The sequence below is a fragment of the Lentzea sp. NPDC020367 genome, from assembly GCF_044387305.1.
Lineage (GTDB): Bacteria > Actinomycetota > Actinomycetes > Mycobacteriales > Pseudonocardiaceae > Lentzea.
This window is the reverse complement of record NZ_JBIRVV010000004.1, coordinates 480,564-535,789: the sequence shown is the minus strand read 5'-3', so window position 1 is coordinate 535,789 and position 55,226 is coordinate 480,564. Positions and strand designations below refer to the sequence as shown.

General features: G+C 69.3%; 58 protein-coding genes (2 of these 58 cut by a window edge). 21 read left to right on the top strand and 37 right to left on the bottom strand.

The window, feature by feature from the left end:
- Positions 1-245, top strand: the end of a protein-coding gene (locus ACH413_RS20215; protein ID WP_360035933.1) for a GntR family transcriptional regulator. It extends 481 nt beyond the left edge of the window; only the last 245 of its 726 coding nucleotides appear in the window; its start codon lies off the left edge, out of view; the stop codon is at positions 243-245.
- 266 nt (positions 246-511) lie between these two features.
- A complete protein-coding gene (locus ACH413_RS20210) occupies positions 512-697 on the top strand; it encodes a hypothetical protein (protein WP_093590387.1) in 186 nt (61 codons plus the stop codon).
- Here the strand turns inward: ACH413_RS20210 and ACH413_RS20205 are convergent.
- From ACH413_RS20205 to ACH413_RS20180, 6 genes are all read right to left on the bottom strand, one after another.
- Entirely contained in the window at positions 688-1,701 is a 1,014-nt protein-coding gene (locus ACH413_RS20205) for a TerC family protein (RefSeq protein ID WP_396425121.1), read from the bottom strand. The genes ACH413_RS20210 and ACH413_RS20205 overlap by 10 nt on opposite strands.
- Before the next feature lie 30 nt (positions 1,702-1,731).
- A complete protein-coding gene (locus tag ACH413_RS20200) occupies positions 1,732-2,160 on the bottom strand; it encodes a hypothetical protein (protein WP_360035939.1) in 429 nt (142 codons plus the stop codon).
- Between the two features lies 1 nt (position 2,161).
- A complete protein-coding gene (locus tag ACH413_RS20195) occupies positions 2,162-3,568 on the bottom strand; it encodes an Nramp family divalent metal transporter (protein ID WP_360035942.1) in 1,407 nt (468 codons plus the stop codon).
- A gap of 243 nt (positions 3,569-3,811) precedes the next feature.
- Positions 3,812-5,959: an acetate--CoA ligase family protein gene (locus ACH413_RS20190; RefSeq protein ID WP_360035945.1), complete on the bottom strand. Its 2,148-nt coding sequence runs from the start codon at positions 5,957-5,959 to the stop codon at positions 3,812-3,814.
- Positions 5,960-5,980: 21 nt separating this feature from the next.
- On the bottom strand, positions 5,981-7,210 hold the full coding sequence (frc, locus tag ACH413_RS20185) for a formyl-CoA transferase (RefSeq protein ID WP_360035947.1): 1,230 nt from the start codon (positions 7,208-7,210) through the stop codon (positions 5,981-5,983).
- Positions 7,211-7,220: 10 nt separating this feature from the next.
- Positions 7,221-8,906, bottom strand: a complete 1,686-nt coding sequence (locus tag ACH413_RS20180) for a thiamine pyrophosphate-binding protein (protein ID WP_360035950.1) — start codon at positions 8,904-8,906, stop codon at positions 7,221-7,223.
- A 127-nt stretch (positions 8,907-9,033) separates the two neighbouring features.
- Here ACH413_RS20180 and sucC point away from each other — a divergent pair, with 127 nt between their 5' ends.
- The gene (gene sucC, locus ACH413_RS20175; RefSeq protein ID WP_360035953.1) at positions 9,034-10,134 is read left to right on the top strand and encodes an ADP-forming succinate--CoA ligase subunit beta; all 1,101 of its coding nucleotides are present in this window, start codon (positions 9,034-9,036) and stop codon (positions 10,132-10,134) included.
- Positions 10,134-11,012, top strand: a complete 879-nt coding sequence (gene sucD / locus ACH413_RS20170; protein WP_360035955.1) for a succinate--CoA ligase subunit alpha — start codon at positions 10,134-10,136, stop codon at positions 11,010-11,012. Before sucC ends, sucD begins: the two co-directional genes overlap by 1 nt.
- Before the next feature lie 150 nt (positions 11,013-11,162).
- Here sucD and ACH413_RS20165 read toward each other — a convergent pair whose 3' ends face one another.
- The 7 genes from ACH413_RS20165 to ACH413_RS20135 form a co-directional block, all read right to left on the bottom strand.
- Positions 11,163-12,044 carry a hypothetical protein gene (locus ACH413_RS20165; protein WP_360035958.1) on the bottom strand — a complete coding sequence of 294 codons (882 nt, stop codon included), beginning with the start codon at positions 12,042-12,044 and terminating at the stop codon, positions 11,163-11,165.
- Entirely contained in the window at positions 12,041-12,340 is a 300-nt protein-coding gene (locus ACH413_RS20160) for a type VII secretion target (RefSeq protein ID WP_360035961.1), read from the bottom strand. Before ACH413_RS20160 ends, ACH413_RS20165 begins: the two co-directional genes overlap by 4 nt.
- Positions 12,337-12,681 (bottom strand): YbaB/EbfC family nucleoid-associated protein, encoded by a 345-nt coding sequence (locus ACH413_RS20155; protein WP_360035964.1) that lies wholly within the window; start codon positions 12,679-12,681, stop codon positions 12,337-12,339. The genes ACH413_RS20160 and ACH413_RS20155 overlap by 4 nt, the downstream gene beginning before the upstream one ends.
- 13 nt (positions 12,682-12,694) lie before the next feature.
- Positions 12,695-13,312: an ESX secretion-associated protein EspG gene (locus tag ACH413_RS20150; RefSeq protein WP_360035967.1), complete on the bottom strand. Its 618-nt coding sequence runs from the start codon at positions 13,310-13,312 to the stop codon at positions 12,695-12,697.
- Positions 13,309-13,611, bottom strand: coding sequence for a hypothetical protein (locus ACH413_RS20145; RefSeq protein WP_360035970.1), 303 nt, complete (start codon positions 13,609-13,611; stop codon positions 13,309-13,311). The genes ACH413_RS20150 and ACH413_RS20145 overlap by 4 nt, the downstream gene beginning before the upstream one ends.
- Positions 13,608-14,684 (bottom strand): hypothetical protein, encoded by a 1,077-nt coding sequence (locus ACH413_RS20140; protein WP_360035973.1) that lies wholly within the window; start codon positions 14,682-14,684, stop codon positions 13,608-13,610. Before ACH413_RS20140 ends, ACH413_RS20145 begins: the two co-directional genes overlap by 4 nt.
- 93 nt (positions 14,685-14,777) lie before the next feature.
- Positions 14,778-16,889 (bottom strand): helix-turn-helix domain-containing protein, encoded by a 2,112-nt coding sequence (locus ACH413_RS20135; protein WP_360035975.1) that lies wholly within the window; start codon positions 16,887-16,889, stop codon positions 14,778-14,780.
- 88 nt (positions 16,890-16,977) lie between these two features.
- On the opposite strand from ACH413_RS20135, the gene ACH413_RS20130 reads away from it, so the two are divergent.
- A complete protein-coding gene (locus tag ACH413_RS20130; RefSeq protein ID WP_360035978.1) occupies positions 16,978-17,577 on the top strand; it encodes a DedA family protein in 600 nt (199 codons plus the stop codon).
- On the opposite strand, the gene ACH413_RS20125 is transcribed toward ACH413_RS20130, so the two are convergent.
- Positions 17,540-18,259 (bottom strand): SDR family oxidoreductase, encoded by a 720-nt coding sequence (locus ACH413_RS20125; RefSeq protein WP_360035981.1) that lies wholly within the window; start codon positions 18,257-18,259, stop codon positions 17,540-17,542. The two genes, ACH413_RS20130 and ACH413_RS20125, sit on opposite strands and share 38 nt — an antisense overlap.
- A 108-nt stretch (positions 18,260-18,367) precedes the next feature.
- Between ACH413_RS20125 and ACH413_RS20120 the strand changes: the two genes are divergently transcribed.
- Positions 18,368-19,210 (top strand): alpha/beta hydrolase, encoded by an 843-nt coding sequence (locus tag ACH413_RS20120; protein WP_360035984.1) that lies wholly within the window; start codon positions 18,368-18,370, stop codon positions 19,208-19,210.
- Here ACH413_RS20120 and ACH413_RS20115 read toward each other — a convergent pair.
- Genes ACH413_RS20115 through ACH413_RS20100 form a run of 4 tightly spaced genes read right to left on the bottom strand, consistent with a single transcriptional unit; the run spans position 19,185 to position 23,175 of the window.
- Positions 19,185-20,288: a macrolide family glycosyltransferase gene (locus tag ACH413_RS20115; RefSeq protein ID WP_360035987.1), complete on the bottom strand. Its 1,104-nt coding sequence runs from the start codon at positions 20,286-20,288 to the stop codon at positions 19,185-19,187. The two genes, ACH413_RS20120 and ACH413_RS20115, sit on opposite strands and share 26 nt — an antisense overlap.
- Positions 20,289-20,320: 32 nt before the next feature.
- Positions 20,321-21,232: a Gfo/Idh/MocA family oxidoreductase gene (locus tag ACH413_RS20110; protein WP_360035990.1), complete on the bottom strand. Its 912-nt coding sequence runs from the start codon at positions 21,230-21,232 to the stop codon at positions 20,321-20,323.
- Positions 21,233-21,236: 4 nt separating this feature from the next.
- A complete protein-coding gene (locus ACH413_RS20105) occupies positions 21,237-22,304 on the bottom strand; it encodes an ABC transporter permease (protein WP_360035993.1) in 1,068 nt (355 codons plus the stop codon).
- A 1-nt stretch (position 22,305) separates the two neighbouring features.
- On the bottom strand, positions 22,306-23,175 hold the full coding sequence (locus ACH413_RS20100; protein WP_360035996.1) for an ATP-binding cassette domain-containing protein: 870 nt from the start codon (positions 23,173-23,175) through the stop codon (positions 22,306-22,308).
- An 89-nt stretch (positions 23,176-23,264) separates the two neighbouring features.
- On the opposite strand from ACH413_RS20100, the gene ACH413_RS20095 reads away from it, so the two are divergent.
- Positions 23,265-23,738: an NUDIX domain-containing protein gene (locus ACH413_RS20095; RefSeq protein ID WP_360035999.1), complete on the top strand. Its 474-nt coding sequence runs from the start codon at positions 23,265-23,267 to the stop codon at positions 23,736-23,738.
- On the opposite strand, the gene fdhD is transcribed toward ACH413_RS20095, so the two are convergent.
- Entirely contained in the window at positions 23,735-24,574 is an 840-nt protein-coding gene (gene fdhD / locus ACH413_RS20090; protein WP_360036002.1) for a formate dehydrogenase accessory sulfurtransferase FdhD, read from the bottom strand. The genes ACH413_RS20095 and fdhD overlap by 4 nt on opposite strands.
- 390 nt (positions 24,575-24,964) lie before the next feature.
- Positions 24,965-26,206 (bottom strand): MFS transporter, encoded by a 1,242-nt coding sequence (locus ACH413_RS20085; protein WP_360036005.1) that lies wholly within the window; start codon positions 26,204-26,206, stop codon positions 24,965-24,967.
- Between the two features lie 62 nt (positions 26,207-26,268).
- Here ACH413_RS20085 and ACH413_RS20080 point away from each other — a divergent pair, with 62 nt between their 5' ends.
- A complete protein-coding gene (locus ACH413_RS20080) occupies positions 26,269-27,630 on the top strand; it encodes a molybdopterin molybdotransferase MoeA (protein WP_360036008.1) in 1,362 nt (453 codons plus the stop codon).
- Here the strand turns inward: ACH413_RS20080 and ACH413_RS20075 are convergent.
- The 9 genes from ACH413_RS20075 to pcaH all read right to left on the bottom strand — a co-directional run bounded on the left by ACH413_RS20075 (position 27,619) and on the right by pcaH (position 34,734).
- Complete coding sequence (locus ACH413_RS20075) at positions 27,619-28,707, bottom strand: winged helix DNA-binding domain-containing protein (RefSeq protein ID WP_360036011.1); 1,089 nt, start codon at positions 28,705-28,707, stop codon at positions 27,619-27,621. The two genes, ACH413_RS20080 and ACH413_RS20075, sit on opposite strands and share 12 nt — an antisense overlap.
- 34 nt (positions 28,708-28,741) lie before the next feature.
- A complete protein-coding gene (locus ACH413_RS20070; RefSeq protein WP_360036014.1) occupies positions 28,742-29,911 on the bottom strand; it encodes a 4-hydroxybenzoate 3-monooxygenase in 1,170 nt (389 codons plus the stop codon).
- Positions 29,908-30,540 carry a 3-oxoacid CoA-transferase subunit B gene (locus ACH413_RS20065; RefSeq protein ID WP_360036017.1) on the bottom strand — a complete coding sequence of 211 codons (633 nt, stop codon included), beginning with the start codon at positions 30,538-30,540 and terminating at the stop codon, positions 29,908-29,910. The genes ACH413_RS20070 and ACH413_RS20065 overlap by 4 nt, the downstream gene beginning before the upstream one ends.
- Entirely contained in the window at positions 30,537-31,193 is a 657-nt protein-coding gene (locus ACH413_RS20060) for a 3-oxoacid CoA-transferase subunit A (protein ID WP_360036020.1), read from the bottom strand. Before ACH413_RS20060 ends, ACH413_RS20065 begins: the two co-directional genes overlap by 4 nt.
- Complete coding sequence (locus ACH413_RS20055) at positions 31,190-31,531, bottom strand: carboxymuconolactone decarboxylase family protein (RefSeq protein ID WP_360036076.1); 342 nt, start codon at positions 31,529-31,531, stop codon at positions 31,190-31,192. Before ACH413_RS20055 ends, ACH413_RS20060 begins: the two co-directional genes overlap by 4 nt.
- Positions 31,528-32,283: an alpha/beta fold hydrolase gene (locus ACH413_RS20050; RefSeq protein WP_360036023.1), complete on the bottom strand. Its 756-nt coding sequence runs from the start codon at positions 32,281-32,283 to the stop codon at positions 31,528-31,530. The genes ACH413_RS20055 and ACH413_RS20050 overlap by 4 nt, the downstream gene beginning before the upstream one ends.
- 117 nt (positions 32,284-32,400) lie before the next feature.
- The gene (locus ACH413_RS20045) at positions 32,401-33,507 is read right to left on the bottom strand and encodes a lyase family protein (RefSeq protein WP_396425032.1); all 1,107 of its coding nucleotides are present in this window, start codon (positions 33,505-33,507) and stop codon (positions 32,401-32,403) included.
- Between the two features lie 2 nt (positions 33,508-33,509).
- On the bottom strand, positions 33,510-34,004 hold the full coding sequence (locus ACH413_RS20040; protein WP_360036029.1) for a protocatechuate 3,4-dioxygenase subunit alpha: 495 nt from the start codon (positions 34,002-34,004) through the stop codon (positions 33,510-33,512).
- A complete protein-coding gene (gene pcaH / locus ACH413_RS20035; RefSeq protein WP_396425030.1) occupies positions 33,997-34,734 on the bottom strand; it encodes a protocatechuate 3,4-dioxygenase subunit beta in 738 nt (245 codons plus the stop codon). Before pcaH ends, ACH413_RS20040 begins: the two co-directional genes overlap by 8 nt.
- 109 nt (positions 34,735-34,843) lie before the next feature.
- Here pcaH and ACH413_RS20030 point away from each other — a divergent pair, with 109 nt between their 5' ends.
- Together ACH413_RS20030 and ACH413_RS20025 are read left to right on the top strand one after the other, a co-directional pair.
- Positions 34,844-35,416 carry a TetR family transcriptional regulator C-terminal domain-containing protein gene (locus ACH413_RS20030; RefSeq protein WP_360036032.1) on the top strand — a complete coding sequence of 191 codons (573 nt, stop codon included), beginning with the start codon at positions 34,844-34,846 and terminating at the stop codon, positions 35,414-35,416.
- Positions 35,417-35,484: 68 nt separating this feature from the next.
- The gene (locus ACH413_RS20025; RefSeq protein WP_360036035.1) at positions 35,485-36,300 is read left to right on the top strand and encodes an alpha/beta hydrolase; all 816 of its coding nucleotides are present in this window, start codon (positions 35,485-35,487) and stop codon (positions 36,298-36,300) included.
- On the opposite strand, the gene ACH413_RS20020 is transcribed toward ACH413_RS20025, so the two are convergent.
- Positions 36,297-36,986 (bottom strand): cellulose binding domain-containing protein, encoded by a 690-nt coding sequence (locus ACH413_RS20020; RefSeq protein ID WP_360036038.1) that lies wholly within the window; start codon positions 36,984-36,986, stop codon positions 36,297-36,299. The genes ACH413_RS20025 and ACH413_RS20020 overlap by 4 nt on opposite strands.
- 354 nt (positions 36,987-37,340) lie before the next feature.
- Here ACH413_RS20020 and ACH413_RS20015 point away from each other — a divergent pair, with 354 nt between their 5' ends.
- Positions 37,341-37,754 carry a ribonuclease domain-containing protein gene (locus tag ACH413_RS20015; protein WP_360036041.1) on the top strand — a complete coding sequence of 138 codons (414 nt, stop codon included), beginning with the start codon at positions 37,341-37,343 and terminating at the stop codon, positions 37,752-37,754.
- A gap of 4 nt (positions 37,755-37,758) precedes the next feature.
- Here the strand turns inward: ACH413_RS20015 and ACH413_RS20010 are convergent, their stop codons facing one another.
- Entirely contained in the window at positions 37,759-38,889 is a 1,131-nt protein-coding gene (locus ACH413_RS20010) for a helix-turn-helix domain-containing protein (RefSeq protein WP_360036082.1), read from the bottom strand.
- 161 nt (positions 38,890-39,050) lie between these two features.
- Between ACH413_RS20010 and ACH413_RS20005 the strand changes: the two genes are divergently transcribed.
- Positions 39,051-40,832 (top strand): FAD-binding dehydrogenase, encoded by a 1,782-nt coding sequence (locus ACH413_RS20005; protein ID WP_360036044.1) that lies wholly within the window; start codon positions 39,051-39,053, stop codon positions 40,830-40,832.
- Here the strand turns inward: ACH413_RS20005 and ACH413_RS20000 are convergent.
- Entirely contained in the window at positions 40,829-41,431 is a 603-nt protein-coding gene (locus ACH413_RS20000) for an ATP-binding protein (protein ID WP_360036047.1), read from the bottom strand. The genes ACH413_RS20005 and ACH413_RS20000 overlap by 4 nt on opposite strands.
- A gap of 8 nt (positions 41,432-41,439) precedes the next feature.
- On the bottom strand, positions 41,440-43,374 hold the full coding sequence (locus ACH413_RS19995) for a potassium transporter Kup (protein WP_360036050.1): 1,935 nt from the start codon (positions 43,372-43,374) through the stop codon (positions 41,440-41,442).
- Between the two features lie 597 nt (positions 43,375-43,971).
- Between ACH413_RS19995 and ACH413_RS19990 the strand changes: the two genes are divergently transcribed.
- The 6 genes from ACH413_RS19990 (at position 43,972) to ACH413_RS19965 (ending at position 49,229) form a co-directional block, all read left to right on the top strand.
- Complete coding sequence (locus ACH413_RS19990) at positions 43,972-44,253, top strand: metal-sensitive transcriptional regulator (RefSeq protein WP_360033855.1); 282 nt, start codon at positions 43,972-43,974, stop codon at positions 44,251-44,253.
- A gap of 17 nt (positions 44,254-44,270) precedes the next feature.
- A complete protein-coding gene (locus tag ACH413_RS19985; protein WP_360033858.1) occupies positions 44,271-44,405 on the top strand; it encodes a hypothetical protein in 135 nt (44 codons plus the stop codon).
- A 1-nt stretch (position 44,406) separates the two neighbouring features.
- Complete coding sequence (locus ACH413_RS19980; RefSeq protein WP_360033861.1) at positions 44,407-45,243, top strand: hypothetical protein; 837 nt, start codon at positions 44,407-44,409, stop codon at positions 45,241-45,243.
- A complete protein-coding gene (locus ACH413_RS19975; RefSeq protein ID WP_360033863.1) occupies positions 45,233-47,425 on the top strand; it encodes a heavy metal translocating P-type ATPase in 2,193 nt (730 codons plus the stop codon). Before ACH413_RS19980 ends, ACH413_RS19975 begins: the two co-directional genes overlap by 11 nt.
- Before the next feature lie 63 nt (positions 47,426-47,488).
- Positions 47,489-48,331, top strand: coding sequence for a GDSL-type esterase/lipase family protein (locus ACH413_RS19970; RefSeq protein WP_360033866.1), 843 nt, complete (start codon positions 47,489-47,491; stop codon positions 48,329-48,331).
- A gap of 142 nt (positions 48,332-48,473) precedes the next feature.
- A complete protein-coding gene (locus tag ACH413_RS19965) occupies positions 48,474-49,229 on the top strand; it encodes a GDSL-type esterase/lipase family protein (RefSeq protein WP_360033869.1) in 756 nt (251 codons plus the stop codon).
- On the opposite strand, the gene ACH413_RS19960 is transcribed toward ACH413_RS19965, so the two are convergent.
- The 3 genes from ACH413_RS19960 to ACH413_RS19950 are packed head-to-tail and all read right to left on the bottom strand — an operon-like array spanning position 49,210 to position 51,942.
- Positions 49,210-50,787 carry an ATP-binding protein gene (locus ACH413_RS19960; protein ID WP_360033872.1) on the bottom strand — a complete coding sequence of 526 codons (1,578 nt, stop codon included), beginning with the start codon at positions 50,785-50,787 and terminating at the stop codon, positions 49,210-49,212. The genes ACH413_RS19965 and ACH413_RS19960 overlap by 20 nt on opposite strands.
- On the bottom strand, positions 50,784-51,428 hold the full coding sequence (locus ACH413_RS19955; protein ID WP_360033875.1) for a response regulator transcription factor: 645 nt from the start codon (positions 51,426-51,428) through the stop codon (positions 50,784-50,786). Before ACH413_RS19955 ends, ACH413_RS19960 begins: the two co-directional genes overlap by 4 nt.
- Complete coding sequence (locus tag ACH413_RS19950) at positions 51,409-51,942, bottom strand: hypothetical protein (protein WP_360033878.1); 534 nt, start codon at positions 51,940-51,942, stop codon at positions 51,409-51,411. The genes ACH413_RS19955 and ACH413_RS19950 overlap by 20 nt, the downstream gene beginning before the upstream one ends.
- Before the next feature lie 170 nt (positions 51,943-52,112).
- On the opposite strand from ACH413_RS19950, the gene ACH413_RS19945 reads away from it, so the two are divergent.
- The gene (locus ACH413_RS19945) at positions 52,113-53,069 is read left to right on the top strand and encodes a class I SAM-dependent methyltransferase (RefSeq protein ID WP_360033881.1); all 957 of its coding nucleotides are present in this window, start codon (positions 52,113-52,115) and stop codon (positions 53,067-53,069) included.
- A gap of 15 nt (positions 53,070-53,084) precedes the next feature.
- Here the strand turns inward: ACH413_RS19945 and ACH413_RS19940 are convergent, their stop codons facing one another.
- Positions 53,085-53,696 (bottom strand): TetR/AcrR family transcriptional regulator, encoded by a 612-nt coding sequence (locus tag ACH413_RS19940; RefSeq protein WP_360033884.1) that lies wholly within the window; start codon positions 53,694-53,696, stop codon positions 53,085-53,087.
- A 71-nt stretch (positions 53,697-53,767) separates the two neighbouring features.
- Between ACH413_RS19940 and ACH413_RS19935 the strand changes: the two genes are divergently transcribed.
- Positions 53,768-54,625 carry a metal-dependent hydrolase gene (locus ACH413_RS19935; RefSeq protein ID WP_360033887.1) on the top strand — a complete coding sequence of 286 codons (858 nt, stop codon included), beginning with the start codon at positions 53,768-53,770 and terminating at the stop codon, positions 54,623-54,625.
- Positions 54,625-55,226 carry the 5' portion of a PDR/VanB family oxidoreductase gene (locus ACH413_RS19930; protein WP_360033890.1) on the top strand. The gene runs 295 nt beyond the window's last position, so only the first 602 of its 897 coding nucleotides appear in the window; it begins with the start codon at positions 54,625-54,627; the stop codon falls past the right edge of the window. Before ACH413_RS19935 ends, ACH413_RS19930 begins: the two co-directional genes overlap by 1 nt.

The window sequence follows — 55,226 nt, the reverse complement described above, 5'->3', positions numbered from 1 at the left end:
CGATCGGCCGCAACAAGGTCCTGTCCGAGATGATCGGACTGGTCGACCGCAGGGTGCGCTGGTACTACACGCCGATCGCCCGCCCGCGCAGCCGCGACTCCTGGAACGAGCACGCCGAGCTGGTCACGGCCATCGCCGATGGCGACGCGGAGCGGGCCGGCGAGGTCATGCACAACCACGCGGAGCAGACCCGCCAGACGTATCACGACCGCAAGACGCCCGAAAGCTCTACGGACAGCGACTGATCCATTACTCTCAGATCACCCAATTCGGTCATTTGGTACCGTACGGGTGATCCGCGACACGATGGCGGCCGATTGCATACAAAACGCAGTATGCTGAATCGCAACAGGGACGGGGTCAACGGAGACCCGCGAGAGGTTTCCCGCCGGGTACCCGCACGATGGGCATCCGGTGGACAAGACCCCGGCCGCAACCCTGTTCCTCCCGTGCCACAGTGCCTTTCAGGCTTCTGCGCGCCTCGGGAGCCACCATCGTCAGGAGGAAGACCATGTCCCGCTTGAAGAACTTCGCTCGTTCGCTCACCCAGCCGCGTGAGGGTTTCTCCGCTGACGGCCGCGCGCTGGGCCTCGGACTGTCCACCGCGCTGACGGAACAGCGCAAGGACGCCGAGGCCCAGGCGGCCGTGGCCAAGACGCTCCGCAAGGACGCCGAAGGCCACACGATTCACGGCTGAGAGTCCTTCACAGGAGCGTCTTCGCTCCTTCGCGCGCTCTCGGCGTCCTCCACGGCGGACCGCGCGGCCCGTCGAGAGGTGTGCAGGCTCCAGACCGTGGTGACGGTGAGCGTCGCCAGGATGACCCCGAGAGACACCACGATCGGGATCTCCGGAGCCCACGAGACACCGTGGTGGTGCATCGCCTCGAAGATGAGCTTGAACCCGATGAACGCGAGCACCACCGCGAGGCCCTTGCTCAGGTGCACCAGGCGATCCAGGAGACCGCCCACCAGGAAGAAGAGCTGGCGCAGGCCCATCAACGCGAACGCGTTGGCGGTCAGCACCAGGTACGGCTCCTTGGTGAGCCCGAAGATCGCCGGGATCGAGTCCACCGCGAACAACAGGTCCGTGGTGCCGACCGCGACCATGACGATCAGCATCGGCGTCACGACGCGCTTGCCGTTCACGCGCGTCGTCAACGCGGCGCCGTGGTAGACCGTGGTCGCCGGCAGGAACCGTTTCACCGCGCGCAAAGCGGCGTTCTCCGGAACGTCGGCCTCGTCGGTCTCGTCCTGCTTCAGCAGCTTCCACGCCGTGAAGATCAGGAACGCGCCGAAGAAGTAGAACAGCCAGTCGAACCGCGCGATCGCCTGTGCTCCCGCGGCGATGAACACCGCGCGCAGCAACAGGGCCAGGATGATGCCGACGATGAGCACCTTCTGCCGGTACTCCCGCGGCACCGCGAACCGGGCCATGATGATCACGAACACGAACAGGTTGTCGACGCTCAGCGAGTACTCGGTGATCCAGCCGGCGAAGAACTCACCGCCGTGGCCGGGCCCGGCGAACACCGTGACGCCGAGTCCGAAGAGGACGGCCAGGCCGACGTAGAAGATCACCCAGTACAACGACTCGCGGAACGACGGTTCGTGCGGCTTGCGCACCACCAGGTAGAAGTCGAACGCGATGATGGCGGCGATGCCGCCCATGGTCGCGATCCACACCCAGACGGGAAGATCCAACATCCTTGGGCTCCTTCGGCGGAAGGGAGGTCAGCGGGTGGCCGTAGCGCGCAGGCGCATGGAGATGCGTTCGTGCAGCCACAGGAAACCGATGGCCCAGCCGAAACTCACGATCCCTTGGTAGGCGAGGAAACCGGCCAGATCCGAGGGCAGCCGGACCTGACCGGTGAGCACGAGGCTCACGGTGATCTCGTGCACCAGCCGGGCCGCGGGAAACGCGACCAGCCAGTAGAGGGCCACCGGAGCGAACCGTCCGGCCGGGAGCCGGCCCGCCGCCACCAGCAGGCCGAAGCCGCCGCCGAACGCACCCAGCGGCAGGCCGAGGGCGACCGTCGTGACGAGTGCCCACCCGAGCGGCTGGCCGACGAGCGCGGCCAGCCCTCCCGCGATGAGCCCCGCGGCGAGACCGACGAACGCGCCGGGCACCGCTTCCTTGAGAAAGCCTTCGCGGATCGCCATCTCAGCCCACCACTACTCCGAACTTGATGAGACTGAAGAACAGCATGCCCAGGTAGAACAACGCTCCGAAGCCGATGATGAGGTTCGTGACCAGCTTGGGGCGGATGGGTTTGGGCAGCATCCGGTTGTTCACCAGCAGGAGCACCACGCAGTAGGCGCCCATGGCGAACGTCGACAGGAACGCGAGCACGTCGAGGATCGCGCCCGGTCCGTCGGCGGGTCCGAACAGCAGGATCAGGATGCCGAAGGTGATGACACCCCAGAGGAATCCCGCGTAGAGGTGCGACATGCGGAACCTCTTCGCACCCTTCACGAAGTGGTACGTCATGTCCGCCTGGCCGCGCGAGAACGAGTCGAACAGACCCAGCGTGGCGTTCAGGCCGATCAACGCGATGAACCCGAGGAACACCGCGCCGAGCACCGGTCCGCCCGCCGACGCGAAGGCGTCCGACATGGCGTTCAACGCGGCTTCCCGCTCACCGGACTCGATGAGCGCCTTGACGTCCGGGCTGGTCCGTGAAGCCGACTGCGCGAGGACCGTGAAAGAAACCGTGACGAGCATCGTGATGCCCCAGAACAGCAGCAGCGCGTCGAACGTGACCCAGCGCCGCCAGCCCTTCCACTTCGCGAGCTCCGCCTTGTCCTCGGTGTCGAACATGAAGCCGCGGGCCGGCATCTTCTCTTCCTCGCCCGCGTGCCGCAGCCCGCGGACCTTCGGGATGTGCGCGCCCATGCCGGCGCCGCTGTCGCGCAGGTGCAGCGTGTACCACATCTGCTGCATGCCGGACGGCCCGGCGAACGCGATCGAGCCGACGATGATCGGGAACCACTCCGGCGACATGGCCTGGGCCGGGAAGTACCCGAACTGGAGCATGCCGGTCAGGGTGCTGGTCAGGTCGCCCCACGTGCCGACCATCGCCGCCACCACGGAGGTGCTGACGACGAGCAGTCCGATGAGGATGGACAGCAGGTTCTCGAGCAGGTTGTAGATGACCTTGGCGAGGCTGAACAGCACCCCGACCAGGATCAGTCCGACACACGCCGACACCGTCCAGGGTATGCCGGTGATCTTCTCCAGGGCCGCCGCTCCGGCGGAGAGATGGCCCGGCCAGATGTAGACGAGTATCGCGACCACGAAGAAGAACCACATGATCGGTTTGAACACGCGCGCGGCGCCGAAGAAGATGCTCTCCCCCGTCGCCATCGCGTACCGCGCCATCTCGAGCATGACGACGGCCTGCAGCGTGACGCCGATCAGGAAGAGCCACCTGATGTCCGGTCCGAAGACCAGCACCAGGCGGGGCCACATGTAGGACTCGCCCATGCCCACGCCAAGAGCCACCAGGAACACCGTGGGACCGAGCAGGTGGATCGACGGTGGTGCGTCGGGGAGTTTCCTGATGGGCATCGCTTCCAGCTTGCCCGCGGCCCAGACTCGTTCCTTCTCAGGGGGCGAGCTGGTTTCCGTGCGAGCTGCCAGATTTGGATCATCCACGGTTAACAACCTCCAGAGGACCGGCTGTCTTCGTTGACCTCCCTGGCGGGTTCGCGACCGTGGGCGTGTTCACGGTCGCGGACGGGCCATCTCTCCTTGCACTGCCGCAAAGTGGTCGCTGGTCTCTCCCAAGACCAACGACCACTCACGACTTATCTACAGCAAGCCGGCAGCACGGGCCCACCGGTATTTGGCACCCAGTACTGCGACAGGCTTCTCCGTTGTGTACGGGTACGCAACCACTCCGTTCCGGTACAGGTACTCACTTGCTTCCTCGACCTCGACGTCGCCCGCGAGCGAGGCGACGACCGGCTTGTGGATTCCGTTCGCCCGGTACTCCTCCACGACGTCGACCACGAGCTTCGCGAACACCATCGGTGGCGTGACGATGGTGTGCCAGTAGCCGAGGATCAACGAGTGGATGCGGTCGTCGGCGAGACCGAGCGCGATGGTGTTCCGGTACGTCGAAGGGGGTTCGCCGCCGGTGATGTCGACGGGGTTGCCCGCCGCGCCGAACGGCGGGATGAACTTCCGGAACGCCGCGTCCAGGTCGTCCGAGATGCTCATGAGCGACAACCCGTTGTCCACACAGGCGTCCGAGAGCAGCACGCCCGAGCCGCCCGCGCCGGTGATGATGACGACGTTCTCGCCCTTCGGCGTGGCCAGCAGCGGAATTCCGCGCGCGTACTCCAGCAGGTCGTTCAGGCCGGGTGCGCGGATCACGCCGCTCTGCTTGAGGATGTCGTCGTAGACCCGGTCGTTGCCGGCCAGTGCGCCGGTGTGCGAACTCGCGGCCTTCGCGCCCTGGTCGGTCCGTCCGGCCTTGAGCACGATGACCGGTTTCTTTTCCGAGACGCGTTTCGCCGTTTCCGCGAAGGACCGGCCGTCCTTGAGGTCCTCCAGGTGCATCGCGACGAGCTGGGTGTTCGGGTCGGACTCGAAGAACGTCAGCAGGTCGTCCTCGTCGATGTCGGCCTTGTTGCCCACACCGACGATCGACGAGACGCCCATGCCCGCGGAACGGCTGAATCCGAGGATCGCCATGCCGATTCCGCCACTTTGCGACGTGAGGGCGACGCCGCCCTTGACGTCGTACGGCGTGCAGAACGTCGCAGAGAGGTTCTCCGGCGTGTAGTAGTAGCCGTAGATGTTCGGGCCGAGGATGCGGACACCGTGCTTGCGCGCGATGGCGACGATCTCGTCCTGCAGCTCGATGTTGCCCGTCTCGCCGAAGCCGGACGGGATCATGATCGCGCCGCCGACGCCCTTCTTGCCGACCTCCTCCAACGCCGCCGGCACGAACTTGGCGGGGATGGCGAACACCGCGACGTCGATGTCTCCCGGCACGTCGGCGATGCTCGCGAACGCCTTGCGGTCGAGGATCTCGTCCGCCTTGGGGTTGATCGGGTAGATCTCACCCTGGTAGCCGCCGTTGACGAGGTTCTTCATCACCGAGTTGCCGATCTTGCCCTCTTCGTTCGAGGCACCGATCACGGCGACGGCGTTCGGCCTCATGATCCGGTTCATCGAGGCGAGGATCTCGTCCTGGGTGAACCGGTGCGGCTCCTTGGCGGCGTCCTCGTCCACCAGGATGCGGACGTCGACCGCGGTGGCCCCGGAAGGCGTTGCCAGCACGGGGTTCAGGTCGACCTCTGCCAGTTGCGGGAAGTCCGTGACCAGATCAGAGACGCGGTGGATCAGGTCGGCGAGCTTGTCCGCGTCGACGCCCTCGGCGCCGCGGACACCGCGGAGGATCTCCGCCGCCGCGATGCCGTTGACCATGGAGAGGGCCTCGGCGTTGCTCGTCGGCGCGAGCCGGAACGTGACGTCCTTGAGCACCTCGACCAGGATGCCGCCGAGGCCGAACGCGACGATCTTGCCGAACGTCTCGTCGGTGGTGGCGCCCACGATGACCTCGTGGACCTCTTTCCCGGCCTGCAGCTGCTGCTGGACCTGGACGCCGGTGATGTCCGCGTCCGCCTGGTAGTTCTCGGCGTTGTGGATGATCGTGCGGTAGCCCTCGGCGACCTCGGCCCCGTTCTTCAGGCCCACCAGCACACCGCCGGCCTCGGTCTTGTGCAGGATGTCCGGTGAGACGATCTTGAGCACGACCGGGTAGCCGATCTCCTCGGCGAACGCGACGGCGCCCTCCGACGACTTCGCCAGCGCCTCGGCCGGGGTCGCGATCCCGTAGGCGTCGCAGACCCTCTTGCCCTCCGGTGCGGTGAGCGACGACCGTCCCTCCGCCCGCACCTTCGCGAGTACGTTCTCGACCGCGGCGCGGTCGTAGCCGTTGTCCGGCATGAGATTCTTCTCCCCTGAGGATTAGATGACGCCGGCGGCGCGCAGTCCCGCGAGGCGGTCCGCGCTGTAACCGAGTGCTCCGAGGACCTCGTCGTTGTGCTCACCGAGCAGCGGCGGGCGCTGCACCTCGACCGTGCTGTCGGAGAGCTTGAGCGGGTTGCCGACCGTCTTGAACGAGCCGCGTTCGGGGTGCTCGACCTCGACCACGGTGCCGAGCTCCGCCAGCGTCTCGTCCTCGATGATCTCCTTTGTGGACAGAATGGGTCCGCACGGGATGTTGTGGGCGTTGAGCTTGTCCATCACCTCCCACTTGGTGTGCTTCTCCGTCCACTCCTCGATCAGCGCGAACGCCTTGTCCAGCTTGGAGAGCCGGACCTCCGGCGTGTTCCAGGCCGGGTCCTCGGCGAGTTCGGGCCTGCCGATCAGCTCGGTCAGCGGGGCCCAGCCGACGGGCTGGATGATCACGTAGATGTAGTCGTTGGGGCCGCCGGGGGCACAGCGCACCGCCCAGCCGGGCTGGCCACCACCGGATGCGTTGCCGGAGCGGGGCACCTCGTCCCCGAACTGCTCGTTCGGGTACTCCCCCAGCGGCCCGCGGGTGAGCCGCTGCTGGTCGCGCAGCTTCACCCGGCACAGGTTCAGGACGGCGTCCTGCATCGCGACCTGGACGCGCTGGCCGCGTCCGGTGTTGGTCCGTTGGTACAGCGCGGCCAGGATCGCGGCCACCAGGTGGATGCCGGTGCCCGAGTCGCCGATCTGCGCGCCGGTGGCGAGCGGCGGCCCCTCCTCGAACCCGGTGGTGCTCATCGAGCCGCCCATCGCCTGCGCGATCACCTCGTACGCCTTGAAGTCGGCGTAGCGGCCGGGCCCGAAGCCCTTGATCGACGCGTAGATGAGCTTCTCGTTGAGCGCCTGCAGCTTCTCCCACGGGTAGCCGAACCGCTCGACGACGCCGGGGCCGAAGTTCTCGACGAGGATGTCGACGTCACCGATGAGCTTCTCGAAGACCTCTTTTCCCTCAGGGGCCTTCATGTTGAGGGTGATACTCCGCTTGTTGCAGTTGAGCATCGTGAAGTAGAGACTGTCCACTTCGGGCAGATCGCGCAGCTGGCCGCGGGTGATGTCGCCCCGTCCCGGCGTTTCCAGCTTGATGACGTCCGCGCCCAGCCAGGCGAGCAGCTGGGTCGACGACGGTCCGGACTGCACGTGCGTCATGTCGAGGACTTTGACGCCCTCCAGGGCCTTGGCCATGTCAGCTCACCTACTTGTACATCGTCTGGTTCATGGTTCCGGGCGCGTACACGTCGGGGTCGATCCACACGTTGATCAGCGAGGGCTTGCCCGACTCGCGGGCACGTTGCAGCGCGGGCCCGATGTCCTTGGGGTCACGCACTTCCTCGCCGTAGCCGCCGAGCATCTTGGCGAACTGGTCGTAGCGGACGTCGCCGAGCGTGTTGCCGACGCGTTCGCGCTCCAGCCCGTACTTGGCCGCCTGGCCGTAGCGGATCTGGTTCATCGACGAGTTGTTGCCGACGATGCCGACGAACGGCAGGTTGTAGCGGACCAGCGTCTCGAAGTCCCAGCCGGTGAGGCTGAACGCGCCGTCGCCGAACAGGGCCACGACCTCCTTGTCCGGCCTGGCCAGTTTCGCGGCCAGCACGAACGGGATGCCGACGCCGAGTGTCCCGAGTGGACCGGGGTCCATCCAGTGGCCCGGCGACTTGGGCTGCACGACCTGACCGGAGAACGTGACGACGTCGCCGCCGTCGCCGATGTAGATCGAGTCCTCGGTGAGGAAGTCGTTGATCTCGCTCACCAGCCGGTACGGGTGGATCGGCATGTCCTCGGAGAGCAGGTGCTCCGAACGCTTCTGCCGGGCCTTCTCCTCGACCGCCTGCAGTTCCTCCAGCCACACCTTGCGGCCCATCGCGCCGTTGTCCTCACGGCCCGACGCGGCCGCCGTGACGCTGGACAGGACCAGGTCGGCGTCACCGACGATGCCGAGGTCGACGTCGCGGTTCTTGCCGACGGTGCGGTAGTCGAGGTCGATCTGGACGACCGTCGCGTTCGCGGAAAGCCTTCGGCCGTAGCCCATCCGGAAGTCGAACGGGGTTCCGACGATCACGATGACGTCGGCGTTGTCGAAGGCGTAGCGGCGCGACAGCTGGAAGTGGTGCGGGTCGCCGGGCGGCAGGGTGCCGCGGCCCGCCCCGTTCATGTAGGCGGGAATGTTGAGGGTGCGGACGAGGTCGATCGCGGAGTCCGTGGCCCGCGTGGTCCACACCTGGCTGCCCAGCAGGATCGCGGGCTTCTTGGCGTGCACCAACAGGTCCGCGAGCTTCTCGATGTCCGCCGGGTCACCGACGCTGCGCGTGGACGCGCGGTAGTGGCCCGCTTCCGGTACTCGCGCCGTGCTCACCGGCACCTTGGCGTCCAGGACGTCCCGCGGGATCTCCAGGAACGACGGGCCCGGCGCGCCGGCGTTGGCCTCGCGGAACGCCATCGACACCATGTCCGCGATGCGGGCGGTGTGCGGGACGTTGGCCGCGAACTTCGTGATCGGCGTCATCATGTCCACGTGCGGGAGGTCCTGCAGTGAGCCCATCTTGTGCTGGCTCAACGCGCCCTGGCCGCCGATCAGCAGCATGGGGCTCTCCGCGCGGAACGCGTTCGCGACGCCCGTGACGGCGTCGGTGGTGCCCGGGCCCGCCGTGACGACGGCGCAACCGGGCTTGCCGGTGATGCGGGCGTAACCGTCGGCCGCGTGCGCCGCGACCTGCTCGTGCCGGACGTCGATGACGGCGATGCCCTCGTCCACGCAGCCGTCGTAGATGTCGATGATGTGCCCGCCGCACAGCGTGAAGATGGTGTCGACGCCCTCGGCTTTGAGCGCCTTGGCCACCAGGTGGCCTCCAGAAATCGACTCCGGCTCCGCGGAACTCGTCATCGGCGATCAGCTCCCCTTTGGCGCTTCGACTGTAGATTGCATACCGTATGAGGTAGGCATATCGTTACTCCGCTACCAACCGGATGTCCATAGATGGCCGCAAGTTTTCGGCGAGAGGACGTAGACGGTGGATCTTTTCGAACACGAGGCGCGGGACCTCTTCGAGCGGCACGGGGTGCCCGTTCCGCGTGGTTTCGTGGCGGACACTCCTGAGTCCGCGCGCGAGGCCGCCTCCAGGCTCGGCGGCACTGTCGTCGTGAAGGCTCAGGTGAAGACCGGCGGGCGCGGCAAGGCCGGCGGCATCAAACTCGCTTCGACGCCCGACGAAGCTTTCGGCGCGGCCACCGCCATCCTGGGGATGGACATCAAGGGCCACACCGTGCACAAGGTCCTGGTCACCGAGGCGAGCGAGATCGCCGAGGAGTACTACCTGTCGTTCCTGCTCGATCGTGCCAACAGGACGTTCATCGGCATGGCCTCGGCGACCGGTGGCATGGAGATCGAGGAGATGGCGGACTCCATCACTCGAATGCCAGCTTCGTCCTTCGACGCATCGGCGGTGTTCCCACCGTCCGTCGCCGAGGAAGTGAACGCCGTCGCTTCCGCTCTGTGGAAGGTGTTCGTGTCCGAGGATGCGACGCTGGTCGAGGTGAACCCGTTGGCACGCAACAAGGACGGCCGAATCGTCGCTTTGGACGGAAAAGTGACGCTGGACGACAACGCGTCGTTCCGGCACTCTCGACCTTCGGACAGCGCTGTCGGTGACCCGCTGGAGGTGCGGGCCGCCGAGAAGGGGCTGAACTACGTCAAGCTCGACGGCGCCGTCGGTGTCATCGGCAACGGCGCGGGACTCGTCATGTCCACATTGGACGTCGTGGCGCTGGCCGGTGCCGCACCCGCGAACTTCCTCGACATCGGCGGCGGCGCCTCGGCCCAGGTGATGGCCGACGGCCTCGACGTGATCCTCTCGGACCCGGCGGTCCGCAGCGTGTTCGTGAACGTGTTCGGTGGCATCACCGCGTGCGACGCGGTGGCCAACGGAATCGTGCAGGCCCTCGGCATGCTCGGCGACCGCGCGGACAAACCGCTGGTCGTCCGGCTCGACGGCAACAACGCCGACGCGGGCCACCGCATCCTCGACGAGGCACGACACCCGCTGATCACCGTGGCGCACACGATGGACGACGCGGCGGGCCGTGCCGCCGCTCTCGCTGGCAAGGAGTCCTGATGGCGATCTTCCTCGACGAGAACAGCCGCGTGATCGTGCAGGGCATGACGGGCTCGGAGGGTGCCAAGCACACCCGCCGCATGCTCGCGGCCGGCACGCAGGTCGTCGGCGGCGTGAACGCGCGCAAGGCAGGCACGTCCGTCGGCTTCGACGACGTGACGCTGCCGGTGTTCGGCACGGTCGCCGAGGCGATGGCGGAGACCGGCGCGAACGTGTCGGTGCTCTTCGTCCCGCCCGCCTTCACCGGCGACGCGGTGATCGAGGCCGTCGACGCGGGCATCGGCCTGGCCGTGGTGATCACCGAGGGCGTCCCGGTCCACGACACGGCACGCTTCTGGGCGCACGCGGCCGGTAGGTCCACCCGGATCATCGGCCCGAACTGCCCCGGCATCATCAGCCCCGGCAAGTCCAACGCGGGCATCATCCCGGCCGACATCACCAAACCCGGCTCGATCGGCCTGGTGTCGAAGTCAGGAACCCTGACGTACCAGCTGATGCACGAACTGAAGGACTTCGGCTTCACCACGTGCGTCGGCATCGGCGGCGACCCGATCGTCGGCACCACGCACATCGACGCCATCGAGGCGTTCGAGGCGGACCCGGACACCGAGCTGATCGTGATGATCGGCGAGATCGGCGGCGACGCGGAGGAACGGGCGGCGGAGTTCGTGCGGGACAACGTGTCCAAGCCCGTGGTCGGCTACGTCGCCGGCTTCACCGCGCCCGAGGGCAAGACGATGGGCCACGCGGGCGCCATCGTCTCGGGGTCCTCGGGCACGGCGGAGGCCAAGAAGCTGGCCATGGAGGCAGTGGGGATCAAGGTCGGCAAGACGCCGTCGGAGACCGCCGCCCTGGCCAGGGCGATCCTGACCAGCTAGGCGCACCGACCGTCTCGGTCCGCCCCGATGCGGGCCGAGACGGTCGCGGGCGCGGCCGACAGGCCGGTTGTCCCGGTCCGACCCCGACGCGGACCGGCTGATGAGCCGGCTGTCCCGGTTCGCCTCCTTGCGGGCCGAGACGCCCGCGCCCTAACCGACGGGCTGCTCTGCCCGGTCCGCCTCAGTACGGGCCGAGACGGTCGGCAGTTCCGCACGGCCGGACGTGGTGCCGGTCGAGGCCTTGCCGGTCGAGGAAGCGGACTCGACCGAGCCCCCCTCTGCCTTGTCCCCGATCACCGACATCGCCTGCTTCACGATCTTCAGCACGGCCTGCGCGCCCTCGACCAGCTTGATCAGGTTCTCGCCGCTGGCCAGCAGCTCACCGAGCTTGGCCGCGATCTGCGCCCCGCACTCCACGGCGATCTGCACGCACTGCGGGATCGCCACGGCGATGCTCTGCCCGAACGTCGCGGCCGCCGCGGCGATCGCCTGGGTCATGATCGGCACGATCTTGCCGACCGCCTCGGTGATCAGCCGCGTCACCTCGGCGACGACCTGCGCGACCACCTCGCCCGCCTTGATCAGCGCGGTGGCGTTGGTCAGCGCCGTCTCGGCGACGGACAGCACGCCGTCCACGAGTTCCTTGCCGGTCTTGGCGTACTCGGCCGCGCTGTCGCCGGTCCACTCGCTGGTCTCGCTGCCCGCCTTCGCGTCGTACTCGCCGGCGAGGGTGGTCGCGGCCTTGCTCGCGTTCTGGAACTCGCCCGCACCCTGCTGCACGCCGTCCGGGTTGCCGCGCAACTGGTTCAGCGGCTCCTCCAGGAAGGAGATCATCGGCGTGAGGAAGCCGACGCCCGCGCTGTCCAGTGCCTGCAACGGTTTCCCGTTCGAGCCCAGCTCGCTCATCTGGGCCTTGGGCGTGGCGGCGAGGTCGGATGACAGCCACTCGTCGCCCGCGATGGCGTTCGTGGTGGTGCGGAGTTCGTTCAGCAGCGCGGCGATCGTGCCCGCGTCCGTCGCGGTGGCGGTCATCGGCCGGCCCCCGTGATGCTCTCGGCGTTGCGCTCGTCGGTGCGCTGGTAGTTCTCGGCGGTGCGCCGCATGCCCTCCCCGACCTTGTCCATTGTGGACGCGACGTGCGCGAAGGCGCCCATGGTCTCCCCCATCGGACCGCTCAGGCCCATGGTGAGGAACTGCGCGAACGAGCCGAGCGAGGACTGGCCGAGCTGGTCGGGCAGCCGGGTTCCGGTCTCGGACAGCTGGTCGGCGTACCCGGTCAACGTCGTGGCGTGGCGCCGCAACTGCTCGTGGTCGGCGGTGAAGCTCATCGCACGGCCTCCGGCAGGTGCCTCGTGATCTGGTGCAGCGCGTCGCTCTCGCCGAGGTAGTCCGCCATCACCTCGGTCATCCGCGCGCTCGCCAGCCGTTGCGCCTCCCGCGCGGTGCTGACGATCAGCATCGCGAGCGCGTCGACGTCGAGCTTGCGCGCCGCCGGCGTCAGCGTGACGTCGCCGAGCACGCCGCCCGCGTTCACGGTCACCGTGACCTCACCGCGTGGCGAGGTCGCCTTGGCCCCGACCTCGGCCAGGCTCGCGCTCGCCGACCGCGCGCTGTACGCGACGCGCTCCAGGCGTTCCTGGTAGTCCGCCAGCCACTGTGCTGGATCCACTTCTCCCCCTCTTCTAGGCTCGCGCGACCGCGGCGAGCTCACCGATCAACCGGACCAGGTCGTGGTGCCGCAACGGGTTGACGCTGACCCAGCCGTCGTCGCCCGCGTCGACCCTGACCCGTCCGCCCGCACTGTCCAACCAGGACACTTCCTGCCGCTGCCCGCCCCTGATCACGCCCGCCTGGCCCTGCCCGGTGACCTCCAGGTCGAGTCCGGCGCCGGGCGGCAGGGTGATCGGCATGAGCTGTGCGGGCCTCGACTCCGGGATCAACGCCACGAGTTCGTCGCCGAGCGTCTCCGCCTCGACGTGCGTCACCCGGACCGTGCTCTCGGTCTGCGCGCACACCAGCGCGTCGTCGCCGTAGACCATCGCGACCGCACCCGTTCCCGGCACGACGAGGTCGACCACCGCCGTGTGTTCGTGCAGCGCCGTGACCAGTTCGGCGGCCATGCCCGTCGGGCCGTGCGATGCCGCCAGGCCACGCGCCTGCAAACCGTGGCCCGCCTCGGCGAGGAGGGTCGCGCGTTCGTCCGCGAGCTTTCCGAACGACGGCACCCGCAGCGGGAACGGCCAGCGCACCCCGGCGTGCGTGGCGAGCAGGTCCATCTCCACGAGGTCGAAGGCGATCACCGTGCCGCCTTGCGCGCCTGGTCGGCGTCGGTCTCGGTGTACGTGGTCCTGATCTCCGCGAGCATCTGCCGGAACTCGCGCACCTCCCGTTCGGCGGCGCTCACCTCTCCGGCGAGCCCCGACCCGGCGTCCTTGAGGCGGCGCGACAGGTCCTGGGCGGGCGGCGCGGTGCCGAGCAACGGCGTCCGCTCCGCCAGCCTGCTCGCCGTCGACACCAGGTCGCCGGTCAGCTCGGCCAGCCTGCTCAGCGTCTTCACCCGGTCCTGCAACTGGTCGGGCGAGACCTCGTAGCCGGTCACTGTTCCTCCCCGATGACCGCCGGAGACACGCGCTCGGTCACCGCGAACAGGTCGTGGTCGAGCGTCGGCATCTGGTTCTCGTGCTGTTCGTCCTCGTCCTTGCGTGCTCCACCCGGCGGCGGCGCGCCCATCGCGTTGTTCTGGGCGGCGGTTCTCGGGTCGGCGGTGAGCGTTCCGGTCGCGGCGATCCCGCCGTGCTGGCCGAACATCACCCCCGCCCGCATGCCCGGGGTGACCTGCTGGCTGACCGGGGTGGCGGCGCCGATCACCGGGCCTCGCGTCGTCGCCACCGAGCCACCGCCACTGCCGCCGCCCACGAGGCGTTGCCACGGCACGCCGCCTGAACTGGGCGTCTTCACCTGAGCCGTGGCCGCCGCACGGGGCGTGGGCGCGGCCTGCGGGATGTTGCCGCGGGCGTCGTCGATGAGGCGGCCGCTGCCGTTGAGGCTGGACTCGTAGGTCTGCATCGCCCGGACCGCCTGGGCCTTCTGCTGGTCGGCAGAGGCGGCGCCGAAGTAGAAGTAGAAGCCCGACGTGGCTCCGGCGGGCATGGTCGGAGCGCTCGGCAACGCGAACGGAGCGGGCGCACTCGGCAGCGTGAACGGGGCGGGCGCGAACGGGGCAGGCGCGCTCGGCAAGCCCAACGGCGCAGGCGCGCTCGGCAACGCGAACGCGACCGGTGCGGCGGGTGGTCCCGGCACCGTCGGCAGCCCCGCGAACGCCGGCATCGTCGTCCCGGGAGCCGGTGGCGGCGGCATCGCGGCACGGGCCGCGGCCAGCGCGTCCGCCGAGTCCTGCGCGGCCTTCTGCCCGGCAACGGCCAGTTCGCTGATCTTCTCGACCCGCTCGGCCAGTGCCCCCAGCCGAGTCGCGGCCTCCTCCGCCGCGGCCCCTGCCCACCCGTCGAGCAACGCGGTCCGCTGCTCCCGGAGCACCTCGGCGTGCGCGTCCAGCGCGGCGCGGTGCCGCGTCCACTCGTCGGCGACGGTGCTCACGTCCGCGACATCAGCGTCCTGCCACAGCATCCGGTGCAACTCTTCATGGCTGTACGCCTCCCAGTTGATGCCTGACACCCCTGGTTCCCCCCTTCGTCCCGGCAAACGCTCACACCGGGCCGAACGAGGGAACAGGCCAGACGACCGGCCACTTGTGGCCGGTCTACCTGATCAGCGCGAACGCGCGAAATGCTCCTGCAGGCGCGCGTGCCGGAACTGGTAGACCGCACCGGCCCGCCGCAGCACGCCACGCCGATAGGCGTCGTCCAGGAACGCCGGCAACCCCCACGGCAGCTTCCCGGTCAACGGCAACCAGACGCGCGCGAACACCACCCACTGCCCCCACGCGGTCAGGCTCAGCACGTACGCCAGCCCGCCCCCGACACCGCCGACGAGCCCGAGCGCCAGTGCCGTCGTGGGGCTCCACAGCACCTCGAACCGCAACGCCGTGAGCCCGCTCGCGACGACCCCGGTGGCACCCATGACGAACACCGCGAACACCGGCACCATCACCGCCACGAGTCCGAGCACCGCGCGCCGGTTCGCCTCCAGCAACCCGTCGGGACTGCCAGCCGACCGCACGTCGAGCGGCGCCTCCATCGCGGCGACCACGGCGAACACCAGCGCGGCGCCGAGCCCGAACACCAGGCCGAACACCCCGATGTCGACCAGCACCCCGGCCGACCACGGAACATCGGGCGTGACCAGCCAGAACGCCATCGCGCGCACCAGCCCGTACGCGGCTCCGACCGCCCCGCCGAACGCCAGCCCGAGCAGTCCCCGCGACCACACCCGCCGGCCCGCCCTGCCACGCCACCGCAGCCGGGTCCGCACGGGTTCGAGCGGGTTCCTGCGCACCACGTACCGGTGCGCCGCCCCGAACAGCAGCCCGGTGACCAGCCCGATCATGACCGCGAACAGCACGCCCCTGGCGATCAGCGCTCCGACCAGAACGGCTTCGAGCAGGAGGTCGGCCACCCCGACGGCGAGCCCGATGCTCAGTCCGGTCACCGCCGAAGACGTGCCGAACTGCCACCACGCCACGTCGTGCGTTCCGAGCCTGGTCAGATGATCAGCGAGATGCCCGAGCCACGGCCGTACGCGCTCTGCATGCACCCCGTATACAGCCGGTACGAAGCTGCTGAGCAGGTGTCGTTCGATCTCGTCGGGCTCGTGCAGGTCCAGCAACGCGGCCGGATCGTGGTCGGGGGTGTCGCTGTAGATCCGCCGGGCGAGCGCCACCATCAACGGCGTCGTCAGCACCTCGGCGAGCGGACCGCCACACCGCACCTCGTCCAGCACCGGCTTCCAGACGTTGCCGCCCGGCCCGGTCTTGCGCGTGGTGCGCGGCAGGTAGTCCGCGAGGTCGTCGCACGTCAGATCGGCCAGCACGACCGCGGCGGCCGACGTCAGCACGTCCGTGCCCTCGACCGCGTCGCGGTACTCGTCCACCCGGCTGGTCAGCAGCAACGGCAGAGTGGTGGTGTTCAGCGCGGTGAGCGCGGGCCGGTGCAGTCCGGTCGCGATCTCGTCGAAGCCGTCCAGCACCGGCAGCACCCGCTGCGAGTCGACCAGCGCGGCCGCCAGCGTCCCTCCACTCGGGCCGGGAGCCGCGAGGAACGGGTGATCGCGCGTGAGCTGGTCGGCGAGCCAGTCGCGCAGACCGGTCCGTCCGGGGTGCCACGCCCCGAGGCTGAAGATCACCGGCACCGGATCGGCCGGGTTGCGCGCACCGAGCAGATCCAGCACGAACCGCGTGGTCAGCACCGTCTTGCCGGACCCGGCCCGCCCCAGCACCACCAGCCGCCGCGACCCGACTCCGCGATACACCTCGACGACCTGGTCCAGCCGTCCCCCGAGCGCGGCCTCGCCACCGATGTTGAGCCAGCTGTCCATCAACGGCGCGGGCGCCGCGTCCCACCGCACCGGCAGCGGCACCGGGTCGTGGATCTGCCGCTGCTCCTCCTCGCGCCGCCACCGCGCCTCGATCGCGACCTTCAACGTCTCGACGGCCTCGTGCAGCGGATCGAACCGCACGGGCTCCACGGCGGCCACGGGTTCGTCGCGCCCGGCGGCGGAGAACAGCTCGGTGCGTTCGGCTCCGGTGAGCTCCAGTGCGTCGGCCAACGCGCGCACGGTGCCCATGCGTGGATCGGTGCGTTCGCCGGTCTCCAGCCCGCGCACCGTGCGAATGCCCACGGCAGCGCGCTGGGCGAGCGCCTCCTGGCTCAAGCCGGCCCGCTGCCGCCACTGACGCAGCAGTAAGCCGAACTGGCTCGCCACAACCGCCCCCTCGTCCTGATGATCAGCAGGGTACCGAGACGGCCGTGTCTCGTGGCCGATCCCATCCGGTTGGAGGAAGATCGCGGATGTGCTGACCTCGTGGCTCCAGACCGTTCCACCGCTGCTGGTCTACGTCGTCGTGGGCCTGGTGGTCGGTGTCGAGAGCATGGGGATCCCGCTGCCGGGCGAGGTCGTGCTCGTCGCGGCGGCGCTGATGGCCTCGCACCACGACGGCATCTCCCCGCTGTGGGTCGGCGTCGCCGCGTCGGCAGGGGCGATCATCGGCGACAGCATCGGGTACGCGCTGGGCAAGCGGTTCGGGCAGCGGATCTTCGGCTGGGCGGGCGAGAAGTTCCCCAGCCACTTCAGTCCGGACAAGGTCGGCCGCGCCCAGGCGCTGTTCGAGCGCTACGGCGCCTGGGCGGTCTTCTTCGGCCGGTTCGTGGCGTTGCTGCGGATCCTGTCAGGTCCGCTCGCGGCCACGATGGGCATGCACTACGGGAAGTTCCTGCTGGCCAACGCAGCTGGCGGCATCGCGTGGGCCGGCGGCACGACGGCGGCTGTCTACTTCGTCGGAGAGGCCGCCGAGCACTACCTCGCGGAGTTCTCGTGGATCGCGCTCGTGGTCGTGCTGGTCGCGGTCATCGGGTTCAGCGTCCGAGGCCGGCTCCGCCGTTCACCCCGATGACCTGCGCGGTGATGTGCCCGGCCTCCGGTGAGGTCAGGAACGCGATCGTCGCGGCCACGTCGGCGGGGGTGCCCGCGCGGCCGTTCGCCGGGGCGCCGACTAGCTTCTTGCGCCGTTCCTCGCTCAGGGTGCCGCCGAAGAACTCCGTGTCCTCGGTGACGCCCGGCGACACGACGTTGACCGTGATCCCCCTCGGCCCCACGGCGAACGCGAGGTCCGCCGTCCACGCCTCGACCGCGGACTTGGCCGCCCCGTAGGCACCCGAACCCCGCCGGCCCGCGATCGAGCCGAGCGTCACGACCCGCGCGTTGTCGGCCAGGCGCGGTTCCAGCGCGGTCGTCACGAGGACAGCGCTGATCACGTTGGACTCGTAGTTCGCGAGCCACAGGTTCCGCACGTCGGTCAGGTTCTGCGGTGCGGGCAGGCGGCGGGTCATGTTGCCGCCCGCGTTGTTGACGAGAACGTCCACTGAGGACGGCAGGTCGCTCAGCGCCGCCTCGACCGCCTCCGGATCCGCCGCGTCGAACACGACCGCCCGTGCACCGATCTCGTCGGCCGCCGCCTTGAGAACGTCCTCGCGCCTGCCCGTGATCACCACGTCGAGACCCTGCTCGGCGAGCCGGGTGGCCACCGCCCTGCCGATGCCGGTGCCGCCGCCGGTCACCACTGCTGTTCGTGTCATGCGACCTTTGATAACAGGGGAATACATGCAGGTCGATCGGCCTGTTGGCCCAGCGGATTTCACGTCTGTGACTAGGCTGCTCAGACCTACTCCGCTGGGGAGATTCCGATGGAAACGCACGTTCTGGAAACCGACAAAGCGGCCATCACCTACGACGTGAGCGGCGAGGGCGGCCGTCCGTTGATGATGATCGGCCAGCCGATGGACGCGAGCGGCTTCGTCGCGTTGCGCGAGCAGTTCCCCGACCGCACGGTGATCACCTACGACCCGCGCGGGCTCGGCCGGAGCACCCGTTCGGACGGTCGCACCGACAACACCCCCGAGATCCAGGCGGCGGACGTCCACGCGGTCATCGAGGCCGTCGGCGGTCCGGTCGACCTGTTCGCGTCCAGCGGCGGCGCGGTCACGGCCCTCGAACTGGTGGCGGCCTACCCGGACGACGTCGTCACGCTCGTCGCGCACGAGCCGCCACTCATCGACGTGCTGCCCGACGCTCCCGCGGCCCGCAAGGCGCGCGACGGGTTCATGAACGCCTACCAGGCCAAGGGCTGGGGCGCGGGCATGGCGGCGTTCATGCAGATGAGCTCGTGGCAGGGCGAGTACACCGACGAGTACTTCGCGCTGCCTCTGCCGGATCCCGCGCAGTTCGGGATGCCGGCCGAGGACGACGGCAAGCGCGAGGACCCGTTGCTCGGGACCGCCTCGCTCGCCATCACCGACTACTACCCGCGGGTGCAGGACCTGGCCGCCGCGCCCACGCGCGTCGTGATCGCCGTGGGCGAGGAGACGGGCGACGCGTTCACCGGGCGCACGGCCGTCCACACGGCACGGCTGCTCGGGCAGGAAGCCACCGTGTTCCCCAGCCACCACGGCGGTTTCCTCGGCGGCGAGTTCGGTTACGCGGGCAAGCCGGAGGAGTTCGGCGTCAAACTGCGCGAGGTGCTCGGCTGAGGATGATCTCGGCGGCCCTCGTGGCACCGCCGCCCTGAGCGATGGCGGCACGCATCCGGTCGAGGTTCCGCCGGATCGTGCCGCTGGCCGCCACCCGTTCGACGGCTGCCCGCAGGTCCGCGTGGTCGTCGACCCGTTCGCCCAGGCCGAGTTCGGTCACGCGGTCGGCGTTCGCGGCCTGTTCCGGGGTCTGCGGCACGACGACCAGCGGCACGCCCTGGTGCAGCGCCTCCATCGTGGAGTTCATGCCGCCGTGGCTGATGAACGCCTTGGCGTGCTTCAACACCGCGGGCTGCGGGAACCACGGCCGGACGTCGATGTCCCCCGTGCTCTCCACGTCCTTGGCGGTCATCGCGACCTGCCAGGCGCCGTTGCCGAACTGCTCGGCACAGGCCCGGTAGAAGCCGGCGTCGCTCATGATCGAGCCGAGCGAGACGACCAGCAGCGGCAGGTCGTCGCGGCGCGGTGACCACTCCTCGTCGAGCCTGCTGCCCAGCACCGGGCCGACGAAGTGGAACGACTCGTCGAACGTCTCCCCGTGAGGCTGGAACTCCCGTGGCACGAACACGATGCTGCACGCCTCAGGTGCCTCGATCGTGCTCGGGATGTCGAGCTCCACGTCGTACCGGCTGGTGAATTCCACCAGGTCGTCGGCGATATATCGCGCCACGCTCGCGTCCATGAGGTTGTAATGCGCGTTGGATGCCGTGTGCGGCACAGTGCGTACAGCCTGTATACCGAGTGCGTGCGCGATGAGCCTGGCCGGCCAGTTCGTGGAGTCGTAGCAGATCAGGTCGGGTTCGGCGGTCCGGCAGTGGTCGAGCAGGACCGGGTAGGTCGCGCTCATCGCCCGGAAGTAGTGCGGAAACCACTCGTCGATCGGGTTGGCGGTGACGGGCCGGAAGTCGGGCAGCGCGGGGAGTTCCACCCACCGCGCGCCCGCTCCGATCACCGCCTCGGCGTGCTCGGCGCCGGTCGCGTAGTCGACCTCGGCGCCGCGTTTGGTCAGTTCCTCGACGACCGCGAGGGTCGGCGTGACGTGGCCATGGCCTGCGAGCGTGACGAACAAGATCCCCATTGGCCCGATCCTGCCGAACGGGGTCAAGCGGTTTACCGCAGGAAGGCCTCGATCACCTCGGCCACGCGCAGCCCGCTGGCGAAGTCCGCCAGGTCACGCGGGTGCTCGCCGCGCACGGCCTGCGCGAACAGCGTGAGCCGCGCGTAGTCGGACCCGGTCTGCTCCAGCGGCACGGGTTCCCACGCGCCGCCGTCCGAAGTGGACAGCAGGGCCCACTGGTCGAGGCGCAGCGACCGTTCGGTGCCCCAGGCGGTCCACTCGTAGATCTCGGGCCCGGCCAGTCCGGAGAACGCCGACACGTGCACGGGCACGCCACTGCCCCGCAGCAGACCGCGGGCCGCGACCTCGGCCGCACCGGGCTCGGGGAAGTCCGACGACACCGACTCGACGGTGAGCGGTCCGAGCATCCGGTCGGTGAGGTAGACGAAGTGCGACAACACCTCGCGGACGAACCCGCCCTGCTCGGACCGCGACAGCCACGTCGCGTCCGCCTGGAACGCGCGCGGCCAGACGGGGAACTGCAGCCGGATCTCGATACCGCGCAACGTGCCCAGTTCGGGCAACCGGCGTTCGATCTCGAGCGTCGCCACCATGTCGGACAACGCGAAGTTCACCGCGTTCGGCCGGCCCTGGGCGGCTTCGGCCATCGCGCGGGCCTCGGCGAGATCGACCGCGAGGGGCTTCTCGCAGAACACCGCCTTGCCGGCCTGGAACGCCTTCGTGGTCAGCTCGGCGTGCGAGGCGGGTGGCGTCGAGACGTACACCGCGTCCACTTCGGACAGCACGTCGTCGAGGTTCGTGACGACCGGGACGTCGAGCATGCGGGGTGCGACGTCGACGCCCGCGACCACGGTGAAGTCGGGATGTGCCAGCGCCGCCGTCAGCATCCGGGTGCCCATGGCTCCCAGGCCGACGACGGCGAGGCGAATCGGGTCAGCGATCATGCGCCTATTCTGCAGGTGCCCAGGCCTTGGAGAGCTTCACCCGCCCACCGGTCTGCAGCAACGAGCCGGTGTAGAGCCGGGACGCGACCAGCAGGATCACCACGACGGTCACCGCGAGGATGCCGAGCGAGAGGACCGCCTCCCACGCCGCGGCCTGTTCGGAGAACAACCGCACCGGCATCGCGACGCCGGCCGTGAACGGCACGAACGACATCCACTTGAGCACGACGGGGTTCTCGTAGAAGAACTGCACGCCGAAGTACGGCCCCATGACCGCGATCATGACCAGGCCCATCGTCGAGCCGAGGTCCTCCTGACGGCTGACGAGCGCACCCGCCACGGCCCACATGGACGAGATCAGCACGAACCCGAGCATCAGGAACGGGATGAACCAGCCCAGCGCGGGCGCGACCACCCCCAGCAGTTCGCCGAGTCCCGCCACTCGCAACGCGATCGGCGCCGCGAGCGCCAGGACGACGACCTGCAGGAGCGTCAGGATCGTGTGCCCGAGGATCTTGCCGGCGAGCAGCGCCCGCACCGGCACGGTCGACACGAGGATCTCCACGATCCGCGTCTGCTTCTCGGTCACGGTGCTCTGCGCGATGGCCGCGCCGCCCATGCCGAACATGAGGAACACCAGCCCGAACACGATCACCGTGACGGAGCGCTGGCCGGACGTCACCGCCGAGGCCTCGAGCAATTCCACCGGGGGCGACTCGACGAGCTGGCGGATCACGCTGTTGGGCGGGCTGTTGAGCGCGAGGACCTTGATCCCGGCGCCGTCCGGCACGATGGCGGCGTCGACGTCGTCGGCCCTGACCAGGTCGGCGGCCTCCTGGACGCTGCCGACCTCCCGCACGTCGAGTGCCTTGCCCTGCAACGTCTGCACGGCGGAACCGACCGCCGCGACCTTGGGGTCGTCGCCGCCGAACACCGTCGGCAGGATCGTGAGCGCGAACAACCCGACGACCGTGAAGAGGAAGCCGATCCAGAAGCCCTTGGTGCCGACCAGGGTCTTCATCTCACGTTCGGCGACGAGCCACGTCGCCTGGCTGAAGGAGGCGCGAGCCATGTCAGATCACTTCCCTGAAGATCTCGTCCAGCGTGGGCACGACCGGCGTGAACGAGCGGACCTCGCCGCGGTCCAGTGCCGCCCTGAGCACCTGCTGGGGTTCCGCCTCGAACACCGCGCGCGGCCCGTCGAGCTCCAGGATCCGGACGCCGGGCACGTCGCGCACCCAGCCCGCGTCCTCCTGCACGACGATCTCGTACCGCTCGCCCGCGTGCTTGACGCGCAGCTCCTCGCGTGACCCGTTGGCCACGATCCGTCCCTTTGAGATGATCACAACGTCGTCGCAGAGCCGTTCCACGATCGCCAGCTGGTGGCTCGAGAACAGCACCGGCACGCCGCCCGCCGCCCGCTTGCGCAGCACGTCCAGCACGGTCTCGACGGCGATCGGGTCGAGGCCGGAGAACGGCTCGTCCAGGATCAGCACCGCCGGGTCGTGCACCAGCGCGGCCGCGATCTGCACGCGCTGCTGGTTGCCGAGCGACAACTCCTCGAGCCGGTCCCCGGCCCGGTCGGTCAGCTCCAGGTCCGCCAGCAGGTCGTCGGTGTTGCGCTGCGCGGTCTCGCGGTCCATGCCGTGCAACCGCGCCAGCCACGTGATCTGGTCGCGCACCTTCATCTTCGGGTAGAGCCCGCGCTCCTCCGGCATGTAACCGAAGTCGGGCCGGTTCTGCGGCCCGACCTCGGCCCCCTGCCAGCTCACCGCTCCCCCGTGGGCGGCGAGCACCCCCAGCACGATGCGCATGGTGGTCGTCTTGCCCGACCCGTTGGCGCCCAGGAAGCCCGTCATCCGGCCGGGCCGGACGTCGAAGCTCACCTCGTCGAGCACCTTGTGATCGCCGAAGCTCCGGCTGATCCCCCTGACAGTCAACATGGGGAGAACGGTAGGTCGCGGCGTTCAAGATCGCGTCCGCCGCGCGGCATCATCCTCGCGGAGGACCCCTTACGGGCTAACGTGCCCGCATGACGACCTTCCGGCTGGCCGCCTACGCCGTGAGCATCGAGAACGACCGCGTGCTGCTCGTTCGTTGCACATCAGCGTTCGACGAGGGCCACTGGTCGCTGCCCGGTGGCGCGGTGGAGCACGGCGAGGACCCGTTCGACTCCGTGGTCCGGGAGGTCGCCGAGGAGACCGGGTGCGCCGGCGAGGTCGAACGGCTGCTCGGCGTGGACTCCCGGTTCATCCCCGCGGCCGAACGACACATGCCGGAAAAGGGGCCGCACCAGAACATCGGTGTCTTCTACGCGGTCCGGATCACCGGCGAACCGCGGCCGGAGCCGAACGGGGCGACCGTCGATCCTGTGTGGACACCGCTGGCCGACGTCGCCGGTCTGCGCAGGGCCGCGCTGGTCGACGTCGGACTCGCGCTCGCCCTGGGGATGCCGCCGACCGGGCATGTCGCTGCGGTCCCGGTCGGCGGCCTGGTCCTGCACTAGCGGACTCCGGCGATGACCCCCAGCCGGTGCCCGCCGGTGTAGACGTTCATCGACGTCCCGCGCAGGAAGCCGACCAGCGTCACGCCCATCTCCTCTGCCAGGTCGGCGGCGAGCGACGACGGCGCGGACACCGCCGTGAGCACGGGAATCCCGGCCATGACCGCCTTCTGCACCAGTTCGAACGACGCCCGGCCGCTCACCATCAGCACGGTGCTCGTCAGCGGCAGCCGTCCGCCGCGCGTGGCCCAGCCGACGACCTTGTCGACCGCGTTGTGCCGGCCGACGTCCTCGCGCAGGCACAGGAGGTTGCCCTGGGCGTCGAACAGACCGGCCGCGTGCAGGCCGCCGGTGCGGTCGAAGACCCGTTGCGCGGCACGGAGTTTGGTCGGGAACTCGGTGATCAGCTTCGGGTCGAGGCGGATCGGGTCGGCCGCGACCTGCCAGGTCGCCACGGTGCGCACGGCGTCCAGGCTCGCCTTGCCGCACAGGCCGCACGACGAGGTGGTGTAGAAGTTGCGTTCGATCGACGGGTCCGGCGGCGCGACGCCGTCCGCGAGCCCGACGTCGAGGACGTTGTAGGTGTTGCTCCCGTCCGCCGTGGCGCCCGCGCAGTAGCGGATCGACGCGATGTCGGACGGCGCGCGCACCACGCCCTCGCTGACCAGGAAGCCCGCGGCGAGGTCGAAGTCGTCACCCGGCGTGCGCATGGTCACGGCGAGGGACTTGCCCCGCACGCGGATCTCCAGTGGTTCCTCGACCGCCAGCGTGTCCGGTCGCACGGTGACCGCGTCGTCCACCAGCCGCACGACGCGCCGCCTGCTCGTCACTCGTCCCATGCCTTGCCTCCCAGCAGATCGCGACGCACTCGTCGAGCAGGCGCCGCAACACCTCGTCCCCGGACATCGCCCTGACCGCCCTGGCCACGACCCAGTTGCGCGGCCACCACCTCGGCGCGACGATCCCGGCCCTGCTCGTGCAGTGCGCGACCAGACGTTCGGCGGGCGCCTTCCGCGTCCCGATCACCTTGGTGGCGAACGGAAGGAGCTTTCGGCGTCCGTCGTCTGTGGACTGATCGTTGACACACCGCGCCACGCAGGCCAGCACCGGGTGCACGCAGGCGGGCCGGTCCGACCACACCTCGCCCGCGAGCACCGACGTCAGTTCCATCAGGCAGCAGCCGTCCGCGGGCGTCTGGTGCCAGCCTTTCGAGAGCCGCGGCAGGCGGCTCACAGACGTGGCCTTCCCGGCTGCGACAGGTGCCCGGTGAGCACCGCGCCCGCCAGCCCGAGCACGCCCGCCGCGATGAACGCGAACGTGGGTCCTTGTGACGCTAGGACGATCGCGGCGATCAACGCCCCCGCGGCCTTGGCGGTGTAGAGGACGCCGAAGTTCTGCGCGCCGTTCGTCTCGCCGAAGTACTCCCTGGTGACGCCGACCAGCAACGAGTAGCAGCAGCCGGTGCCGAGACCAGCGAGCGTGGCGCCGATGAGCAGTCCCGGCACGTTCTGGGAGTACAGCAACACGAACTGTGCCAGTCCGCCGGTCGCCAGCGTCCAGACCAGCGCCTTGCGCCGCCCGACCCGGTCGGAGATCCACCCGACCAGCACGCGCCCGGTGCCCGTCGCCGCGGCCAGCGTCGCCAGTGCGACCGCCCCGAGCACCTCGTCGCCGACGAACAGCGGCAGGTACGCCAGGTCGTAGAGGGAAACGGCCGCCGCGAACGCCACACCGCCGTACAGCCACCAGAACGTGCCGCACCGCATGGCCTCGTGCGTCCGGAACTCCTTGAGAGCAGACCGGTTCGGCACCCGCGCCCGGTCGAGCGCCCACTCGCGCGGCGGGATGTGCGGCGGCCACCAGTGCTCGGGCGGGTCCTTCAGCACCGCGCCCGCCACCGCCACGACCACGGCGATCGCGATCCCGGCCTGCGTCAGGAACCCGCCACCGAAGAAGATCCCGGCCGCCAGCACGAACGGCACCGACCCGTACGCGAACGCCCCGCTGACGAACGCGACCTTCCGCGTCACGCGCTCCGGATACCAGCGGACGACTGTGCCGAGGCACGTCGCGTAGACCAGCCCGGCGCCGATGCCGCCGATAACGGCGTACCCGACCAGTTGCCCCTGCCCGAGCGTCAGAAGCCCGGCGCCGCACAGGATCGCGCCGATCCACATCGCGCCGGTGGACGTCAGCCTCTTCCGCTCTCTGAGCCAGGCCACCGGAAACGCCGTGCCCGCCTGACAGACGGTCCACAACGCCAGTGCCCAGAACAACTCCGGCACACTCCACCGGTCCTGCAACTGGGGGATCAGCGCCCCGAACCCGTACTGCCCGATGCCGGCCGCGAGCATCGCCGCCCAAGCGGCCCACAGCACCGTGCGGCGCGAACGCCCCGACGCCTCGACGTCGGTCTCCCCCACCCGGTAGAGCCTGCCGACGTGATCCCGGACGTAAGTCGCGACCGACATGCCCTTCACCCCGTCCCGAGGATTGCATACAGTATTCGGTAGGCTATACCACGGGAGCCCTGATGAACATGCCCTGGACGCTCGCCCGCCAGACAGCACGCGAAGCCGCCAAACCATTGGACGCGGCCGAACGAGCCCTGCCCGACGCCCTGGGCCTCGCACTCGCCTCGGCCGTGCGCGCCCTCACCAGCCAGCCGACCTGCGACACCTCGGCGATGGACGGCTACGCGGTCGCGGGTCCTGGACCGTGGACCGTCGTGGGACGGGTGGCGGCGGGAGACCCGGTGCCCGCGGTGGTGCTGCGCTCCGGCGAGGCGTTCGGCGTGGCCACGGGCGCGCCGGTGCCGGACGGGTCGCATTCGGTGGTCCCGGTAGAGCGCTGCTCTGTCGACGGCACGCTGCTCCGGCACATCGCGGACGCGCAACATCGACAGGCACCACGTCACCGTGCCAGCGACCACCGCGAGCCCAAAGGTCTCCCGTCCGGCGGCCACGATCGCCGACGGCACGACGATCCGGCCGGCCACCACACCCACCGACCCGAAGATCCACCGGCGGATCCCCGCGACGAAGGCCTGCCGCTCGACGGCCACACCCACCAGCACGACGTCCCTCCGCCGGGCAAGCACATCCGCCGCCGAGGCGAGGACTGGTCAGCCGGCGACGAGCTGATCCCCGCCGGTTCCCTCATCTCCCCCGCCGTCCTGGGCCTCGCCGCCGCGGCCGGCCACGACACCCTCCTGGCCCACCGCCGACCGAGGATCGCGGTGATCGTCACCGGCGACGAACTCCTCCACACCGGCCCGCCCCGCCCAGGCCGGGTCCGCGACGCCATCGGCCCGATGCTCCCCGGCCTGCTCACCAGGGCGGACCTGATCGGCACCACCCACCTGCGCGACGACCCGTCCGCGCTCGCCAACGCACTCCGGTCCGACGACCCATCCGCCCTCGCCGACGCACTCCCGTTCAACCAGGCCGACGTCCTGGTCACCTGCGGCGCCACCTCGGTCGGCCCGGCCGACCACCTCCGCCGGGTCCTGCTCGACCTCGACGCCGAGATCCTGGTCAGCGGCGTCGCCTGCCGCCCCGGCCACCCGATGCTGCTCGCCGTCCTGCCCGACGGCCGCTGCGTCGTCGGCCTGCCCGGCAACCCGTTCGCCGCCCTCGCCGCAGTCCTGACCTTGCTCCACCCGCTGCTGGACGCCCTCGGCGGCCACACCACCCGCCCACCGGTCACGGCCCACCTGAGCGATGTGAACGCTCACCCCCGCGACACCCGCCTGATCCCGGTCACCAGGCACGGCAACGCGGCCATCCCGGTCGGCCACGACCGCCCCGGTTCGCTCTGGGGTGCGGCACTAGCGGATGCCCTCGCGGTCGTTCCGCCCGGTCACCAAGGCGGCGAGATGGAGCTACTTGCGTGAACGCCAGCTGACCTTCGACGAACCGGCCTCGGGCGCGTCCTTCACGACGGTCCGCACCGGCAGTCCGAGGAAGTCGCCGAACCGGGCGGTGTGCTCGGCGAGCCGGTCGACGTCGAAACCCGGCAGCGGCCGCAGTTCCACGTCCACCGAAGTCTTCTTCATGACCCGCCGCCACAGTCCCGCGATCTGGCCGTCCTCGATGATCGTCGCGTAGAACATGCCGTTGTACGTGGAGATCGGGATCTCGTCGTAGCGGGTGAAGAACGCGCTGCGGTCCTTGTACCCGATCACCAGCTCGTCGTACGCGGGCAGCACGAACGCGCCCGAGCCCGGCGTGAGGTCCGGCGGCAGCCAGTACTCCTTGCCGTCGAACGTCTCGCACACCAGCTCGTGCTTCACCGCTTCCAGTCCACGGGAGGCCTCGCGCACGCCGATGCCGCACCAGTTCGCGAAGTCCGCGAGCGTCGCCGGGCCGTGGCTGCCGAAGAACCGCGACGCCAGCACGGCCATCGCCTCGTCGCCTTCGAGTGAACGCTGCTGAGGCGCCCATTCGTCCAGCAGCACGAAGGTCTGCTCCTTGCCGCGCGGCGGTCCTGGCACCACCAGGCCCTCCTGGGCGAGGTGGATGAACGTGAAGTAGCTCTGCTGCCGGTCGTCCGGGATGCCGACGCCCGCCATCAGGTCGATCATCTCGCGCCGGGTGAGGCAGCCGCCGCCGGTGAGCGCCTCCACGAACGTCTTGCGCGCCAACGACATCAGCTCGGGCGTCATGTGGTGGTACTGCCACGCCTTGGGGGTGAGCCTGGCGAGGTCGCGGGCGCCGAACAGGCCCAGCATCCACCGGACGTCCTCGGCCAGGACGTAGTGGATCGTGCCGCGCATCAGCCACGTGCGGACGACGCGTCCGGCCTGCAGCGCCTCCTCGACGTCGGCGATGCGCCCGTCCGCCGTGCGCAGGCCGATCGCCCACAGCGACTGGCCGTAGTCCTGGCCCTGCATGGCTCCCAGTGAGCGGACGACGTCCTCCGCCGACTGGAGCCGCCCGATGTTGCCGAGGCGCAGCGCCGCGATGTCCATCAGGACAGTCTGGCGGGCCGCGCTCCAGTCCCGCTCAAGCGGGCCAGCAGCCCGTGTACCCCTCCGCGAGGAACCTCGATCCCGCCTCCGACCCCACCACCGAGCGCAGCTCACCGAGTTGCCTGCGCACGTCGAAGTCCGTCGCGCCGGGCAGGGAGTGCAGCATCGTGGTCATCCAGTACGAGAAGTGCTGCGCCTTCCACACCCGGTCCAGCGCACGCGGCCCGTACTCGTCCAGTGCGTCGTCATCGTTCTTGAGCAACGCGCGTTCGATGACCTCGGCGAGCACCCGGACGTCCTGCAGCGCCAGGTTCAGGCCCTTCGCGCCGGTCGGCGGCACGGTGTGGGCGGCGTCGCCGGCGAGCAGCAACTTGCCGTGGCGCATGGGTTCCGCGACGAACGAACGGAAACGCAGCACGGTCTTCTCGGTGATCGGCCCTTCGTTGAGCGTGAACCCGTCCGGCCCGGCGACCCGCGCTTGCAGCTCCTCCCAGATCTGGTCGGCGGACCACGCGGCGGGATCGGTCTCCGGGTCGCACTGGAAGTACATACGCTGGTGCGTCTCGGTGCGCTGGCTGATCAGCGCGAACCCGCGCGGCGAGTGCGCGTAGACCAACTCGGGAGCGCTGCGCGGTGCCTGGGTGATGATGCCGAACCAGGCGAACGGGTACTCGCGAAAGCTGTGCGTGCGCAGGGCTTCCGGTACTTGGGCGCGGCAGATCGAACGGGAGCCGTCCGCGCCGACGAGCAGGTCGCAGCGCACCTCCTGCCGCACACCATCGCTGTCGACGAACCGGATCGCGGGCTCGGTGATGTCGACCGACGTGTCGCTGACGCCGAACCGCACGTCGCCGCCGTCGCGTTCGCGGGCGTTCGCCAGGTCCACGAACACGTCGGTCTGCGGGTAGAGCCAGACCGACTCGCCGACCAGCGCGCGGAAGTCGACGCGATGGCTCTCGCCGCCGAACCGCAGGTCGATGCCCTCGTGCGGATGCCCGTCGCGCAGCACCCGGTCCGACACCCCGGTCTCGGCGAGCAACCGCGCGCTGTCGGCTTCCAGAATGCCGGCGCGGACGGTGTTCTCGATCTCCAGGCGTGTTCTGTTGTCGATAACAACGCTGTCGATCCCGTTGAGGGACAACAGATGCGACAGCATCAGCCCGGCAGGTCCCGCTCCGACGATGCCGACCTGGGTGCGCGTCATGACAGCTCCTTCAACGGAACATCGAGCAGTGCCTGGAGATCGCTGAACGAGATGCCGTGCAGATCGCGCACGACCACACCGTCGCCGGTGATCAGGAACGTCGCGAGATCGGTGTAGACGCGGCTCACGCACCGAAGTCCGGTCAGCGGATAGGTGCACTCGTCGAGCAGCTTCGGTTTTCCGTCGCGGGTCAGCAGGTTCATCATCACGAACACCTGCTTCGCACCCACGGCGAGGTCCATCGCGCCGCCGACCGCGGGGATCGCGTCCGGCGACCCGCTGTGCCAGTTCGCGAGATCGCCCCGCGCCGACACCTGGTACGCGCCGAGAACGCACACGTCGAGATGGCCGCCGCGCATCATCGCGAACGAGTCGGCGTGGTGGAAGTACGAGGCGCCCGGCAGTTCCGTGACCGGGATCTTGCCCGCGTTGATCAGGTCGAGGTCGACGTCGTCGCCCTGCGCCTGCGGTCCCATCCCGAGCATGCCGTTCTCGGTGTGCAGCACGACACCGCTGCCCGGCGCGAGGTGGTCCGCGACCTCGGTGGGCTGCCCGATGCCGAGGTTCACGAACGCCCCGGCCGGGATGTCCGCCGCCACCAGCTTGGCCAGAGTCCGCCGGTCGATCATGCCGCACGTCCGATGTGGACGATCCGGTTCACGTAGATGCCCGGCGTCACCACGTGTTCGGGGTCGATGTCACCGAACTCCTCGACCTGCACGACGGTCGTCGTCGCGGCGGCCGCCATGATCGGCCCGAAGTTCCGACCGGTCTTGCGGTAGACGAGGTTGCCGTGGTCGTCGGCCTTAAAAGCCTTCACCAGAGCCAGATCACCCTTGATCGGGTACTCCAGCACGTAGCCCTTGCCGTCGATCAAGCGGGTTTCCTTGCCCTCGGCCAGCATCGTGCCGTACCCGGTGGGCGTGAAGAACGCGCCGATGCCCGCGCCACCGGCCCTGATCCGTTCGGCGAGATTCCCCTGGGGCACCAGGTCGAGCTCGACCCGTCCGGCCCGATAGGCCTCGTCGAAGTGCCGCGAGTCGACCTGCCGCGGGTACGAACACACGATCTTCGCCACCCTCTTCTCCCTGATCAGCGCCGCGATCCCGTTCTCTCCAGAGCCGGCGTTGTTGCTCACCACGGTGAGCCCCTTCGCCCCGCACTCGAGCAACGCCTCGATCAACTGCACGGGCTCCCCCGCCGGCCCGAACCCGCCGATCAGCACGGTCGCCCCGTCCGGCGTGTCCGCGACGGCCTCCAGCGGGGTGCTGTGAACGTTCACATGCCCTCCTTCAGCACCGACCGCGCCACCGCGAACGCGTGGTTGGCCGCGGGGACCCCGCAGTAGATCGCGCTCTGCAGGATCACCTCGCCGATCTCGTCCTCGCTCAGCCCGTTGCGCACCGCCGCCGCGACGTGCAGCTTCAACTCGTCCCAATGCCCCTGCGCGATCAACGCCGTGAGCGTGATCGCGCTGCGCATCCGCCGGTCGAGCCCGGGCCGCGTCCAGATCTCACCCCACGCGTACTTGGTGATGAACTCCTGGAAGTCGCGCGTGAACTCGTCCGGCGTCGCCCTGTCGACGTGCGCGTCCCCGAGCACCTCGCGCCGAACCTTCATGCCGTCGTCGTAGGACACCGCATCTCCTCAAGCACCTCGACCAACGTCCGCGCCACCGCGGCCGGCTCCTCGGCGGGAGGCAAGTGCCCACACCCCACCAGCACGACGTCGGCGCCGTCCGGCGAGACCACGACGTCGTGCTCCCCCACCAACACCCGCAGGGGCCGAACAGCCGCACCGCCCTCGAACACCGCCAACGCCTCACACGCCAACGCGTACGACTCCTTGTCGACCTCCGCCAACGCCCGCAGCAACGCCCCGGCCACCTGCGGCGCCCGCGCGATGAACCCCGGCGCGAACCACCGCTGAGCCGACCCGTCCACCATCACCGGCGTCCCGGCCCGCCGGACCAGCGCGGCCCGCTCCCGCCACATCTCGGGCACCCCGATCCGCGGCGCCGCCCCGATGCACACGACGGCTTCGAACGGCCCCTCCGCCCGCGATGCCAGCTCGAACCCAACTGCCCCGCCGAACGACACCCCGGCATACGCCGTCGGCCGTCCACCGGCCAGCGCTCCTGTGCGCTCCACCAGTTCGTCAGCAATGTCCTGCCCGGTGAACGTTTCCTTCGCCGGGCCGCCGCTGCCGTGCCCGGGCAGGTCCCAGCCGATCACCTCGAACTCGCCGCTGAGCGCCGTCGCGCAGTCCCGCCACAGCAGGGCCACCGAGGTGCCCAGGGAAGGCCCGACCACCAGCAGCCGCCCGGAATCCTCGGACCCGGCAAGCCGCGTCAGACTCAGCTCAGCCGTCATTTTCTGTCAGACCCCTTTGAGATGATTGGGATGGGGACCTCGAGCTCCCCCGGAGGGGGTCGAATCGGAATCGATTCCGCGCACCCGGCATCGCCAGAAGACCGGGCCGCACGACCGTCATCGCGCCGCCCACCTCTTCAGCGCTTCGTCCACGAACACCTCGGCCGCCCCGAGATAAGAGCCCGGATCGCCGCCACCACCACGTTCCGCCAGCAACTCCCCAGCAGCCTCGGCAGCCCGCCGCGCCATCACGTCGGCACGGACCTCCAGCCCCTCCACCAACTCCGCGGCCTGCGAAGCCGCCACCACCGCCAGCTCCAGCAACGCCCGCAACGCAGGCCACTCCGCGTGCCAGGCCCCGTCCGGCCGCTCGTCCACCGCCCGCGCCGCGCACAGGTGCAGCTGCGCCCCCAGCCCGGGAGCCCGCAGGGCCGCGCTGTTCACCAGCACCGACAGCACCGGGTTCCGCTTGTGCGGCATGGTCGACGACCCACCCCGCCCCTCCACGAACCCCTCGCGCACCTCGCCGATCTCCGGCCGCCCCAACGTCAGCAGATCCGCCGCCATCACACCGAGCGCGTCGCAACACCGCACCACCGCGTCACCGAGCCGGGTGATCGGGGCGCGACTGGTGTGCCAGGGCATCCCCGGCCACACCAGTCCCAGATGCCCGGCGAAGGCCGACGCCGAAGCGACCGGATCCGCGACGCGAGACAACGTCCCCGCCGCACCTCCGCACTGCACCGGCAAACGCCGAGCCACGACGTCCAGCTCGTCCAGCGCGTCCAGCACCCCGACCAGCCACCGCGCGGCCTTGAGCCCGAACGTGATCGGCACGGCGTACTGCGTCAACGTCCGCCCGGCCATCACGCTCGACCGGTGCTCGTCAGCCAACCGGGCCAACGCGACGCCAACCCGTCCGAGATCAGCCGACACCCGCTCCAAAGCCCCGCGCGCCAGCAACATCAGCGCGGAGTCGAGCACGTCCTGACTCGTAAGTCCGGTGTGGACAGGCGTGGATACACGAGCACGCAAAGCGGCGACCAGCGGCAGCACCGGATTGCCGGCGGCCTCGACCTCGACCGGGTCCAGCGCGGGAACCCAGTCGCCCAACGAGAGCGGGTCCCCGAGCACGCGTGACCAGGCGACCTCGACCTGCAGCATCGCGCGCACCAGCGCGACATCGTCGACGAGGCCGGCGGCGCGATGAGAACCCGGCAGCACCATCAGGTCCTCGGGAACTTGAAGAACGCCGTCTCGGACGGCCCCTGCAGGTGAACGTCGAACCGCAACCGCCCGTCGTCCTCCCGCTCCGACACCAGCCCCTCCACGGCATCCTGAGCATCAGGCAGGTAGATGCGCGTGAACAACCGGTCGAGCAACCCGCGTGCGAACACCGTCACCGCGAAGAACGGCAGTCCGGGTTCGACGGTGCTGAACCAGTAGTGCCCGGCGCCGTCGGTGCAGGACCGGCCCCAGCCCGTGAACCCGGCGCCGCGCCGCCGCAGCGACCCGCCGGTCCGCGGCACGACACCGGCGGCGTCGGACTGGCGGATCTCGATCATCGCGTCCGGCACCGGATCGCCCGCGCCGTCGTAGACGTAGCCGTGCAGCACCACGGATCCGGCCGAGCCGAACGGCACCAGTTCGGAGTCGCCGGGAAACGCCAGCGCGTGGTGGAAGAACGGGCCGACGGTCTGGCCGGGCGTCGAGTCAGTCATCGGACGGCTCCAGGTAGGTCGCGTGGCTGCCGGTCAGGACGATGTCCCAGCGGTAGCCCAGCAACCACTCGTGCTCGGACTGCGCGTGGTCGTACGACGCGATGAGCCGGGCGAGGGCGGCGGGGTCGGTGATCGACTGCGCGATCGGGTCCAGCGCCAGCAACTGGTCGCCGGGGAAGTACATCTGCGTGATCAACCGCTGGGTGAAGTCCGTGCCGAACAAGGAGAAGTGGATGTGCGCGGGCCGCCAGGCGTTGTGGTGGTTGCGCCACGGATAGGGGCCCGGCTTGATCGAGGTGAACGAGTACCAGCCGTCATCGTCGGTCAGGCACCGGCCGACGCCGTGGAAGTTCGGGTCCAGCGGCGCCGGGTGCTGGTCACCCTGGTGCGAGTAGCGGCCGGCGGCGTTGGCCTGCCAGACCTCGACGAGCTGCCGGCGCACCGGACGGCCGTCGCCGTCGAGCACGCGGCCGTGCACCCGGATGCGTTCGCCGATCGGCTCGCCGCCGCGCTGCAGGGTCAGGTCGGCCTCGACGGCGTCGACGTCCGAGTGGCCGAAGACGGGCGCGAGCAGCTCGGCGCCCTCCGGGTCGACGTGCAGCGGCTCCTTGGTGGGGTGGCGCAACGTCGTGCTGCGGTACGGCGCGAAGTCCAGCAGCGGCGCACCCTTCGGTGAGTCGGCCTGGATCTTCGCGATCTCGTCGCTGATCTCGTGCTGGCTGGTCGTCACGCCTTCGAACGCTAGGCAAGCACGTCGCCGGAGTCGACCACGGCTTTCCACTGAACGGAAGCCGCGCACCAAACTTGACGCCTCTGAGACGACCGCTCATATTGGTGGTATGCCCAGGGCAAGTGTGCGAGAGCAGATCGTGGACGCCGCGTTCGAGCAGTTCCACAAGCACGGTTACAACGCGTGCGGCGTCAAGCTGATCACCGACAGCGCGGGCGTGCCCAAGGGCTCGTTCTACAACCACTTCGAGAGCAAGGAAGCGCTCGCCCTCGTCGTGATGGACCGCTACGGCCAGACGCGGCACTTGGAGAAGCTCCAAACCCCGAAGACCGCCCCGCTCACCCGGCTGCGCGACCACTTCGACGCGCTGGCGCAGGACATCGTGGACTTCGGCTACGAACGCGGCTGCGTCTTCGGCAACTTCAGCGTCGAGGCGGCCGACCACATCCCCGCGATCCGCGACGGGGTCAGGACCGCCTTCGACCTCTGGGGGAACGCGATCGCCGCCGTGATCCGCGAGGCGCAGGACACCGGCGACGTGACGACCACCCAGAGCCCAGAGACCCTGGCCAGGTTCCTGCTCAACTCCTGGGAAGGCGCCATCGTCGGCGAACGGGCAGCCAAGGACGGGTCGGCGTTCGCCGCGTTCTTCACGGTCGCCTTCGAGGTCGTCCTGCACTGAGACCCGGCTCAATACGACCGACCGTCTTACCTCTTGACGAACTCAAGACGACCGGTCATATTGAATTCATGAGCGACATCCACCCGAGGTTCCGCACCATCGACGGCCTGTCCATCCGCTACGCCGTGAGCGCTAACAGCAGGCCGGCCGCGCTGCTGCTCAGCCCGTGGCCCGAGAGCGTCTACGCCTACGACCCGACCTGGACGAGACTCGCGGAGCACGCCAGCCTGATCGCGGTCGACCTGCCCGGCTTCGGGCACTCCGACCTGCGCGAGGACCTGCTGTCCCCCAAGGCCATGGGCGACTTCCTCCTGCGCATCGCCGACGAGTTCGACCTCGAGCAGCCCCACGTCGTCGGCCCCGACATCGGCACCAGCGCGGCACTGTTCGCCGCGGCGAAGGCACCGGACAGGTTCCGCAGCATCGTGATCGGCAGCGGCGGCGCGCTGTCACCGACGGATCTGGGCACCCCGCTGCACGAGTGGGTGCACGACGAGGACCTCACGCCGTACCGGGCACTCGGCCCCAAGGACATCGTGAACGTTGCCATGGACGCCATCCAGGGCTACGAACTGCCGGACGTGGTGCGGCAGGACTACCTCGCCGGCTACCAGGGCGAGCGGTTCGTCGATCAGATGGCGTACGTGCGCGCGTACCCGGCGGAGCTGCAGGAACTGAGCAAGCTCCTGCCGGGCATCACGACGCCCGTCCAGCTGATCAACGGCAAGCACGACACCGTGGTGCCGGTCTCCAACGCGGAGTACCTGCACGAGCGGTTGCCGAACAGCAGGCTGGACGTCGTGGACGCCGCGCACTTCGTGTGGGAGGAGAACGCGGACGAGTACGCCCGGATCGTCACCACCTGGTGGCAGAAGAACAGCTAACCGGTCGTGCAGGCCGCGCCGTTCACGCTGAACGAGGCCGGCGGCGAACTGGGGCCGGTGACGGAGCCGTTGAAACCGAACGACACCGAGCCGTCCGTGACGATCAGCGCGTTGTAGTCGGCGTTGGTCACGCTCACATCCGCGCCGGACTGGGCGACCGTGCCGTTCCACAGCTGCGTCACGGTCTCCCCGCCGGCGAACCGCCAGCGCACCGTCCAGCCCTGAACCAACGCGCCGCTGACGTTGCGCACGGTCACCTCGCCCTGGAACGCGCCGGCCCACTGGCTGGTGATCCGGTAGACCACGACGCAGGGCGCCGCGGGCGGGGGCGCGGCGGCGGTCGAGGACGGCGGGGCGGTCGAGGAGGGACAGTCCTGCGCCCACAGACCGAGTTTCGCCTTCGAGGCCTTGGTCTCCGCCTCGACCAGCGGGCCGCCGTCCACGCCCGCGGTGCGCAGGATGCCGTACTGCACGGCCAGCAACGCGTAGTCGGCGCCGTCCGGCAACGTCAGCGAGACCTCGCCGGGGGTGATGCTGCTCACCCGGACTTCCTTGTCCAGCAACGTCTTCGTGGCGAAGTCGAGGGCGACCGCGGCGGCGCACGACGGAGGCTCGGCCAGGCGCGCGATGCGGGCGCGCGTACCGTCGGCCAGTTCGACGGTGCGGCCGTCCACAACAGCACGCACCTTTGTGGACGGCTCTTTCTCCGCTGAGGACGAAGAAACGCGTGGTGCGGGGAAAGGTCTGCCGTCCTGCGGGGCCGTGCACCCGGCCACGAGCAAGGTCAACAGCACCAACAAGTGCTTCCGTGCTGCCATTGGACAAACTTATCGCCGGAGGCAGCATGCGCAATCGACTGTTCGGAGTTGATCAACTCCGGCGTTCAGAGTCGTGGACGGTCAAGCCTCGCGGGACGACGCCAGGTGTGCGAGCGTGGAGAGGCCACAGTTGCGCGGATGGTTCCCTGCCGTTCATCGGCTCGTGGTGATCAACAGTAAAGATCAGGACGTTCCCTCGTTCCCTGCCGATGGAGGTCTGAAGTGCAAACCCTGCAACAGCACTGGACACGTCGCACCCTAGCCGCCCTCGCCGTCGTCGCCTCCGTTCTCGGTGTGACCACGGTCGTCGCCCCTGCCGCCGACGCCGCCGTCTACAGCTCCTGCACGCAGACCCGCTGTTCCGCGGCCTCCGCCGCGAACAGGACGTGGCAGCAGAAGGGCTACCCGAGCACGCGCGGCTGGGTCAGCAACTGGTCCGGCAGCCAGTGCAACTACGCCGGTGGCGTCCACCAGAACCGCGAGGGCCAGCTGCCCGCCGGCCACAGCTACCTGGAGTTCGACGTCTACCCGCGTGCCTGCGGCGCGGCGCGGGACGCGTACCGGATCATCGTCGACCGCACCGCCAACACGGTCTACTTCTCCCCGGACCACTACGCGAACTTCTACCGCCTCTGACGCTTCACCTGGCGCTGCGGTCGATCCACGACCGCAGCGCCCACCAGGTGTGCAGCGTCGTCAGCACGTGTGAACGTCCCGCATGCGGGTTCTCGCCGAGATCGACCAGGGTCAGCTCCACCAGCCGGTCGAGCCGGTACCGCACGGTGTTCGCGTGGATGTGCAACGCCGAGGCCGTCGCGCTGAGCCGGCCGCCGTTGTCCAGGTAGCACAACGCCGTCACCACCATCTCGTGGTGGAACGTGCTCTTCGGATCCAGCTGGCCGAGCAACGAGTCGGCGAGCGTGTCCGCCAGCGCCGGGACCGCCGCGAGAGCGGTCTCACCAGCGAGATCGGTCAGCAGCCGCACTCCCAGGGCGGCTCCTGCGGCCGCCAGCGCCCGGGTGCACAGGGAGTACGTGCCCCGCAACGACTTCAGCGCCGTCGCCGGTGACACCACGAGCAGATCGTCCGACCACGACGGCGGCACGTGCGTGAGCCCCGCGAGCCGCCCCTCGACCAGCCCGTACACGCCGCCGAACGTGTGCAGCCGCTGTTCCAGCGTCCGCGCGTGACTCGGGTCGGTCACCCCGGAGACCACGCAGTGATAGCGACCATCGGGCCGCAAGCCGGTTCGAGCGAGTTCGGAGGCGTCCGGGAACTCGCCGGTCACCAGCAGCCGCCGCAGCACCTGGGCGTTCAGATCCCTGGCCGTGCGGGACAGCTGCAGTTCGGCCGTGTGGTAGCCGCTGATGATGTGCCGCTCGACCGCGCCCACGTAGTGGTCCAGGTCGATCATGAAGTCCAGGATCGTGCCGTCGGCCACGCCCAGCGACCGCGCCAGCTCGACGCTCGCCCTGATCAACTCGGTGCGCCCCGCGTGCACGCCGCGCAGCAGCCCCGCCATCGACACGCCCTGAGCGGCGCGATCAGCTCCCAGCGACAACGCGGCGGAGAAGTCGCCGTCGTCGGGCGAGCCACCGCGTTCGAGGTGCGCGATCCCTTCGGACAGCAGGAAAGCGATGTGCCTGCGGTTCTCCTCTGCGGGCAGCCTGGCGACCTCCGGCGAGTTGCCGCGGGCGGCGTCGACGACCCGTTCGACCACCTTCTCGTCGGCGGCGACGGCTTCGAGCACCCGGCGGACCATCGCGGACATTCCCGGCACAGCGCCTCCAAACAACACGTTGTGTGACGGCCACAACACAGCCGTCGCCGTTTGGTGACGGGCCCCTATCCCCCGCTCTCCGGTTACTGGTTAGTTGCTTTACGCGAGAGTAATTCGCGTTGGCACCACCCTTCAACGAGGAAGGCCCTGGGATGTCAGACCGGAACATCAGCCGCCGCAACCTGCTCGCCGCCAGCGGAGCGATCGGCGCGATCGCCGCGAGCGGGACCCTGGGGCAGGCAGTCGCCGGGGCGGCGCCGAGAGTCGACGCGGACGTGATCGTCATCGGGCACGGTCTGGCCGGTCTCGTCGCGACCTCCGAACTGGCCGCGGCGGGCCGCAAAGTCCTGCTGCTGGACCAGGAACCCGAGGCCAGCCTGGGTGGACAGGCGTTCTGGTCGCTCGGCGGTCTCTTCTTCGTCAACTCGCAGGAGCAGCGGACCGCGGGCATCAAGGACTCGCTGGAGCTGGCCCGCGCCGACTGGTTCAACACCGCCGGGTTCGACCGCGGTGTGAGCGATCCCCTGGGTGAGGACCACTGGGCGGCGAAGTGGGCGGAGGCCTACCTGAACTTCGCCGCGGGCGAGAAGCGCGACTGGCTGTACGGCCTGGGCGTGCGCTGGGTGCCGATCGTCGGCTGGGCCGAACGCGGTGGCCAGCTCGCGGACGGGCCCGGCAACTCGGTGCCGCGCTTCCACATGACGCTGGGCACCGGCCCCGGCGTGATGGAGCCGTTCGAGAAGAAGGTGCGCGACGCCGTCCGCGACGGCAAGGTCACCTTCAAGTTCCGCCACCAGGTCGACGGGCTGATCGTCAGCAACGGCGCCGTCACCGGCGTGCGCGGCACCGTCCTCGAACCCAGCAGCGCCGCGCGCGGCACCCCCAGCTCCCGCACCAAGGTCGGCGACTTCGAGCTGTACGCGCCGATGGTGGTCGTCACCTCGGGCGGCATCGGCGCGAACCACGACCTGGTGCGCCGCAACTGGCCCGCCCGCCTCGGCCCGGCCCCGCGGCGACTCGTCACCGGCGTTCCCGCGCACGTCGATGGCCGGATGTTGGCGATCACAGAGCTGGCCGGCGGCCGGATCGTGAACCGCGACCGCATGTGGCACTACACCGAGGGCATGATCAACCACACGCCGATCTGGCCGGACCACGGCATCCGCGTGCTGGCCGCGCCGTCGTCGCTGTGGCTCGACGCGCGCGGCAAGCGCTTCCCCAACCCCGGCATCCCGTCACTGGACACGCTCGGCACGCTGGAGCTGATCGGCAAGTCCGGCTACGACTACTCGTGGTTCGTGCTCAACAAGAAGATCATCGACAAGGAGTTCGTGCTCTCCGGTTCCGAGCAGAACCCGGAGATCACCCGCAAGGACCTCGCCGCGTACATCGCGATGCGGATCTTCAACAGCACGCCGCCGCCGGTGAAGGCGTTCATGGACAAGGGCGTCGACTTCGTCATCAAGAACAACCTGCCCGACCTCGTCGCCGGGATGAACGCGCTGACCGGGCAGAACCTGATCAACCTGGACGACCTGCGCCGGCAGATCACCATCCGCGACCAGCAGGTCGACAACCCCTTCACCAAGGACGTCCAGGTGATGGGGATCCGCAACTCCCTGGCCTACAGCGGGGACAGCCTCGCCCGCACGGCCGCGTTGCACAAGCTCCTCGACGCAGGCTCCGGCCCGCTGATCGCGATCAGGATGAACATCCTGACCCGCAAGACGCTGGGCGGCCTGCAAACCGACCTGCAGGGCCGCGTGCTCGGCTCGAACGGCCAGCCGGTCCGCGGCCTGTACGCGGCGGGCGAGGTCGCCGGCTTCGGCGGTGGCGGCGTGCACGGCTACCGCGCGCTGGAGGGCACGTTCCTCGGCGGCTGCCTGTTCTCCGGACGCGCGGCAGGCCGCGCCGCAGCGGCGGAAAGCGCCTAGCGGCCCACGATCACGGGGTCTGCGGTCTCCCCTGTTGACCGCAGGCCCCGCACCACCTCGAGGACGCGTTCGAGCGAGCCGTCCGGAGTCTCGACGGCCGAGTCGAGCACCAGGTGTTCGTCCTCCCACGGCTCCCACAGGCCGCGCATTCGCTGAACGTGCTGCCACGGAACCGTTGCGTGCCAACCAGGAATCCCCCGGTCCCGGCCTTCGACGCGTTCCCGATGCACGACTTCGTCCGAACAGACGCACTCGACGCCGACGAACACGCCCCCGAGCCGTTCGGTGAGCTCACGCCACCGGCCACGCTCCTCGCGGGTGTGCCCGGTGGCGTCCACGATCACGTCGATCCCCAGCTGGACGTGCCGCGCCACCGAAGCGCGAAGCTGCAGATCGCCCACCTCGTAAGCGTTTTCGTCGGTGATCGCGCGCCCCAGCACCAACGCCCCCATCACCCAGTCCTGGGAGAAGATCGGCGTCCGCAGGCGACGAGCCAGCGACTCGGCGAGCGTGCTCTTGCCCGCCCCGGGAATCCCGGCGACCAGCACGACGACAGGACGCTCCGTCGTAGGTTCGAGGTTCAGGTAGAGGTCCGTCATGGCTCCACCTAAACATCGATGTGCGCCCCCATGATCACTGTTCGCTCTCGGGGCAATCCGAAGTGCTCGGCAGCGTCAGCCGTGATGTACGACGTCGCCACGAACAACCGCTTGCGCCACCCGGCCATGGTGCGCTTCGGCCCGCGCTGCAACTCGATCTTCGACAGGAAGTACCGCGCCTGCCCGAGATCCAGCGCCCCTTCGGTCTGCGCCGGATCCAGCAACGCCAGCGCCGCAGGCACGTCCGGCGTCTCCATGTACCCAAACCGAGCGCTCACATAGACAATGCCGTCGTCGGCATACCCAAGCTCATCAACCTGAACCCGCCGCTCCAACGGCACCCGCGGCACCGGCTCGGTCTCGATGGACACGATCACCACCCGCTCGTGCAACACGTGGTTGTGCTCAACGTTCGCCCGCATGGCCAGCGGCGCGGTCTCCTTGCCACGATTGAGAAACACCGCACACCCAGGCACCCGCGTCAGCTGCTGCGAGTGCAACTCCTCGACGAACGCCTGCAACGACCCTTCAGCCTCCCGCCGAGCCTTGGTGACGATCGCCCGCCCACGCTGCCACGTAGTCATGACGGTGAACGCGGTAAGCCCGATCAACAACGGCAACCACGCACCATGCAACAACTTCGTCATGTTGGCGGCAAGGAACAACAGGTCCACACCCAGCAACAGCACACAGCCGAGCCCGATAGCCCACGCCGGAGCACCAAACTTCAAGCGAGCGATGAACAAGAACAACGTGGTGGTGATCGTGATGGTCCCGGTGACAGCCATGCCGAACGCGAACGCCAACGCCGCCGACGTCTGAAACGCGAACACCAGCGTCAGTACCGAGATCATCAACATCCAGTTGATCCAAGGCACGTAGATCTGCCCGATGGTCGACTCAGACGTGTGCGCAATCCGCAACCGAGGCAGGTACCCGAGCTGCGCAGCCTGCGACGCCACCGAGTAGGCCCCAGTGATCACAGCCTGCGATGCAATCACGGTAGCCGCAGTGGCCAACACGACCATCGGCCACCGCGCCCACTCAGGCACCAACAGGAAGAACGGCCCGCTGACGTTGGCCGGGTCATCAAGAATCAACGCCCCTTGCCCCATATAACTGAGCACACAAGCCGGAAACACCAGGAACAACCACCCACGAGCGATGGCCGGCCGCCCAAAGTGCCCCATGTCCGCGTACAACGCCTCAGCACCAGTAACCGCCAACACCACAGCGGCAAGCGCGAAGAACGCGATGTCGAAGTGCCCGAACAAGAACCCAACCGCGTACGTGGGCAACAACGCCTTGAGAATCTCCGGATGACCGGCAATCCCCACGATCCCGGCCACCCCGATCACGGCGAACCACAGGATCATCACGGGCCCGAAGAACCGCCCGACCACCCCACTCCCCCGCCGCTGCACCAGGAACAGCCCAACGATGATCACGGCGGTGATCGGCACGACGAACCGCTCCAACTCGGGCTCGACGACCTTCAACCCCTCCACAGCAGACAGCACCGAAATAGCAGGCGTGATCATGCTGTCACCAAAGAACAAGGCAGCACCAAAAACCCCAAGCGCCGCCAACGTGGCCGCAGCCTTACGCCCCTGCTTGGCCTTCCACCGCCGCAACAGGGTGATGAGGGCCATGATCCCGCCCTCACCATCGTTGTGAACACGCATGGCCAACAACACGTAGGTGACAGTCACAACGATCATGACCGACCAGAAGATCAGCGACACAACCCCATAAACGTTGTCCACGCTGACGGGCACCGGATGCGGGTCAGAGGGGTTGAACACCGTCTGAATCGTATAAATCGGGCTGGTACCGATGTCGCCGAACACAACCCCGAGCGCCCCAACGATCACGGCCAGCCGAACGCCATCATGCGCGAGCTTCCGCCGAGACGGCGCGCCGGAAACCTGCTGATCAGCCACGAACAACCCCCTAGACCGCCTGGTGCCCGCAAGATAACCGCGCACCAGCAAAAACGCTCAGCACGACCGGGTGATCTTTACGCGATCCTGACGCACCACCCCCCACCCACCCGCGAAGCCGAAGGCGAGCCGTCCTTACCAAACGGGCTGGGCGGTGGGGTCCCGTCACGAGTCGCGCCACAGCTCTTGCTGCATCAGGTCAGGGGTGTCAACTCGACACGCTTTTCGTCGAGTTGACACCCCTGACCTGATGTGGCCCGCTCTCGGCTCGGCTCGTGACGGGACCCCACCGCCAACGCACACATCTACGAAACAGGCAGCCGCCCAAAGCAACAGGCGTGCCATCTACCCGCGTATGGCGCGGACCCCCCGATCAGATTGCCGGGGGTCTGGGGGCAGAGCCCCCAGGGGAAGCACCCAACGCAACCAGGCCGCCCGCACGGTGACCACCCGCAAGGTCGCCGCCCGCAAGGTGACCCACCCGCGAGGTCGCGACTTTGACATACCCATACCCCCCTAGGGTATAAAGAACGCCAGAGCCCACCGCTCCCCCGGCACAACCACCCGGCCGCGCGGTGGCCGGAAAGGGAGCGAGACATGCCCGGCTACGCCACCACGAAGGCCTCCCACCTGCGCCGCCTGAGAAGAATCGAAGGCCAGGTCCGCGGCCTGCAACGGATGATCGAGTCAGACGAGTACTGCATCGACGTACTGACTCAGATCTCCGCGGCCACCAAGGCGTTGCAGGCGGTCTCACTGGGGCTGCTCGACGAGCACCTCAAGCACTGCGTGAGCCAGGCCATCACCGAGGGCGGCACCACGGCAGACGCGAAGATCGCGGAAGCCAGTGACGCCATCGCCCGCCTGGTCCGCTCCTAACCCGCGAGGAGAAGGCCATGAGCAAGTCAGTCCACACCGCCACCGGCAAGGCCACCGCCACCGGCAAGGTCACGACCACCAGCACCACCCCGGTCTCCCTGGACGACGTGCGCACAGCAGTCGCCGAGGCCGGCCACGAACTGGCGGGCTGAAATGAAGACCGGATACAAGGTCGCCCTCTACGCCACCGCACTGGCCGTGATCTTCGGCGGAACCTGGGCAGCAGGCGCGGCAACCGGCCCACAAGAACCACCGCCTGCACACGCAGAAGAAGCAACGCACGGCGGACACGAGCCCACGCCCTCCACGCTCCCACCAGGACTGTCCGTTTCGGGCAACGGCTACACGCTACGACTGAACGAGGACAAGTCACTCGCCTTCCAAATCGAAGGCCCAGACGGCCGCCCAACCACAAAGTTCGCCGTAGAACACGAAAAGCGCCTGCACCTGATCGTCGTCCGCCGGGACGGCTCGAAGTTCCAGCACGTCCACCCGGAAATGGCCCCGGACGGCACGTGGTCGACACCTCTCACCCTCCCGGACGCCGGCAGCTACCGAGTGTTCGCCGACTTCAAACCGGAAGACGGCCCGAAAACGACACTGGGCGCGGACATCCAGGTAGCGGGCGACTACCGCCCGCAGAACCACATCAACAGCAGCACGTTCACCGTAGACGGCTACGAGGTGTCCCTCACCGGAGAACTCAACGCGGGCAAGGCGTCGACCGTCACCATCGAGATCACCAAGGACGGCCGGAAGGTCACCGACCTGCAGAACTACCTGGGCGCCAAGGGCCACCTGGTCGCGCTGCGAGCGTCCGACCTGGCGTACCTGCACGTGCATCCGGAACAAGGCGACCAGGTGAAGTTCGCGGTCGAGGTGCCCACAGCCGGAAAGTACCGGCTGTTCCTGGACTTCCAGCACGACGACGTGGTCCGCACGGCGGAGTTCACGCTCACCACCCAAGGGGAGGGCGGTCATGGCCACTGACACCATCGAACTCTCGATCGGCGGCATGACCTGCGCTTCCTGCGCGGCGCGGATCGAGCGCAAGCTCAACAAGCTGGACGGCGTCGAGGCCTCGGTCAACTACGCCACCGAGAAGGCCCGCGTCAGCTACGCAGGCGACCTCACGCCCGCCGACCTGGTGAAGGTCGTCGAGGACACCGGCTACACCGCCGAACTCCCCGCCGCTCAGCCCCAAGAGACCGAGGCAGACCCGACGAGGACGTTGCGGCAGCGGCTGATCACGTCAACCGTGCTGTCGGTGCCGGTCGTCGCGCTCGCGATGATCCCCGCACTTCAGTTCACGTACTGGCAGTGGCTGTCGCTCGCTCTCGCCGGACCGGTCGTCACGTACGCCGCGTGGCCGTTCCACAAGGCCGCTTGGACGAACCTCAAGCACGGCGCCGCCACGATGGACACTCTGATCTCCATCGGCGTCGGCTCGGCTTTCCTGTGGTCGCTGTACGCGCTGTTCCTGGGCACCGCGGGCACCCCCGGCATGACGCACGGGTTCACGTTCACCATCGAGCGGATGGCCGGGACCGGCAACATCTACCTCGAGGTCGCGGCGGGCGTCACGACGTTCATCCTGGCCGGACGGTACTTCGAGGCGCGGTCCAAGCGGCGCGCGGGCGCGGCGCTGACGGCGCTGCTCGAACTCGGCGCCAAGGACGTCGCGGTGCTGAAGGACGGCCGAGAAGTCCGCGTCCCGACCAGCGAACTGAAGGTCGGCGACAGGTTCGTCGTGCGGCCGGGCGAGAAGATCGCCACCGACGGCGTCGTCGAGGAAGGCAGCTCCGCGGTCGACGCGAGCATGCTCACCGGCGAGTCGGTGCCGGTCGAGGTGCGGCCCGGTGACGCGGTGGCCGGCGCGACGGTCAACGCGGGCGGACGGCTCGTCGTGCGCGCGACCCGGATCGGGTCGGACACGCAGCTCGCGCAGATGGCGCAGCTGGTCGAGGAGGCGCAGAACGGCAAGGCCGAGGTGCAACGCCTCGCGGACCGGATCTCCGCCGTGTTCGTGCCGATCGTGATCGCGCTCGCCGTGGGCACGCTGGGCTTCTGGCTCGGCACCGGCGGCGGCGCGGGGGCGGCGTTCACGGCCGCGGTGGCGGTGCTGATCATCGCCTGCCCGTGCGCGCTGGGCCTGGCCACGCCGACGGCGCTGCTCGTCGGCACCGGACGGGGAGCCCAGCTCGGCATCCTGATCAAGGGGCCGGAGGTGCTGGAGTCCACCCGCAGGGTCGACACGGTGGTGCTCGACAAGACCGGCACCGTGACGACGGGCCAGATGAGCCTGGTGAGCGTTCACACCGCCGAAGGCGAGGACGAGGACGAGGTCCTGAAGCTCGCCGGGGCACTGGAGAACGCGTCCGAGCACCCGATCGCCAGGGCCATCACCCAGGCAGCGGGGGACGTGCCACCCGTCGAGGACTTCCAGAACGTCGAAGGCCTTGGCGTGCAAGGGGTTGTGAACGCTCACGCGGTGCTCGTCGGCCGCGATCGCCTGCTCAGCGAGTGGAGCGTCAAGCTCGACGCCCGCCTGACCGAGGCCAAGGAAGCGGCCGAACGGCAGGGACGCACGGCGGTGCTGGTCGCGTGGGACGGCAAGGCCCGCGGCGTGCTGGTCGTCGCGGACACCGTGAAGCCCACGTCGAAGGAAGCCGTCGACGGCCTCCGCAGCCTCGGCCTGCGCCCGGTCCTGCTGACCGGCGACAACAGAGCGGCTGCGGAGGCCGTGGCGGCCGAGGTCGGCATCGACGAGGTCATCGCCGAGGTGCTGCCGGCCGACAAGGTCGACGTCATGAAGCGCCTGCAGGACGAGGGCCGCGTAGTGGCGATGATCGGCGACGGTGTGAACGACGCCGCCGCACTCGCCCAGGCCGATCTGGGCCTCGCGATGGGCACCGGAACGGACGTCGCGATCGAAGCCAGCGACCTCACGCTGGTGCGCGGCGACCTGCGGGCCGCCGTGGACGCGATCAGGCTGGCCAGGCGCACGCTCACAACGATCAAGGGCAACCTGTTCTGGGCGTTCGCGTACAACGTCGCCGCGCTGCCGCTGGCGGCGCTGGGCCTGCTCAACCCGATGATCGCGGGTGCGGCGATGGCGTTCTCGTCGGTGTTCGTGGTGAGCAACAGTCTTCGGTTGCGCGGCTTCCGCTGACAGGACCCACACGGGCGGTTCCGTAGCCTCGGCACATCAGCCTCTGAAGGACAGGAGTCAGGTGTGCCGAGGTTCGCCCTGGTCGCGGCGTTGCTCGTAACGCTGACGGCGTGCACCTCGACGCCGCCCGCGTCCACCCCTGTGCCCACGCCCAGCAGCAGCGCCCCGCCGCCGGCCGAACAGGTCTACGTGTCGATCGGCGACTCCTACGCGACGGGCTTCGGCCCGAACGGCACCACCGAGAGCTTCGCCCAGATCGTCGCGAAGCAGTCCGGCCTCAAGCTGATCAACCTGGCCTGCAACGGCGCCACGTCCGCCGACCTCGCCGCCAAACCCGCCTGCGGGCCCGACGCCGGCGGCAAGACCCAGCTCGACGCCGCCGTGGAGGCGTTGCGCGGCAAGAAGGCGGGCCTGGTCACGGTGGTGATCGGCGGCAACGACCTGGCTCCGTGCGCGCTGTCGCAGGAACCGCTGGAGTGCGCGACCAGGACCGTCGCCGACATCCAGACCAACGTCGCCGGCACGCTCACCGAACTGCGGGAGGCCGCGCCGGACGTGAAGATCGTCGGACTGACCTACCCGGACGTGTTCCTCGGCGCGTGGGTGAACCCGTCGTTCCCCAACGGCAAGAACCTCGCGAAGCTGTCGGTCACGATGTTCCAGGACTTCAACACCAGGATCGCGGCCCAGTACGGCAGGTTCGGCGCGAAGTTCGCGGACGTCACGAACTCGACCGGCGGCTACGGCGCGCTGACCGAGCTCACCCAGGACCCGAAGTACGGGCAGATCCCGGCCTCCGTGGCCAAGGTGTGCACGCTCACACACTTCTGCGACCGCACCGACGTGCACCCGACGCCCGCCGGTCATCAGGCGATCGCGGAGGCCGTCACCGCCGCGGGTCGTTGATCACGACGGCCTCACGGGCGATCTCGTACCCTCGACACGTCGGTGCGCGCAGGGATGAGGAGCACGTGTGCAGAGGTTCTCACTGGTTCTGACCTCTGCGCTGACGCTGCTCGTGGCCTCGTGTTCCGCAAGTGAACCCGCTGTGACCAGCACCGTCGAGGCCGGACAGCGGCTGTACGTGTCGCTCGGCGACTCCTACGCCACCGGACTCGGGCCGAACGGCACCGGCGAGAGCTTCGCGCAGATCGTCGCCAGGCAGTCCGGCCTCGGGCTGGTCAACGTCGCCTGCAACGGCGCCACCTCCGCAGACCTGCTCTCCTCGCAGGCGTGCGAGGCGGAGGCCGGCGACCGGACCCAGGTCGACGTCACCGTCGACACGTTGCGCACCGGCCAGGTCGACCTGGTCACGATGGTGATCGGCAGCAACGACCTGCTGGAACCGTGCGCGGTGGCCCAGGACCCGGCCGAGTGCGCGACGTCGGCGATGACCGACACCAGGGTCAACATCGCCACCGCGCTCACCAGGTTCCGCGAGGTGGCGCCGGACGTGCGAATCGTCGGCGTGGGCTACCCGGACGTGTTCCTCGGCGCGTGGGTGAACCCCTCACTTCCGAACGGCGAGGACCTCGCGCGCACGTCGGTGACGTTGTACGAGGACTTCAACAACGAGATCGCGGCGGAGTACGCGAAGTTCGGCGCGAAGTTCATCGACGTCACCAGCACGACCGGCGGTTACGGGGCGTTGACCGAGCTGACCGAGGACCCGAAGTACGGCCAGATCCCGGTCTCGGTCGCCGAGGTGTGCACGCTCACCTACATCTGCGAGGACACCGACGTCCACCCGACGCCGGCAGGTCACCAGGCGATCGCGGACGCCATCACGGCCGCGGGTCGCTGAACTCCGCCCGCACCGAGGTCCCCTCACCCGCGACGGAGCGCACGGTCAGCCGTCCGCCCACCGCCGCCACCCGGTCGTCCAGCCCCCGCAGCCCGGAACCGGACGTGTCGGCGCCGCCGGTTCCGTTATCGCTCACATCGACCGTGACCAGGCCGTCCACCCAGGTGACCTCGATCAGCACCTCGCCGGCCTGGGCGTGCTTGGCCGCGTTGGTGAGCGCTTCGGCGACCACGAAATAGCAGGTGCGTTCGGCGACGGCGGAGAGCCGGGCCGACGGGACGCCGGTGAGCACCGCCGGAACAGCCGACCGCTCGGCCAGCGAGAGCAGCGCGGGACCTAGCCCGGCGTCGCTGAGCAGCACCGGGTAGATGCCGCGGGCGAGTTCGCGCAGTTCGTCCAGCGCCCTGGCCAGCTCCTCGCGGGCGGCGGCGAGGAGCTCGGGCGAGTTCTCGGCCAGCCGCAGGGTGAGGAGCACCGACACCAGCCGCTGCTGGGCGCCGTCGTGCAGGTCGCGTTCGACCTGGCGGCGTGCTTCGTCGGCGGCTTCCACGATCCGTCGCGCCCGCGACTCGTTCTGCACGGCCAAAGCCGCACTCGCCGCGACCGCCCGCACGAACGACGGGTCCAGCGCCGGATCGTGCACGAGCGCCGCCAGCCGCGTCCCTCCCGCTTCGAGGTACGTGACGCCACGAGAGGTCGGCGCCACCTCGCCGTACACGATCTCCAACGACGGATCGTGCAACGTGCGCGCCAGCACCGAACGCAGGTCCTCGGGCACCCCGGCGCCGAGCGAGACCGCGAGCTCGCCCACAGCGGACCGGTCGAGCCGCGCCCGCACCAACCCGTAGAGCAACGCCAACGGCCACCCGACCAGCACGATCTCGGTCGACCACTGCAACGGCACCTGCACCGCGGCCGGCAGCCCGAGCAACGCCGCCGCGTACGTGACGACCAGCGTGAGCACGATCGCCGCGCCGCCCCACACCACCGGCCCGAGATCACGCCGGGCCACGCTCCCCGCACGCAGCCAGCGCGTGATCATGCGTGCCAGCAACGCGACGAACAACGCGATCCCGCCGATGAGCACGACCACCGCGACGGCCGGGATCCCCGGCGACGACACCTCGCGGATCACCACGATGTTCTGCGGCCCGTCGAACGGCGTGAGCAGGAGGTAACCCACGTTGACCGGCACCGTCAGCAGATAGGCAACGCTCACAACCGCACGCTGCCAACGACTCGTGATCCGCCCGGTCGGATAGGTGACGAGCAGATGCCCGAGCACCGCCAGGTAGAGCGTCTTCGTCGCGACCCCCACGGTGTACGCCCAGGAAGCCTCGACGGCACCGGTCAGCCGCACGAACCACGCCAGCCCGACGGCGATCATCAGCTGCCCGGCGAGGCTGTCCGGGCGCCGGTCCGCGGCCTCGATGCCGGCGCCGATGAACGCGAGCCCGACCGCGAGGTTCAGCACCACGGCGGGGACCGGGACCTCGTAGCCGCCCCACACCAGCGCGGCCAGGGCGAGGAACCCGGTGCCCAGCCAGAGGATCCTCATCGGCGCAGGTAGGCGAGCACGGCCAGCACCCGCCGGTTGTCGTCGGGTCCCTGGTGCAGCCCGAGCTTCGTGAACACCGACCGCACGTACGCCTCGACCGTCTTGGGACTGAGGAACAGCCGCTCGCAGATCGCCTGGTTCGACCGGCCCTCCGCCATCACGGCGAGCACCTCGCGTTCCCGCTCCGACAACGACTCCAGCGGATCGCCGGCCCGCCGCCTGCCCACCAGCGTCGCCACCACGCCGGGATCGATCACCAGCCCGCCCGCCGCGACCCTCCGCACCGCGTCGGCCAGCTCCGCCGTGTCCGCGACGCGGTCCTTGAGCAGGTAGCCGGCTCCTCGGGCGTCCGAGTCGAGCAGCTGCACCGCGTAGTGCGGCTCGACGTGCGCCGACAACACCAGGATCCCGATCTCCGGGTGCGTCCCGCGGATCTTCCGCGCGGCGTCGAGGCCCTCGGTCGTGAAGCCCGGCGGCATCCGGATGTCCACGACCACGACGTCCGGCGGGTCGGCCTGCACGCGGGCCAGGAGTTCGGCCGCGTCGCCGACCTTCGCCACCACCTCGAACCCCGCGTCCGTCAGCAACCGCGCGACGCCTTCGCGGAACAACGCAGAGTCGTCAGCTACTACTACGCGCATGCGCTGATGCAACCACGTGCCCGGTCTGCCGTCGCCGCCACACGACCACCATGACCACGTTCACCACGGTCAGCCCGGCCACCGCCGGCCACAGGTGCTGCAGCGCGCCCGCGGTGTCGCTCACGACGAACGTCCACGCGATCTTGAACAGGCCGCCGCCGTTGATCGCGACCAGCGCCCACGGCAGCGAACGCCGCCACAAGGCCACGGCGAGACCGCCGAACGTCAGCGGCACGAGCAGGCCGACGGCGAGCTTCGCGGGCGTCCACTCCCCCAGCAGGTACTCGCGTTCCGCGGCGAGCATCTCGATCGCGCCTGCGGTCGGGTGCTCCGGCGCGGGGAACCACGCCATGCTCGTGGCGAGCGCTGACAACGTGGCCACAAGTCCCCAACCACTGCGTTTGTAGCTGAAGTACGCGAACGGCAACAGGAACAACGGCCGGATGTACCAGCTGAGCTCGTTGTGGTGCCGCGCCCACGCCCACGCGGCGAGCTCGTTCAGCCACTCCATCATCTTCTTGCTCCTCTCGAGTGGCCTCCAGAGTTCGCTCTCCCGCACAGCGGGACCACGAGGCCAACCCGCGAACCGGAGCAGGGTTGTCCCCGTATTACCCGAAAGACTCTGTTGATCAGCGTCCACTCCTGACAAGCTCTCGAACCGTTGCCGCACCGAGGAAGTGTTCGATGACCGTGCTCCCGCACACCACAGACGCCCTGCACCGGCTCAGCGACGCCGTTGACGGTTTCCTGCGCAGTGAGAGGGAGTTCAACCTCACCGACCCGTCGACGCACATGCTGGTCGGAGGCCGGTTGCGCACGCTCGGCGCGCAGATCGGCACCAGCGTGGCCGCGGGCATCCCGGACGAGGACATCGCCGCCGTCGTCCAGCCCGCGCGCTCGGCGTGTTCACGCTCACCCTTCATGCGCGACGAGAACGAGTGGGCGCGCGGCTACCCCAGCGACTACAAGCTGGTGGAGCACGTGATGGCGCAGGCCAACGAGGCCGCGCCCGGCACGCTCGGCTGGCACGTCGAGACGAACCTGCAGAACTCGCCGATCACCCAGCAGCAGCGCAACCGGGTGATGCACCAGGCCCGGCTGATCAGCGACACCCTCACGGCGCCGCGCAACGGCCCCCGGTCGATCCTGGTGATCGCCGCCGGCGCCGCCCCCGACCTGCGGCTCATCCCGCCCGGCATCGTGCGGCCCGGCGACAGGTTCGTGCTCACCGACGTCGACCCGGACGCGCTGGAACTGGCCGAGAAGCGGCTCGGGCCGCTCAACGACGTCACGACCTCGATCTCCGGCAACGTGTTCCGCGCGCTCCCGAAGCTCGCCGAACTCGGTCCGTTCGACCTCGTGCTCGTCAACGGCCTGTACGACTACCTCAACGACCGCGCGGCCGTCCGGCTCACCGAGGCGGTGCTGACCAGGCTCTGCCGCCCCGGTGGCACGTTCTACTTCTCCAGCATCACGTCCGGGAACCCGTTCCGGTGGTCGCTGGAGTACCTGATGGACTGGTCGGTGATCGAACGCGACGAGGCCGCCGTGCGCGCGTTGCTGCCGGGCTGCGACGTGTCCGTCGGCCACGACCCGACCGGGCTGGCGCTGCTCACGCACGTCCGGACGAGGCGGGGCTGACGACCCTGCCGCGGCTCAGCGCAGGCCGTGCGCGATCCGGGTCACGAAGGCCGCCAGCCGGTCCGGCGTGAACCTGTCCGGGTCGGTGAGCACGAGGCGGCCCGACATCTCGGCCAGGGCGAGCATCGCGTGGCCGAGCAGGGCCGAGTCCAGGTCGTCCAGGCGGCCCAGTTCCTTGAGGCCCAGCGCGGCCAGGTCCTCGATCTGGGCCAGGACGCCCGCTCGCACCAGCTCCACCTGAGCGCGGAACTCGGTCGGGGTGCCCTCGGGCGGGAGGAGCACGAGGCGCCAGCGGTCGGGGGCCTCCACGACGGCGTTCACGAAGACGCGGACGGCGTCGGCGAAGGCGTCGTCCGGGGAACGCGTGGCGAAGTCGGTGGGCAGGGCTGCGATGACCTGTTCGGTCGCGCGGCCCGCCTCGCGGTCGAGCAGGGCGCTGATGAGTTCGCCGCGGTTCGCGAACAGGTCGTAGAGCACGGGCTTGGTGACCTGGGCTTCTTTGGCGACGGACTCCATCGTCACGGTGTCGAAGCCGGCCGGGATCAGGCTCAGCGCGGCGTCCAGCAGCTGCTCGCGGCGCTGCTCGGGCGGCAGGCGGCGGGCGTACTTGCGACGCGTTGTGTTCACGGGACCATATTGCTACGGTGGCGTAGCTTTCACAAAGCTACGCTGGCGTAGTAATTGGCGGAGGTACTGCGATGGAGCCGGACAACCTCGTTCTGCAGCCGCGTGACGTGCAGTTCGACTGGTCGACCCTGCCGATGCACTGGGTCCCGGACGAGCCGGTGACCACGCACGTCATGAACGTCCTGCACCTGCTGCTGCCCGAGGGCGAGCGGTGGTTCGTGCGGACGTTCCAGCAGGTCGTGCCGCTGATCACCGACGACACGTTGCGCGAGGACGTGCTCGGGTTCATCGGGCAGGAGGCCATGCACGCCGAGGCGCACAGCGAGGTCCTCGATCATCTGCTGGCCAACGGACTGGACCCGCGGCCGTTCACGCGGCAGATGGAGCACGTGTTCCAGCGGATCCTCGCGCCCAGGCCGGGGCTCAGCGAGGAGCAGACGCGGGACCAACTGCTCGAACGGGTCGCGATCGTCGCCGCCATCGAGCACTTCACGGCCTACCTCGGTGACTGGATGCTGAACGCCGACGCGCTCGACAAGGCCGGCATCCACCCGGTGATGCTGGACCTGTTGCGCTGGCATGCGGCCGAGGAGGTCGAGCACCGCAGCGTCGCGTACGACCTGATGTGTCATCTCGATCGCCGGTACGTGCGGCGGGCGCGCACGATGTTGCTGGTCGCGCCGGTGTTGTTCGGGCTGTGGGTGCGCGGGGCGCGGTTCATGGTGCGCGCGGACAGGACCACGAGGGTGCGGCTCACCTGGCGCGAGTTCATGCGGGCGTCCCGGCGCGGACTGCTGCCGAAGCTGTCGGAGATCTTCCGGGCGTTCCTGCGGTACTTCCACCCGGCCTACCACCCGAAGCAGGAGGGCTCGACGACGCAGGCGATCGCGTACCTCGCCTCCTCCCCCGCCGCCCGCGAGGCCCACTGATGCTGAACGGACTCACTCGGTTCGGCATCCTCTACGACGCCGCGGTCACCCGGTTCGGGGGCCGGGCACGACCTGGTGTCGCGCGGGATGCGTTGTGGCTCACCGTTGTCGAACGCTCACACGTCGCCGACGGGGTGGTGAGCCTCCGGTTCGGAGGGTCGGCGCTGCCCGCCTGGCAACCGGGCTGTCACGTCGACCTGCACCTACCGTCCGGACTGCGCCGCCAGTACTCGCTGTGCGGCGATCCGGGCGAGCACACCTACCGGATCGCGGTGCGCGAGGTCGGTGCCGGTTCGCGCGAGGTGCAGGCTTTGCGGGTGGGCGACCGGATCCAGGTGCGCGGGCCGCGCAACGCCTTCCCGTTCGCCGGGCTCGGGCCCGTCGTGTTCGTGGCGGGCGGCATCGGGATCACCGCGATCCTGCCGATGGTGCACGCGGCCGCGCGGGCGGGCCTCGACTGGCGGCTCGTGTACTGCGGGCGGTCGATGGCGGCGATGCCGTTCCTGGACGAGCTGCCCGTCGGCAGGGTCGACGTGCGGATCGGCCGGGGCGAGGCGCTGCTCGGCGACGCTTCCCCTCGTGGCGCCGTGTACTGCTGCGG

Excerpts from the sequence above, each read along its gene's own strand:
- ACH413_RS20210 (WP_093590387.1), top strand. The coding sequence starts at position 512 with ATGTCCCGCTTGAAGAACTTCGCTCGTTCGCTCACCCAGCCGCGTGAG.
- ACH413_RS20200 (WP_360035939.1), bottom strand. The coding sequence starts at position 2,160 with ATGGCGATCCGCGAAGGCTTTCTCAAGGAAGCGGTGCCCGGCGCGTTC.
- ACH413_RS20195 (WP_360035942.1), bottom strand. The coding sequence starts at position 3,568 with ATGCCCATCAGGAAACTCCCCGACGCACCACCGTCGATCCACCTGCTC.
- ACH413_RS20190 (WP_360035945.1), bottom strand. The coding sequence starts at position 5,959 with ATGCCGGACAACGGCTACGACCGCGCCGCGGTCGAGAACGTACTCGCG.
- frc (WP_360035947.1), bottom strand. The coding sequence starts at position 7,210 with ATGGCCAAGGCCCTGGAGGGCGTCAAAGTCCTCGACATGACGCACGTG.
- ACH413_RS20180 (WP_360035950.1), bottom strand. The coding sequence starts at position 8,906 with ATGACGAGTTCCGCGGAGCCGGAGTCGATTTCTGGAGGCCACCTGGTG.
- sucD (WP_360035955.1), top strand. The coding sequence starts at position 10,134 with ATGGCGATCTTCCTCGACGAGAACAGCCGCGTGATCGTGCAGGGCATG.
- ACH413_RS20165 (WP_360035958.1), bottom strand. The coding sequence starts at position 12,044 with ATGACCGCCACCGCGACGGACGCGGGCACGATCGCCGCGCTGCTGAAC.
- ACH413_RS20160 (WP_360035961.1), bottom strand. The coding sequence starts at position 12,340 with ATGAGCTTCACCGCCGACCACGAGCAGTTGCGGCGCCACGCCACGACG.
- ACH413_RS20125 (WP_360035981.1), bottom strand. The coding sequence starts at position 18,259 with ATGACACGAACAGCAGTGGTGACCGGCGGCGGCACCGGCATCGGCAGG.
- ACH413_RS20120 (WP_360035984.1), top strand. The coding sequence starts at position 18,368 with ATGGAAACGCACGTTCTGGAAACCGACAAAGCGGCCATCACCTACGAC.
- ACH413_RS20115 (WP_360035987.1), bottom strand. The coding sequence starts at position 20,288 with ATGGGGATCTTGTTCGTCACGCTCGCAGGCCATGGCCACGTCACGCCG.
- ACH413_RS20110 (WP_360035990.1), bottom strand. The coding sequence starts at position 21,232 with ATGATCGCTGACCCGATTCGCCTCGCCGTCGTCGGCCTGGGAGCCATG.
- ACH413_RS20105 (WP_360035993.1), bottom strand. The coding sequence starts at position 22,304 with ATGGCTCGCGCCTCCTTCAGCCAGGCGACGTGGCTCGTCGCCGAACGT.
- ACH413_RS20100 (WP_360035996.1), bottom strand. The coding sequence starts at position 23,175 with ATGTTGACTGTCAGGGGGATCAGCCGGAGCTTCGGCGATCACAAGGTG.
- ACH413_RS20095 (WP_360035999.1), top strand. The coding sequence starts at position 23,265 with ATGACGACCTTCCGGCTGGCCGCCTACGCCGTGAGCATCGAGAACGAC.
- fdhD (WP_360036002.1), bottom strand. The coding sequence starts at position 24,574 with ATGGGACGAGTGACGAGCAGGCGGCGCGTCGTGCGGCTGGTGGACGAC.
- ACH413_RS20085 (WP_360036005.1), bottom strand. The coding sequence starts at position 26,206 with ATGTCGGTCGCGACTTACGTCCGGGATCACGTCGGCAGGCTCTACCGG.
- ACH413_RS20080 (WP_360036008.1), top strand. The coding sequence starts at position 26,269 with ATGAACATGCCCTGGACGCTCGCCCGCCAGACAGCACGCGAAGCCGCC.
- ACH413_RS20075 (WP_360036011.1), bottom strand. The coding sequence starts at position 28,707 with ATGGACATCGCGGCGCTGCGCCTCGGCAACATCGGGCGGCTCCAGTCG.
- ACH413_RS20070 (WP_360036014.1), bottom strand. The coding sequence starts at position 29,911 with ATGACGCGCACCCAGGTCGGCATCGTCGGAGCGGGACCTGCCGGGCTG.
- ACH413_RS20065 (WP_360036017.1), bottom strand. The coding sequence starts at position 30,540 with ATGATCGACCGGCGGACTCTGGCCAAGCTGGTGGCGGCGGACATCCCG.
- ACH413_RS20055 (WP_360036076.1), bottom strand. The coding sequence starts at position 31,531 with ATGAAGGTTCGGCGCGAGGTGCTCGGGGACGCGCACGTCGACAGGGCG.
- ACH413_RS20050 (WP_360036023.1), bottom strand. The coding sequence starts at position 32,283 with ATGACGGCTGAGCTGAGTCTGACGCGGCTTGCCGGGTCCGAGGATTCC.
- ACH413_RS20040 (WP_360036029.1), bottom strand. The coding sequence starts at position 34,004 with ATGACTGACTCGACGCCCGGCCAGACCGTCGGCCCGTTCTTCCACCAC.
- ACH413_RS20030 (WP_360036032.1), top strand. The coding sequence starts at position 34,844 with ATGCCCAGGGCAAGTGTGCGAGAGCAGATCGTGGACGCCGCGTTCGAG.
- ACH413_RS20025 (WP_360036035.1), top strand. The coding sequence starts at position 35,485 with ATGAGCGACATCCACCCGAGGTTCCGCACCATCGACGGCCTGTCCATC.
- ACH413_RS20010 (WP_360036082.1), bottom strand. The coding sequence starts at position 38,889 with ATGTCCGCGATGGTCCGCCGGGTGCTCGAAGCCGTCGCCGCCGACGAG.
- ACH413_RS20005 (WP_360036044.1), top strand. The coding sequence starts at position 39,051 with ATGTCAGACCGGAACATCAGCCGCCGCAACCTGCTCGCCGCCAGCGGA.
- ACH413_RS20000 (WP_360036047.1), bottom strand. The coding sequence starts at position 41,431 with ATGACGGACCTCTACCTGAACCTCGAACCTACGACGGAGCGTCCTGTC.
- ACH413_RS19990 (WP_360033855.1), top strand. The coding sequence starts at position 43,972 with ATGCCCGGCTACGCCACCACGAAGGCCTCCCACCTGCGCCGCCTGAGA.
- ACH413_RS19985 (WP_360033858.1), top strand. The coding sequence starts at position 44,271 with ATGAGCAAGTCAGTCCACACCGCCACCGGCAAGGCCACCGCCACCGGC.
- ACH413_RS19980 (WP_360033861.1), top strand. The coding sequence starts at position 44,407 with ATGAAGACCGGATACAAGGTCGCCCTCTACGCCACCGCACTGGCCGTG.
- ACH413_RS19975 (WP_360033863.1), top strand. The coding sequence starts at position 45,233 with ATGGCCACTGACACCATCGAACTCTCGATCGGCGGCATGACCTGCGCT.
- ACH413_RS19960 (WP_360033872.1), bottom strand. The coding sequence starts at position 50,787 with ATGAGGATCCTCTGGCTGGGCACCGGGTTCCTCGCCCTGGCCGCGCTG.
- ACH413_RS19955 (WP_360033875.1), bottom strand. The coding sequence starts at position 51,428 with ATGCGCGTAGTAGTAGCTGACGACTCTGCGTTGTTCCGCGAAGGCGTC.
- ACH413_RS19950 (WP_360033878.1), bottom strand. The coding sequence starts at position 51,942 with ATGATGGAGTGGCTGAACGAGCTCGCCGCGTGGGCGTGGGCGCGGCAC.
- ACH413_RS19945 (WP_360033881.1), top strand. The coding sequence starts at position 52,113 with ATGACCGTGCTCCCGCACACCACAGACGCCCTGCACCGGCTCAGCGAC.
- ACH413_RS19935 (WP_360033887.1), top strand. The coding sequence starts at position 53,768 with ATGGAGCCGGACAACCTCGTTCTGCAGCCGCGTGACGTGCAGTTCGAC.